Raw genomic sequence first — 57,342 nt, forward strand, 5'->3', positions numbered from 1 at the left:
TGCGGCGGCGCACCGACTTCAGCGGTGACGGCGAGGCGCGGACGGTGGGCGCGGCCCTGCGGCTGACCGCCGAGGCCGGTCAACTCCTGTCCATCTGGCGGCAGTCGCCGCTGCGGGTCCTGGCGCGTCTGCACCTGGTCGCCGCCGCGGACTCCACCGAGGGCGCGGGTCGGCCGAGGCTGGCGGGCGAGCCCGTCGACGAACCGCTGGTCGAGCTTCCCCTGCCGGACGCGGACGAGGTGACGGGCCGCCTCGAAGGCCTCTCCCAGCTGATCATCGCGGGCAGCGCGGCGCCGGCTCTCGTGACGGCTGCCGTGGTCCACGGGGAACTTCTCAGCCTGCGTCCCTTCGGCTCGCACAACGGCTTGGTGGCGCGGGCCGCCGAACGCATCGTCCTGGTGGGCAGCGGCCTCGACCCGAAGGCGATCTGCCCGGCCGAGGCGGGGGGCGCGGAATTGGGCAGGGCGGCCTACTTGGCGGCCCTCGACGGCTACGCGTCCGGTACGCCGGAGGGCATGGCGGCCTGGATCGCCCACTGCGGCAAGGCGGTCGAACTCGGCGTCAGGGAGTCGGCGGCGGTGTGCGAGGCGCTGCAGCGCGGCGCGGCGTAGGAGCGGCGCGGCACAAAGGGTTGCGGCGGTACGGGATCCGTACCGCCGCTGGCATGTCCACCGGGTTACCAAGCGTCCTCGAAGTGTTGCCCATCAGGTCGGGAACATTGCCCGTCACCTGGTGCGGCTGGCCCGTAATCGACGGGTCGACGTCGCGTGGGTGCCCGGTGTTCATGCTTCGGTCCGTGGGGCCTTTACTGCGTTAAAAGGTGATCCTCTCGGATGTCCTTGGTCTCGCGGGCCGTTGACTCCTTTGTACTCCTGTCCTGGGGTAAGCGAAAGTGGTGGCCGCACTTCTTTACTTTTAGGTTCAAACAGGAGTGAAACAGGCATATGCATTCGACCTGTTTGCGCGGCGTTCGGCTTGCGTGGCCCGGCGTTCAGCCTGTCCGGTTCGGCGTTCAGCTCGCGGCCGGGCGGCGTCGGCTTGCGAGCCAGACGAGGCCCGCCGTGGCCGCGGCAGCGCCGACCGCCGCCGCTGCGACGAGGGCGGGGCGCGGCGGCGCGGGCAGGCGCTGCTTCAGACGGACGGGCCGGTGGAAGTCGAGGATCGGCCACGCGCGCGTGAGGGCCTCCCGGCGCAGTGCGCGGTCCGGATTGACCGCGAAGGGATGCCCGACGGCCTGCAGCATCGGCAGATCGGTCGCCGAGTCGCTGTAGGCGTAGCAGCGGTCGAGGTCGTACCCCTCCGACTGTGCGAGCTCCTTGATGGCCTCCGCCTTGGTGGGGCCGTACGCGTAGTACTCCACCTCACCCGTGAAGCAGCCGTCGTCCCCGACCACCATGCGGGTCGCCACCACCCGGTCCGCGCCCAGGAGCTCCCCGATCGGCTCGACGACCTCCGCGCCGGACGTGGAGACGATGACGACGTCGCGGCCCGCGGCGTGGTGCTCCTCGATGAGGGACGCGGCCTCGTCGTAGATGATCGGGTCGATCAGGTCGTGCAGGGTCTCGGCGACGATCTCCTTGACCTGCTGCACGTTCCAACCGCGGCACAGCGCGGACAGGTATTCACGCATCCGCTCCATCTGGTCGTGGTCGGCGCCGCCGGCCAGGAAGACGAACTGCGCGTACGCGGTGCGCAGCACCGCTCTGCGGTTGATCAGGCCGCCTTGGTAGAAGGACTTGCTGAACGTGAGCGTGCTCGACTTCGCAATGACCGTCTTGTCCAGGTCAAAGAACGCGGCGGTGCGAGGCAAGGAGTGGTTTTCCACGAGGCCGAGCATAGGCGCCCACCATTCGGCGTAAGCTGAGGCGCGTGGGTTTGCCTGAGAAGGCTCTCGGGTACACCATGGAAGTCACGGATCGTTCGCGACCGTGCTAACCCGGTCTGGCTCCTCCCCCCCCGAGTCGGACCGTGGGGACGACCCCCGCTCTCCCCCCCGGCGGGGGTCGTCGCATGTCCGGATGGGTTTTTGAACCCTCCGTTGATCCTCTTTCGGCCCTTGAGCCGTCCTCCTCGCCGCCTCGACCGGCTTTCGCGTCGCACAAGATCCGTCACTGACGGTAGTCGTAGCGCTGCGCTGCGGAAGTCTTGTGAAGGCGGTGTGATGTCACTGGTATGGGTGACCGGGATATTCACAGCCATCGCCTTGTCCACAGTTATTGACCAAGATCCACACCATTTCCCGCCGGGCCGCACGCTGATTCCGCTCGTTCCGCTCGCGAAGTTCATGGCCGGATTGCCTGCCCGGTTCTTCGCGCTCGCGGGGCGCTGCATTCACAGGCTTGCGGCGAAGGGGGATGGGGATCGTGGGTGGAGTCAGTGCGCGTGACGGATCCGCGCCGGCCGACGGACGGCAGGGCGGACCGCTGATCGTCACGGAGGACGTGGAGCTGCTGGACGACCTGCTGCGGCTGTGCGCCGCGGCGGGAGCGCTGCCAGAGGTGCATCACGGCGGCCCCGGGTGCGGGGAGGGCTGGGACGCGGCCCCGCTCGTCCTGGTCGGGGACGACGCCGCGGACCGGGTGCGGGGAGCCGTGCGACGGCGGGGCGTGGTGCTGGTCGGGCGGGACCAGGACGACCCGGACGTCTGGCGCCGGGCGGTGGAGATCGGCGCCGACCGGGTGCTGATGCTGCCCGACGGAGAGCAGTGGCTCGTGGACCGCATCGCCGACGTGGCCGAGGGCGTGGGGCGGTCCGCGCTCACCATCGGAGTCATCGGCGGCCGCGGTGGCGCCGGGGCCTCCACTCTGGCCTGCGCCCTCGCGGTCACGGCGGCGCGTCCGGGGCGGCGCACGATGCTCGTCGACGCGGACCCACTGGGCGGCGGACTCGACGTGCTCCTCGGTGGTGAGAGCACCGAAGGACTCCGGTGGCCGGCCTTCGCCGCCTCGCGGGGCAGGGTCGGCGGCGGCGCGCTGGAGGAGTCCCTTCCGGAGCTGCATGCGCTGCGGGTCCTGAGCTGGGACCGGGGCGAGGCGGTCACGATCGCCCCGGAGGCCGTGCGAGCGGTCGTCGCGGCCTCCCGCAGGCGCGGCGGCACGGTGGTCGTGGACCTGCCCCGCAGAGTCGACGAGACGGCCGCGGAGGCGCTGGCGCAGGTGGATCTCGGGCTCCTGGTGGTGCCGCCCGAACTGCGCGCGGTGGCGGGGGCGCGCCGGGTGGCGTCGGCCGCGGGAGCGGTGCTGCGGGATCTGCGGGTGGTGGTCGCACCGGGTGCGGGCCTCGGAGTGGCCGGTGGGCTCGACTCCGAGGAGGTCGCGCGGCTGCTCGGACTGCCACTGGCCGGGGAAGTGCCCTGGGAGGCCGGGCTCGCGGCGTCGCTGGCAGCCGGGAAGCCGCCCGGGGGAGCCGCGCGCGGGCCGCTGGCGCGGTTCTGCACGGCCTTGTGGGAGCAGCTGCCGGTCGACGCCGCGGGAGGGGGCGTATGAGCGCGGTGGTCGGGGCCCGGATGCTGGACGGGGTGCGGCAGTGGCTCGCGGAGAGCGGCACCGAGCCGACCCCGGCCCGGGTCGCCGAAGCGCTGCGGGCCCAGGGCAGGGTCCTCGGTGACACGGAAATCCTCGGCGCCGCGGAGCAGTTGCGGTCGGAGCTGGTCGGGGCCGGCCCCCTGGAGCCGCTGCTCGCGGACGCCTCGGTGACCGATGTGCTGGTCTCCGCGCCCGACCGGGTCTGGGTGGACCGGGGCGGCGGCCTGGAGCTCACGGGAGTCACGTTCCGGGACGCGGCCGCAGTGCGGCGGCTCGCCCAGCGCCTCGCGGCCGTGGCGGGACGACGCCTCGACGACGCGCGGCCCTGGGTGGACGCCCGCCTGCCGGACGGCACCCGGCTGCACGCCGTCCTGCCACCGGTGGCGGTCGGCTCGACCTGCCTCTCCCTGCGGGTCGTGCGCCCCAAGGCCTTCACCCTCACGGAACTGGTCACCGCGGGCACGGTCCCGCCCGGCGGCGACCGGATCCTGCGGGCCCTGCTCGACGCCCGGCTGTCCTTCCTGATCAGCGGGGGCACGGGCAGCGGCAAGACGACCCTGCTGAGCGCGCTGCTCGGCCTGGTGGGCGCCAAGGAGCGGATCGTGCTCGCGGAGGACTCCGCCGAGTTGAAGCCCGAGCACCCCCACGTGGTCCGCCTGGAGTCCAAGCCGGCGAACCAGGAAGGAGCGGGCCTCGTCGGCCTCGACGACCTGGTGCGTCAGGCGCTGCGCATGCGCCCGGACCGGCTGGTCGTCGGCGAGGTGCGGGGACCGGAGGTGGTGCACCTGCTGGCCGCGCTGAACACGGGACACGAGGGCGGCTGCGGCACGGTCCACGCCAACGCCGCCTCGGACGTGCCCGCCCGCCTGGAGGCCCTGGGGACGGCGGCGGGACTCGACAGAGCAGCCCTGCACAGCCAGTTGGCGGCCGCACTGTCGGTGGTGATCCATCTCGTACGGGACCGGGCAGGGCGGCGCCGGATCGCCGAGGTGCATGTGCTGGAGCGGGCGGACTCCGGCCTGGTGGAAACCGTGCCGGCACTGCGCTGGAGCGAGACAGCCTTCACCCGCGAGCGGGGCTGGCAGCGACTGAACACCCTGCTCACCACCACAACTTGGGACGAAGCCCGATGAACACCTCGATGTGGGCATCCGTCCTCTGCGCGGGAGGCGCGGCCTGGCTGATCGGCCGACGGAACCACGAGACCCGACGCTCACGAGCGATGTTCGCGAGCGAGGCGTCACACCCTCCCCCGGCCCGGCCCTGGCGTCGCATGGTCGCGGCAGGGCGCGGCCGGGTGGGGCACGAGTGGTGGTGTCTGGTGGCCGGGGCGGTGGTCTCGCTGCTGGGGGAGTCCGTGCTGCCGCTGATCGTGGGCGCGGCAGGGGTTCCGGTCGCGGCACGCGTGCGGCGCGCCCGGGACACGGGCCGCGCGCGGGAACGCCGGGCCGAGGCAGTGATCGCGCTGTGCGGAGAAATCGCGGGCGAGGTGCGGGCAGGACGGCAGCCAGGGGAGTCCCTGCGACTGGCCCTGGACGAATCCGACGCAGGCGTGGGATCCGGCGCCGCCCGGAGCGCGGTGCTGGCCGCGGCGCGGTTCGGCGGAGACGTGCCGGGGGCCTTGCGGCAAGCGGCGCAGGAGCCGGGCGCCGAGGGGCTCCTGGGGCTCGCGGCGTGCTGGCGGGTGGCGGTGGACCGCGGCGCGGGCCTCGCCGCCGGACTGGAGCGGCTGGAGGGCGCACTGCGCGCCGAGCGGGACCAACGATCCGATCTGCGAGCCCAGTTGGCGGGCGCCCGCTCGACAGCCGTGATGCTCGCCGGTCTGCCGGTGTTGGGCCTGCTGATGGGCAGCGCACTCGGGGCGGAGCCGCTGCGGGTGCTGCTCCACACGGGGCCGGGGCTGGCGTGTCTGGCGGCGGGCGGAGCGCTGGAGTGCGCCGGGGTCTGGTGGGCGCTCCGCATCGTACGAGGGGCGGAGGACCGATGAACGTTTTCCACAGGCTGGGGGTGACCGTGTGGGAAATCGCGGCCGTGCTCTGGCTCGTGCTAACAGCACTGGCCGCGCGACGCGAGAGAACACATCGGCGCCGAGCGGCAAAGGCCTTGAACATACAGAAACCACCTGCACCGCGCCGAACGCCACGATCACCCCGGATCCGGGAGTGGCTCCTCCTGGCAGGCACGGCGAGCGCTGCCTACGCCCTGGTGGGCGGATGGCCGGGCCTACTGGCCGGAGCAGCCGTCGGCTACGCCGTCCGGCGACACACCCAAGGAAAACGAGCATCCACACAAACACCGGACGGCACACCCTCGCCGCCACCGGAATCGGCACGACAACTCCCCCTGGCAGCTGACCTCCTGGCGGCCTGCGTGGCAGCGGGGGCGAGCCCGGTATCGGCCGCCCAGGCGGTGGGGGAATCCCTGCAGGGCCCGGTCGGCGCGCGACTGGCACGCGGTGCGGCGGAAGTGAGGCTGGGCGGCGAACCAGCGGACGCCTGGCGGCACTTGGGTGCCATACCCGGCGCCGCTCCACTGGCCCGGCTCTTGGAGCGGGCGGGCGAGTCCGGGGCGCCGGCAGCGGACCCGGTGGCCCGCCTGGCCGCGGACGTCAGGGCGGAGCGGGCCCGGACGGCGACGGCCGGAGCACGACGAGCAGCGGTCCTGATGACGGCCCCGGTGGGCCTGTGCTTCTTGCCGGCCTTTGTGGCGATCGGAGTGCTGCCGGTGGTGATCGGACTGGCGGAGGGGCTGCTGGGCGCGGGCTGAGGGCTTGGGGCGAGGGGCACGACGGCTGACGCCGGGCGCCGACCCGCTGACAACTAAACGACTACCGCCCACTGAGAACAAACAACTGATGACCGACAACTGGCGTGATAGGTGAGGAGCTTGGTGATGCTGGGACGACTGAGGCAAGGGCGGACACCGACAAACCGGCGGGGCCGACGCGGCCGACGGCTGGGCACGGACGCAGGGATGGTCACGTCCGAGTACGCGATGGGGCTGATCGCGGCGGTGGGCTTCGCCGGTTTGCTCTACAAGGTGGTGACGAGCGGGCAGGTCAAAGCGGCGCTGCAGGCGGTCGTGGAGAAGGCGCTCGATGTTCCGTTCTGATGCCGGGAAGGCCAGGCAGGGCGTGCGCTTCGTCGGGGGCCAAGGGCGCTTCAGGGACCAGGGATTCGTGACGGCGGAGGCGGCGGTGGTGCTGCCGACGCTGGTGCTGTTCACCATGGCGCTGATCTGGACTCTGCTGGCCGCGTCCGCGCACATCCAGTGCGTGGACGCCGCCCGGGCCGGCGCCCGCGCCGCCGCCCGGCAGGACCCCGACGGCGCCGTCACCGCGGCGGCACGGCAGGCGGCGCCGCGCGGGGCGAGCGTGTCCGTGCGACGCGAGGGCGACCTGGTGCGGGTCGAGGTGGTGGCGGACGCGCCGGGCCCGCGGGTGCTGGGTCTGGGCCTGCGTCTGCGCTCCGAGGCGGCGGCGTTGGCGGAGGAGACGGTGGGGGTGGGCGCATGAAGTCCGGGAGGTGGCGCGGAGCGGGCCGGGACCGAGGGGCCGCCACCGTGTGGGTGGTCGTCGTGATGGCCGTACTCGGCGTGATCTGCGGCGCCGTGCTCGCCATGGCGCAGGTCGTGGCGGTCCGGCACCGGGCGGGTGGCGCGGCGGACCTGGCGGCGCTCGCTGCGGCGGACCGGTGGGCGGGGGGCTCCGCCGGGGCGTGCGCGGGGGCCGTCCGGGTGGCTGAGGCGCAGGGGGCGCGGGTTGTGCGGTGCGTGGTGCGGGGCGAGATCTCCGAGGTCACGGCGTCCTCTTCGGCGGGTCCCTTCTCCGCGACGGTCAGGTCCCGGGCGGGCCCGGCCCCAACGCTTCCTCCGCCGTACCTCCACGGGGCCTACCCCGCCCCGTCGGGGTAGGAGCACCGAGGCCGCCGCTTCGCGGCGGATGTTTCCCACCCACCCACCCGTTTGCCCCGCGACGCAGCTCCCAGGTAGGAGCCACGCCGGCTAACCCCCGCCCCACCCAAGGCTCCCCGCCCTAGCCCTCCCCCTCATCCACCCCCGCATCCCGCAACAAAACCGAAAGCAACCGCACCGCACCCCGCTTGTGCAGAGGGTCGTTGCCGTTGCCGCACTTGGGGGACTGGATGCACGAAGGGCAGCCCGCCTCACACTCGCAGGAGGCGATCGCCTGCCGCGTGGCCGTCAGCCACTCCCGCGCCGTGTGGAAGGCCCGCTCGGCGAAGCCCGCCCCGCCGGGGTGGCCGTCGTACACGAACACCGTGGGAAGGAGCGTGTCCGGGTGCAGCGGGACGGAGACGCCACCGATGTCCCATCGGTCACACGTGGCGAACAGCGGCAGCATGCCGATGGACGCGTGCTCGGCGGCGTGCAGGGCGCCGCCGAGGATCTCGGGATTGATGCGGGCGGCGTCCAGTTGGTCCTCGGTGACGGTCCACCAGACCGCCCGCGTACGAAGCGTACGAGGAGGGAGCTCCAGTTTGGTCTCGCCGAGCACCTCGCCGGTGAGGACTCTGCGACGCAGGAAGGAGACGACTTGGTTGGTGACTTCGACGGAGCCGTAGCAGAGCCGCCCGGCACCCCAGGGAACCTCGGTGTCCGTCTCCAGGATGGAGATCGCCGTCGTGTCGCGAGCGGTCGTGGAGTAGGGCGGCGAGGCCTCCTCGACCAGGGCCACCGAGTCCTCCAGGTCGAGGTGGCGGACGAGATACGTACGCCCTTGGTGGAGGTGGACGGCACCCTCGTGCACGGTGGTGTGCGAGGCCGACGCGTCGACGGTGCCGAGGAGCCGGCCCGTGCCCTCCTCGACGATCTGGACGGGCTTGCCGCCCTCGCCGCGGATGTCGGTGAGGTCGGCGGCCCGCTCGCGGCGGGTCCAGTGCCAGGCCTTGGTCCGGCGCCGGAGCAGCTTCGCGGCTTCCAGCTGCGGGAGGAGTTCCTCGGCGGTGGGGCCGAAGAGCGCCAGGTCGTCGTCGACCAGCGGGAGTTCGGAGGCGGCGGCGCAGAGGTGGGGCGCGAGGACGTACGGGTTGTCGGGGTCGAGGACCGTGGACTCCACGGGCTGCTGGAACAACGCCTCGGGGTGGTGGACGAGATACGTGTCCAGCGGATCGTCCCGGGCGACGAGCACGGCCAGCGCGCCCTGCCCCGACCGTCCGGCGCGCCCGGCCTGCTGCCAGAGGGAGGCCCGAGTGCCCGGATAGCCGGCGATGACGACGGCGTCCAGACCGGAGACGTCGACGCCGAGTTCGAGCGCGGTGGTGGCGGCGAGGCCGAGGAGTTCGCCGGAGTGCAGGGCGCGCTCCAGGGCGCGGCGCTCCTCGGGGAGGTAACCGCCGCGATAGGCGGCCACGCGGCGGACGAGGGAGCGGTCGACCTCGGCGAGGCGTTCCTGGGCGATGACCGAGATGAGTTCGGCGCCGCGCCGGGAGCGTACGAAGGCGACGGAGCGGACGCCCTGGACGGTGAGGTCGGTGAGCAGGTCCGCCGTCTCGGCGGTGGCGGTGCGGCGCACCGGGGCGCCCTTCTCGCCGTGCAGATCGGTGAGTGGCGGCTCCCAGAGGGCGAAGACGAGGTCGCCGCGGGGTGAGGCGTCGTCGGCGACCTCCCGCACCGGCACGCCGGTGAGGCGCTCCGCGGACGCCGCGGGGTCGGCGGAGGTCGCGGAGGCGAGGAGGAAGACGGGCTCGGAGCCGTAGCGGGCGCAGAGGCGGCGGAGGCGGCGCAGGACCTGGGCGACGTGCGAGCCGAAGACGCCGCGGTAGGTGTGGCACTCGTCGATGACGACGTAGCGCAGGGAGCGCAGGAAGGAGGACCAGCGGGGGTGGGAGGGGAGGATCCCGCGGTGCAGCATGTCGGGGTTGGTCAGGACGTAATTGGCGTACTGACGTACCCATTCACGTTCTTCGAAGGGGGTGTCGCCGTCGTACACGGCGGGGCGCACCGCGTTGCCGAGCGGGGCGGCCAGCTCGCGGACGGCCCGGCGCTGGTCGGCGGCGAGCGCCTTGGTGGGGGCCAGGTACAGGGCGGTGGTGCCGCGGCCGTTGGGCGCTTCGGAGCCGTCGAGGAGGGCGGAGAGGACAGGGGTGAGGTAGGCCAGGGACTTGCCGGACGCGGTGCCGGTGGCGACGACCACGGACTCGCCGTCCAGGGCGTGCTCGGCGGCCTGTGCCTGGTGGGCCCAGGGGTGCTCGATGCCCGCGGCCTGGACCGCGGATATGACCTCGGGCCGGATGCGGTCGGGCCAGACTGCATACCGGGCCGCACGTGGGGGCAGGTGCTCCGTATGAGTGACGCGCGATGCACGGCTCGGCCCCGCGGTGAGCCGGTCCAGAACGGTCCGCGGGGACGTGCGTGCCGGGGCGCCCGCAGCGGGTCCTCCGGGAGGAGAAATTTTGGCCATCGGCATCGAGTGTGTCACTGGCGGGATGGACAATGGTCCGAAGGCGTCGTGCATGCGTGCCTGTAAGTGATTGAATGCCATCGCGGCTGGCGATCCGTCCTGGGGGCTCTGCCGAGGTGTCCCGAGGGATGACCGCTCGATAGCAAGGTGCTGGAGGATCCGTGGACCTGTCCCTGTCGACCCGTACCGTCGGCGATCGTACGGTCGTCGAGGTCGGTGGCGAAATCGATGTATATACCGCGCCCAAGCTGCGCGAGCAGCTGGTCGAGCTGGTGAACGACGGCAGTTTCCATCTTGTCGTCGACATGGAGGGCGTGGACTTCCTCGACTCCACCGGTCTCGGCGTGCTGGTCGGCGGCCTGAAGCGGGTGCGTGCCCACGAGGGCTCGCTGCGCCTGGTCTGCAACCAGGAGCGTATTTTGAAGATCTTCCGCATCACCGGCCTGACCAAGGTGTTCCCGATTCACACCTCGGTCGAGGAAGCGGTCCAGGCCACCGACTGAGTGGTGGCCTCGGCCGAGTGGCTTCGGCCGACCGGAAGTGAGACGTCCCGGGCCCTTGGGTCCGGGACGGCAGTACAGCAGGGGACCGGGCCTGCGGGCCCGGCCCTCTGACAGCACGCGCGTCTGTCGAGGGGGATGCATGGCCACCGTTGAACTCCGCTTCAGCGCGCTGCCCGAACACGTCAGGACCGCCCGCCTCGTGGCGGCCGCGGTGGCGCGCAGGGCCGGGGTGGACGAGGCCGTCCTCGACGAGGTCAGGCTCGCGGTCGGCGAGGCCTGCACCCGCGCCGTCGGGCTCCATCAGAGCAGCGGGGTGGACGCGCCGGTGCGGGTGGCGCTGATCGAGGACGAGAAGCAGTTTTCCATCGAGGTCGGGGACGAGGCGCCGCGTGCGGCGCCCGGCGGCCGGGCGCCCGGTGCGGGGCTCGGCGACGGCGACGACACGGAGCCCGAGGGCGAGGACGAGATGGGCCTCGCGGTCATCAGCGGCCTCGTGGACGACGTGGAGGTCACGTCCGGCGAGTCCGGCGGCCTCATCCGCATGAGGTGGCCCACGGCGCCGGCGACGATCCTGCCCTGACGCGCCCTTCCGCCCAGCGGACCTTGTAGGCCCTGTCACCACCGCGGTGAACAGGGCCTTTTATTTTGATCATTTAATGGGGCAAGATCTAATTTCACAAGATCGGCGCTCCACATCTCCGGAGTCAACGGTTTTGAGGCATTACCGCTTTCGGGGCCAATCTTCGAGCCCGATCATTTGCTGAGAAGCAATCTCAGGTCAATTCCGTTTGTGGTGCTCTGTTTTGATCAGGTTCCGCTCCCTACAATCCGTCCACATCTTGAGCTCAGCCCAAGCGTCAAGGAGGACGAATGGCGGGGCTTTCTACCCCTCATCAGTTTGACCACCCCTCAACCTTCGCAGCCGCAGTCCTGACCGACGACAACCGCCTCATCGTGATGGTCATCGCGGCCGTCGCGCTCGCGGCTCTCGTCGTCGCGGGTGTGCTCGTACGACAAGTACTCGCGGCAGGCGAGGGCACCGACAGCATGAAGAAGATCGCGAAGGCGATCCAGGTGGGCGCGAATGCCTATCTGGGACGCCAGCTGCGCACTCTCGGCGTATTCGCCGTCGTGGTGTTCTTCCTGCTCATGCTGCTGCCCGCGGACGACTGGAATCAGCGCGCCGGCCGATCGATCTTCTTCTTGGTCGGAGCGGCGTTCTCGGCGACCACCGGCTATATCGGTATGTGGCTCGCCGTGCGCAGCAATGTTCGTGTGGCAGCCGCCGCCCGAGAGGCCACTCCGGCAGAAGGCGAGCCTGAAAAGGATCTCACCGCCGTATCGCACAAGGCCATGAAGATCGCTTTCCGCACGGGCGGCGTAGTCGGCATGTTCACGGTGGGGCTCGGTCTGCTGGGCGCCTCCTGTGTGGTGCTCGTCTACGCGGCCGACGCGCCGAAGGTGCTCGAAGGTTTCGGCCTCGGCGCCGCCCTGATCGCGATGTTCATGCGTGTCGGCGGCGGCATCTTCACCAAGGCCGCCGACGTCGGCGCCGACCTGGTCGGCAAGGTCGAGCAGGGCATTCCGGAGGACGATCCGCGCAATGCCGCGACCATCGCCGACAACGTGGGCGACAACGTCGGCGACTGCGCCGGTATGGCCGCCGACCTCTTCGAGTCCTACGCCGTGACGCTCGTCGCCGCGCTGATCCTCGGCAAGGTGGCGTTCGGCGACTCCGGGCTCGCCTTCCCGCTGCTCGTCCCGGCCATCGGTGTCGTGACGGCGATGATCGGCATCTTCGCGGTGGCGCCCAGGCGCTCCGACCGCAGCGGAATGACCGCCATCAACCGCGGCTTCTTCATCTCCGCCGTCATCTCGCTGGTGCTCGTGGCCGCGGCCGTCTTCGTCTACCTGCCGTCGACGTACGCGAAGCTGGACGGCGTCACGGACGCGGCCATCAAGGGCCACGACGGCGATCCACGCGTCCTCGCGCTCGTCGCCGTCGCCATCGGCATCGTGATGGCCGCACTGATCCAGCAGCTCACCGGCTACTTCACCGAGACCAGCCGGCGGCCCGTGCAGGACATCGGCAAGACCTCGCTCACCGGTCCTGCCACCGTCGTCCTCGCCGGTATCTCCATCGGTCTGGAATCGGCCGTCTACACCGCGCTGCTGATCGGGCTCGGCGTGTACGGGGCGTTCCTGCTCGGCGGTACGTCGATCATGCTCGCCCTCTTCGCGGTCGCGCTCGCCGGTACGGGACTGCTCACCACGGTCGGCGTCATCGTCGCCATGGACACCTTCGGTCCCGTCTCCGACAACGCGCAGGGCATCGCCGAGATGTCCGGCGACGTCGAGGGCGCGGGCGCCCAGGTCCTCACCGACCTGGACGCCGTCGGCAACACCACCAAGGCCATCACCAAGGGCATCGCCATCGCGACCGCGGTCCTCGCGGCCTCGGCGCTCTTCGGCTCCTACCGCGACGCCATCGCGGAAGCGGCCAAGGACGTCGGCGAGAAACTCGGCGACGGCGCCCCGATGAACCTCGTGATGGACATCTCACAGCCCAACAACCTGGTGGGCCTGATCCTCGGCGCCGCGGTCGTCTTCCTCTTCTCGGGGCTCGCGATCAACGCGGTGTCGCGGTCGGCGGGAGCCGTGGTCTACGAGGTGCGGCGGCAGTTCCGCGAGCACCCCGGGATCATGGACTACACGGAGGAACCCGAATACGGGCGCGTCGTCGACATCTGCACCAAGGACGCGCTGCGCGAGCTGGCCACGCCGGGTCTGCTCGCCGTGCTCACCCCGATCGCGGTCGGCTTCTCGCTCGGTGTCGGCGCGCTCGGCTCGTTCCTCGCGGGCGCGATCGGCACGGGCACCCTGATGGCGGTCTTCCTCGCCAACTCCGGTGGTGCCTGGGACAACGCCAAGAAGCTCGTCGAGGACGGCCATCACGGCGGCAAGGGCAGCGAGGCCCACGCCGCGGTCGTCATCGGCGACACCGTGGGCGACCCGTTCAAGGACACCGCGGGCCCGGCGATCAACCCCCTGCTGAAGGTGATGAACCTCGTGGCGCTGCTCATCGCGCCGGCAGTCGTCAAGTTCAGCTACGGGGACGACGCCAGCGTCGGGATGCGGGTGCTGATCGCGGCGCTCTCCATCGTGGTCATCATCGGCGCGGTCTACGTCTCCAAGCGGCGCGGTATCGCCGTAGGGGACGAGGGCAACTCGGGACGCGTGGCCAAGTCGGCCGACCCGGCCGTGGTCTCGTAACCCACTCGGCAACACGCGGGCGGACGGCGCTTTCTGATGCGCCGTCCGCCCGTCGGCGTGTGCGGGGGGACCCACGAGACCCGTGAGATCCGTGAGACCCGTGAGTCTTCTCTCGCGGCCCTCCGTACCGTTCCCCCGCTTGGTGCAAATGGCTGCAATAGCGGTGAGGCCGGGCCCCCGACATGCGGATGTCGCCCAGTTGGCGTGTAAGTTCCGGGGCCGAGAGCCACGGAAGGGACCAATCCGGTGAACAAGAAGCTTGCAGCCGCACTGTCCGGCGGTGCGGTACTGGTACTCGCTTTGTCAGGGTGCAGCAGCGACGACGGCAACAAGGAGCTGGACGACTGGGCCAAGAAGGTCTGCGACTCCGTGCAGCCGGAGTCGAAGAAGATCGCGGACGCCAACGCCGCGATCCAGAAGGAGACCTCCGACAACAGCTCGCCGGCCGACGTCCAGAAGACCGACTCCAAGGCCTTCAAGGACATGTCCGACGCCTACAAGTCGATGGGCAGCGCCGTGAAGGACGCGGGCGCGCCGCCGGTCGACGACGGCAAGAAGAAGACGGACGACGCCGTCAAGGAGCTCAACGCCATCTCCAAGTCGTACGGAGACCTGAAGAAGCAGGTCGACGGCCTGGACACCAAGAACCAGGCGGACTTCGCGGACGGCCTCAAGGACGTCGCAGGAGAGCTGGACAAGCTGAGCAAGAGCGGCAACGAGGCGCTGGAGAAGCTGCAGGAGGGGGAGGTCGGCAAGGCGATGGGCAAGCAGGACAGCTGCAAGAGCGCGTCCGCCACGCCCTCCGCCAAGAACTGACCCCTTCCGGCCCACCTTCCCGATGCCCTCGACGCCCAGGCGGCGCCGGGGGCGTCGGCGCACCCGGCGGGCCACAATGGAGGGGTGAGTAACGCCAGCCGCAACGCCAGCCGCAATGCCGGCCTCCCCCTGCCCGCGTCCGACCGTGCCGACGCAGCCGCCGCCCTGCGGGACGCGCTGCTCGCCGCCGACTTCACCGCCGACGGGCTGCTCGAACTGCTCGGCGCCCCCGCCTACACGGCGCTCGCCCGCAGCGAGACCGTGCCGGCGCTGCGGGCCACGCGAGGAGACGGTGCCCTCGCGGCGCTCGTACGTCTCTTCCTGCTCCAGGAATCCGTGCCCCACGCGCGCGTGGCGGACGTTCTGCCCGTCGGCGTACTCCTGGAGAGCGACTGGCTGACCGAGCGGGACGGCGAGCTGTGGGCGACGGTGGACGTGCGGCCGTACGGCGGGCCGGGCGGTGAGGACTGGTTCATCGTCTCCGACCTGGGCTGCGCCGTCGGCGGCGCCGGCGGCATCGGCAGCCACGACGAGGGCGTCGTCCTCGGAGTCGGCGGCGCGTCCACCACACTGGCCGGCATCACGGTGCGTACGCCCGTCGCGAGCGCCCTCGACCTCGGCACCGGCTCCGGCATCCAGGCGCTGCACGCCGCCCAGCACGCCACGCGCGTGACGGCCACCGACCTGAACCCCAGGGCGCTGCGCTTCACCCGGCTCACGCTGGCCCTCTCCGGAGCCCCTGAGGCGGACCTGCGCGAGGGCTCGCTCTTCGAGCCGGTGGGCGACGAGACGTACGACCTGATCGTGTCGAATCCGCCCTTCGTGATCTCGCCGGGGGCGCGGCTCACCTACCGGGACGGCGGGATGGGCGGGGACGATCTGTGCCGGTCGCTCGTTCAGGAGGCGGGGGAGCGGTTGAACGAAGGGGGGTACGCGCACTTCCTGGCCAACTGGCAGCACGTCGAGGGCGAGGAGTGGCAGGACCGGCTGCGCTCCTGGGTGCCGCGCGGCTGCGACGCCTGGATCGTGCAGCGCGAGGTGCAGGACATCACGCAGTACGCCGAGCTGTGGCTGCGCGACGCGGGGGACCACCGCACGGACCCCGGGCAGTACGCGGCGCGGTACGACGCGTGGCTGGACGAGTTCGAGGCGCGGGGCACGCGTGCCGTCGGGTTCGGCTGGATCACGCTCAGGAAGTCCGGATCCGATGAGCCGTCCATCACTCTCGAGGAGTGGCCGCACCCCGTCGAGCAGCCGCTCGGCGACACGGTCCGGGAGTTCTTCGAGCGGCAGGAGTACCTGCGTACGCACGACGACGCCGCGCTGCTCGCCGCGCACTTCAAGCTCGCCGACGAGGTCGTGCAGGAACAGGTCGGGCTGCCGGGCGCCGAGGACCCCGAGCATGTCGTGCTGCGCCAGAACCGCGGGATGCGGCGGGCCACCAAGGTGGACACCGTCGGCGCCGGGTTCGCGGGCGTCTGCGACGGTTCGCTGAGCGCCGGGCGGATCCTGGACGCCATCGCCCAACTGGTGGGGGAGGATCCGGTGTTGCTGCGGGACCGGACGCCCGCGCAGATCAGGCTCCTGGTGGAGCAGGGCTTCCTGCTGCCGGTCGGGGCGTAGGGCCTGCGCGTACCGCCCCCGCGCGGTGGGAGGAAACCGGCCAACATCCCGCTCGTACGGGGCATTTCGGAGCTCGCACGGAACGTTTCGAAGCTCGTACGGGGCATTTCGGGTGGGGTGTACGGCCGGGCCGCTCGCCGTTCACCCCGATTTCGTCCTCCCGATTCCCGTGCGTGCCAGCCTCCCGGCAGGGGAAATCGGCACGGGGAGGCACGACCATGGAGAGCGGACCAGCGATCTTCGCCGGGACGGTGTTCGCACTGTTCGGAGCCGGACTGATGCTGTGGACCGGTGCGCGTGTCGCGCACCGCGCTCCCGTCGCCCAGGGTGTGAACCCCGTCGCATCGGCGACCTTCGCCATGCTCGCGGGAACGGGCGCGCTGCTGCTCGGAGTGTGGTGCTTCACGCGGCTGTGACGTGGTGCCGGCGACACGGCGGATCCTCTCCTTCCCGTCGTCGTACGGGCTCCGGCCGCACGGGGCGCCGGAACAGTGGTGGCTACGCCGGGCGGCAGGAATGGCGGTAGTCGGGTTACCGTTCGAGTGGCCGTTGCGGGCTTTTCCCGTTTGACACGGGGGCGGGATGTACCGTCACACTCCGCAGCGACAGCGCAACGCAAGCCATGCGGGCACTGCCACCGCACTGACCAGAGCCCTGCCACCGCGCAGCGCCACCGGGCGGTGCGGCCGAGCGGTGCCACCGCGCACTGCCACCGAGCGTCGACCGGAGAGAAGAGCGAAGTTGTCCCCGACCAGCGAGACCGCACAGGGCGGCCGCCGACTCGTCATCGTCGAGTCGCCTGCCAAGGCGAAGACGATCAAGAGCTACCTCGGCCCCGGCTACGTAGTCGAGGCCAGCGTCGGGCACATCCGCGACCTCCCCAACGGCGCCGCGGAGGTGCCCGAGAAGTACACCGGCGAGGTGCGCCGCCTCGGCGTGGACGTCGAGCACGACTTCCAGCCCATCTATGTCGTCAACGCCGACAAGAAGGCGCAGGTCAAGAAGCTCAAGGACCTTCTGAAGGACTCCGACGAGCTCTTCCTCGCCACCGATGAGGACCGCGAGGGCGAAGCCATCGCGTGGCACCTCCTCGAGGTCCTGAAGCCCAAGGTCCCCGTCCACCGGATGGTCTTCCACGAGATCACCAAGGACGCGATCCGCAGCGCCGTCGCCAACCCGCGCGAGCTCAACAAGCGCATGGTCGACGCCCAGGAGACCCGCCGCATCCTCGACCGTCTCTACGGCTACGAGGTCTCGCCGGTCCTCTGGAAGAAGGTCATGCCGCGCCTGTCGGCAGGCCGCGTCCAGTCCGTGGCCACCCGCCTCGTCGTCGAACGGGAGCGCGAGCGCATCGCCTTCCGCTCCGCCGAGTACTGGGACCTGACCGGCACCTTCGGCACAGGCCGCGCCGGTGACGCCTCCGACCCGTCGCAGCTGGTCGCCCGCCTCACCACGGTCGACGGCAAGCGCGTCGCGCAGGGCCGCGACTTCAACTCCGTCGGGCAGCTCAAGGCTGGCAGCGCGGGCACCCTGCACCTGGACGAGGCGAACGCCCGGGCGCTGGCCGCCGCCCTCCAGGACACGAACTTCGCCGTACGCTCGGTCGAGTCCAAGCCGTACCGCCGCTCGCCGTACGCGCCCTTCCGTACGACGACGCTGCAGCAGGAGGCGAGCCGCAAGCTCGGCTTCGGCGCCAAGGCGACCATGCAGGTGGCCCAGAAGCTGTACGAGAACGGCTTCATCACCTACATGCGTACGGACTCCACGACGCTGTCCGACACGGCCGTCACCGCCGCCCGCGCGCAGGTCACGCAGCTCTACGGCAGCGACTACCTGCCGGACAAGCCGCGCACGTACGCCGGGAAGGTCAAGAACGCGCAGGAGGCGCACGAGGCGATCCGCCCCTCGGGTGATCGTTTCCGCACGCCCGCAGAGACCGGCCTGTCCGGCGATCAGTTCCGGCTCTACGAACTGATCTGGAAGCGGACCGTCGCCTCCCAGATGAAGGACGCGACCGGCAACTCCGTCACGGTGAAGATCGGCGGCCGCGCCTCCGACGGCCGCGACGCCGAGTTCAGCGCGTCCGGCAAGACCATCACCTTCCACGGCTTCCTCAAGGCCTACGTAGAGGGCGCCGACGACCCGAACGCCGAGCTGGACGACCGCGAGCGCAGGCTCCCGCAGGTCAGCGAGGGCGACGCGCTCTCCGCCGACGAGATCTCGGTCGACGGCCACGCGACGAAGCCCCCGGCCCGCTACACCGAGGCCTCGCTGGTCAAGGAGCTCGAAGAGCGCGAGATCGGCCGCCCGTCGACGTACGCGTCGATCATCGGCACGATCCTCGACCGCGGCTACGTCTTCAAGAAGGGCACGGCGCTCGTGCCGTCCTTCCTGAGCTTCGCCGTGGTCAACCTCCTGGAGAAGCACTTCGGCCGGCTCGTCGACTACAGCTTCACCGCCAAGATGGAGGACGACCTCGACCGCATCGCCCGCGGTGAGGCGCAGGCCGTGCCGTGGCTGCGGCGCTTCTACTTCGGCGAGGGCGAGGCCGCGGGCGGCGCGGCCGACGCCGGCAACGGCGACGGCGACCACCTCGGCGGCCTCAAGGAACTCGTCACCGACCTCGGCGCCATCGACGCCCGCGAGGTGTCGTCCTTCCCCGTCGGCAACGACATCATGCTGCGCGTCGGCCGCTACGGCCCCTATGTGGAGCGCGGCGAGCGCGACACCGAGAACCACCAGCGCGCGGACGTTCCCGACGACCTGGCGCCCGACGAGCTGACCGTCGAGTACGCGGAGGAGCTGCTCGCCAAGCCGAGCGGCGACTTCGAGCTGGGCGCCGACCCGGTCTCCGGCAACCAGATCGTCGCCAAGGACGGCCGCTACGGCCCGTACGTGACGGAGATCCTCCCCGAGGGCACCCCGAAGACCGGCAAGAACGCGGTCAAGCCGCGCACGGCCTCCCTCTTCAAGTCCATGTCGCTCGACACGGTCACCCTCGAGGACGCCCTCAAGCTGATGTCCCTGCCCCGAGTGGTCGGTGTCGACGCCGAGGGCGTCGAGATCACCGCGCAGAACGGCCGGTACGGCCCGTATCTGAAGAAGGGCACGGACTCGCGGTCCATCGAGACCGAGGAGCAGCTCTTCACCATCACGCTGGAAGAGGCCCTGGAGATCTACTCCAAGCCGAAGCAGCGTGGCCGCGCCGCCGCGAAGCCCCCGCTGAAGGAGCTCGGCGAGGACCCGGTCAGCGGGAAGCCGGTCGTCGTCAAGGACGGCCGCTTCGGGGCGTACGTCACGGACGGCGAGACGAACGCGACGCTGCGGGCGGCGGACTCCGTCGAAGACATCACTCCGGAGCGGGGCTACGAGCTCCTCGCGGAGAAGCGGGCGAAGGGCCCCGCCAAGAAGACGGCGAAGAAGGCTGTGAAGAAGACCGCGGCCAAGAAGGCACCCGCAAAGAAGGCCGCGGCCAAGAAGACGGCGGCCAAGAAGACCACCGCGGCGAAGAAGACCACCGCCAAGAAGACGGCGGCCTCCAGCAAGGCTGCCGCTTCGGAGGACTGACGCCCTCGGAGGGCTCCCGCTTCGGAGGACTGACGTCCTCGGAGGGCTGACATCCTCGGAGGGCTGACGCCCGACGTCTCCCTCCGCGTCTTCTTCACTGGACGCCACCCGAACCAGACGGTCGTTTGTTCGGGTGGCTCGTCGGGGAGTCGGTCCGTCCAGATAGGCTGGACGGATGACGCGTGCCGAGCAGCCAACGGCCGGAATCCCGGCCCCCGACGACGCCCTGGTCGCAGATTCCCGAGAGCGCGCCGTTCGCGCCTTGCTGCGCGTACCGCAGCTGAAGCGGTTGTGGAGCGCCCATCTCGTCGACAGTGTCGGCGACGCGCTCGCGCTGTTTGTCCTGGTGATCCTCGCGCTCCAGTCGTCCATCGCCGAAGGTGCCTTCGGAGGCGGCTACCGGGGAGCGGCCTTCGCCGTGACCGCTGTCTTCGGAGCGCGCGTTCTCTCGACGCTGCTCTTCGGAGCGGTGCTTCTCGGGCCGCTCACCTCGCTCACCTCTCCGGGCGGCCCGCTCGACCGCCGCTGGACCATGATCGGCGCCGACGGTGTGCGGGCCGCCCTGCTGGTCGTCGCGCCGCTGTGGATCGACTGGACCCCGGACGACGCCCTCGCGGTGATCCTGGTGACGTCCTTCGTCGTCGGTGTCGCCGAGCGCTTCTGGACGGTCGCCAAGGAGAGCGCGGCGCCCGCGCTGCTGCCCGCGCCGCCCCTGGAGGGCGCGACGATACGGCCGCTGCCGGACCACATGGACGCCCTGCGGCGCCTGTCGCTGCGTACGGGATTCCTGGCGCTGCCCGTCGCCGCCGCGATCCTCGTCGCCATCACCCTCATCGGGAACGTCCTCGGCGCCGGCATCGACTGGTTCGACCTGCACCAGGCGGGGCTCGCCTCCTTCGTGGCGGCCGGCCTCTTCGCCGGATCGCTCTCGATCCTCTACTTCCTCGAACTTCCCGGTACGCAGACGCCACGCGCGCGTAGCCCGCTGGAGGGACTGCGCAGGCCGCGCACCGGCACCGGTCCCGACAAGGGCCGCACCGGCGCGATCCCGCTCTTCGTGGCGGCCTGCGCCGCCGTCGCCGGAGCCGTCGCCGCGGCCGTCGCCGTCGCCGTGCTGCACGCCAAGGACCTGGGCGGCGGGCCCGTCACGTACGGCCTGATCGTCCTCGCCCTGACCGGCGGCACCGCCGTCGGCATCCGCGTCGCGCCGTCCCTGCTGCCCTCGCTCTCCCGCCGCCGGCTGCTGGCGCTCGCGATCGCCCTCACCGGCGTCGCGCTGCTCGCCGCGGGCCTCGTGCCGGACACCACGACCGTGCTGCTGCTCCTCGCCCTCACGGGCGTCTGCGCGGGAGTCGCCGCGAACATCGGGCACGCGCTGCTCGACCAGGAGGTCGAGGACTACCGCAGGGCCCGCACCACGGAGCACCTCCACGCGGTCGTACGCCTCGTCCTCGCGCTCGGCGCGCTGGTGGCCCCGGTGGTCGCCGCCGCGATCGGGCCGCACCGCATGGTCAACGGCAAGTTCGTCTTCGACCACGGCGGCGCCGCCTTCACGCTGATGCTGGTCGGCGCGCTGCTGCTGCCGGTGGCCGCGCTGGTCCTCGCCAAGGCCGACGACCGCCAGGGCATACCGCTCCGGCGCGACCTCCTGGACGCGCTGCGCGGCGGCGACGACCCGGCACAGGTGCCGTGCGGCACCGGCTTCTTCATCGCCCTGGAGGGCGGCGACGGCGCGGGCAAGTCGACGCAGGCCGAGGCGCTCGCCGAGTGGATCCGCGCCAAGGGCCACGAGGTCGTCGTCACCCGCGAGCCGGGGGCGACGCCCGTCGGCAAGCGGCTGCGGTCGATCCTCCTCGACGTGTCGTCGGCCGGTCTCTCGCACCGCTCCGAAGCGCTCCTGTACGCCGCCGACCGCGCGGAGCACGTCGACACCGTCGTACGACCCGCCCTCGAACGCGGCGCCGTGGTCATCTCCGACCGCTACATCGACTCGTCCGTCGCCTACCAGGGCGCCGGGCGCGACCTGTCGCCCACCGAGGTCGCCCGCATCAACCGCTGGGCGACCGGTGGCCTCGTACCGAACCTGACGTGCCTGCTCGACGTGTCGCCAGAGGCCGCCCGCGAGCGGTTCACGGAGGCGCCCGACCGCCTCGAGTCGGAGCCCGCCGAGTTCCACGCGCGCGTGCGCGCCGGTTTCCTCACGCTCGCCGCCGCCGACCCGGGGCGGTACCTGATCGTCGACGCGTCCCAGGAGCCGGAGGCGGTCACGACCGTCATCCGGCACCGGCTCGACCTGGTGCTCCCGCTCTCCGAGGCCGAGGTGAAGGCGCGCGAGGAGGCCCGCAGGGCCGCCGAGGAGGAGGCCCGGCGCAAGGCCGAGGAAGAGGCCGCGCGCAAGGCCGAGGAGGAGCGGCTCGAACGCGAGCGCCAGGAGCAGCTCGCCAAGCTCCGCGCCGAGGAGGAGGAGCGCAAGCGGCGCGAGCTGGAGGAGGCCCAGCGCCGCGAGGCGGAGCGGCAGGCCGAGGAGGCCAGGAAGCGCGCCGAGGAGGCCCGCCGCAAGGCCGAGGAGGAGCAGGCCAGGCTCCTCGCCGAGGAGAAGGCGCGGGCGGCCGAGGAGGAGCGGCGCCGCAAGGAGGCCGAGGAGGAGGCGCGGCTGCGCGCCGAGGCGGAGGAGCGGCGCCTGGAGAAGCAGCGGAAGGCGGAGGCCGCGCTGCTTCGGGCGGAGGAGGCGCGGCGGCTTGCTGCGGCTTCGGCGGCCGCGGCTACGGCTGCTGCTGCGGCGGCTCCGAAGGCTTCGGCTCCGAAGGCTGCGGCTCCTAAGAGTCAGGCTCCGAAGAGTCAGGCTCCGGCCGGGCAGTCCGGGCAGTCCGGGCAGTCCGGGAAGCCCGAGCAGTCCGCGTCGTCCGTGCCGCACACCGGGACCGCCGTGCCCGACAACGAGACCACCGTGCCCACGCCCGTGGTGCAGCCGCCCTCCGGGGCCGCCGACGAGACGGCCGTCCTGCCGGCGATCGGCGCCGAGGGTCCCGGCGCGGATGGCCCCGGTGCGGAGGACACCGCGGTGCTGCCGCAGCCGCCCGTCCCCGAGGGGGCTGCCGACGAGACGGCGGTGCTGCCTGCCGTCCGGGAGGACAAGGTTCCGCCGGGGTACTTCCGGGACGAGCGGCCCGCGAGCGCGCCTTCGAGCGTGCCCTCGCCCGACGGGTCCGACGACCGGACCCGTGAGCTGCCCCAGATCGAGGTCGACGAGCAGGGCGTGCCCCGGCGGCCGTCCTCCGAGTGGGCCGAGGAGACCCCGCTGGACGACCTGCCGTCGCTGGCGGACGAACTGCTCGGGTCGCACGAGGACGAACACCCGGACGCGGCGGACGACGACGGTGACGGCCGGGCGCGGCGCGGCCGGCGAGGCCGCTGAACACCGCGGCCGGGCCGGATTGTCAGAGGCGTCCTCCACAATGGGCAGTCCGGGCAGGCGATGGGCGGTCCGGGCAGGAGCAGAGCGCAGCGTAAGGCGGTGACCCCATGAGCGTGTGGGACGACCTGGTGGGGCAGGAGCGGGTGAGCGAGCAGCTGGGCGCCGCCGCCCGGGACGCTGACGCGCTGGTGACGGCGGCCGCCACGGACACCCCGCCGCCGGAGTCGTCGAAGATGACGCACGCCTGGCTGTTCACGGGCCCGCCCGGCTCCGGCCGCGCCACCGCCGCGCGCGCCTTCGCCGCCGCCCTGCAGTGCACGAGCCCGGACCGGGCGCTCGGCGGCGCCCCCGGCTGCGGCTTCTGCGACGGCTGCCACACCAGCCTCATCGGCACCCACGCCGACGTGGAAGTGGTGCGCACGGACCTGCTCTCCATCGGTGTGAAGGAGACCCGCGACCTCGTCCGCCGGGCACAGCTCTCGCCCGCCGTCGGACGCTGGCAGGTCATCGTCCTGGAGGACGCCGACCGCCTCACCGAGGGCGCGGGAAATGTCCTCCTGAAGGCGGTCGAGGAGCCCGCCCCCCGCACGGTGTGGCTGCTCTGCGCGCCCTCTCTGGAGGACGTGCTGCCGACCATCCGCTCCCGCTGCCGCCACCTGACACTGAGCACCCCGAGCGTGGACGCGGTCGCCGACGTGCTCGTACGGAGAGACGGCATCGAGCCGGACGTCGCCGCGGCCGTGGCGCGCGCCACGCAGGGCCACATCGGCCGCGCCCGGCGGCTCGCGACCGACCCGCGCGCGCGTGAGCGCAGGGCCGCCGTCCTGAAGCTGCCGATGCGGGTGTCGGAGATCGGCGGCTGTCTCAAGGCCGCGCAGGAGCTGATCGACACGGCGACCGAGGACGCGAAGCAGGTCGCCGAGGAGGTCGACGGCAAGGAGACCGAGGACCTGAAGGCGGCGCTCGGCGGAGGGCAGGGCGGCCGGATGCCGCGCGGCACGGCCGGCGTGATGAAGGAGCTGGAGGACAGACAGAAGCGGCGCAAGACCCGCACGCAGCGCGACAGCCTCGACCTCGCGCTCACCGAGCTGACCGGGGTCTACAGGGACGTGCTCGCCCTGCAGCTGGGCTCGCGGGTGGCCATCGCCAACACCGAGGTGCAGGACATGCTGGAGCGCCTGGCCCTGGGGACCTCACCCGAGTCCACGCTGCGCCGCATCGAGGCCATCGGCGCCTGCCGCACCGCCCTCGACCGGAACGTGGCACCGCTGCTCGCGGTCGAGGCCATGACGATGGCGCTGCGGGCGGGCTGAACACCCCCGTTCGGGGCGTGGGTTGGCCGGTCTCAGGGATTCACTCGTACGAGCGCGTTGAGTGATCGTGCGTGCGCGGAGAGTTACTCTCGCGTGATGGACCTCAGCCGTCACGGCCGTCACAGCCGTCGCAGCCATCACCTCCCGTTCCGTACGTGCGGCACTCTGTTCGTGACCGCCGGGCTGCTCATGTCCGGCTGTTCGTCGGGAAGTTCGACTGCGGACGCTTCGATGGCGTCGCTGTCCCGCTCGACGCCCGCGGAGCTCGCGCCGTACTACGGACAGAAGCTGAGCTGGCACGAGTGCGGCGCACCCGGGTTCGAGTGCGCCTCCATGAAGGCCCCGCTGGACTACGCCGAGCCCGCGGCGGGCGACATCGAGCTGGCGGTCGCCCGCAAACAGGCCACGAAGAAAAAGGGCCGCCTCGGCTCGCTCCTGGTCAATCCGGGCGGCCCCGGCGGCTCGGCGATCGGCTACCTCCAGTCGTACGCGGCACTCGGCTACCCCGCGGAGGTCCGGGCCCGCTACGACATGGTCGCCGTCGACCCGCGCGGGGTGGCCCGCAGCGAGCCCGTCACCTGCCTCGACGGCAAGCGCATGGACGCGTACACGCAGACCGACGTCACCCCCGACGACCAGCGCGAGACGGATGGCCTGCGCGCCGCCTTCGAGACGTTCGCGGACGGCTGCGAGGCGCGGTCGGCCAAGATCCTTCCGCACGTCTCCACGGTCGAGGCGGCCCGCGACATGGACGTCCTGCGGGCGGCGCTCGGCGACGAGAAGCTGACGTACGTCGGCGCCTCGTACGGGACGTTCCTCGGCGCGACGTACGCGGAACTCTTCCCGCGCCGCGTGGGCCGCCTGGTCCTGGACGGCGCGATGGACCCGTCGCTGCCCGCTCGGCGTATGAACCGCGACCAGACGGCTGGCTTCGAGACGGCGTTCCGGTCCTTCGCGAAGGACTGCGTGGCGCGCGGCGCGGAGTGTCCGCTGGGCGCCGAGAGCCCCGAGGACGCGGGCAGGCGCCTCAAGGCCTTCTTCCGCGGCCTCGACCGTGAGCCGTTGACCGTGAAGGGGGACGGTGGCATCGGCCGCGGTCAGGTCGGCGAGATCGGCGGCAGGAAGCTCGGCGAGGCGCTCGCCACGACGGGCGTGATCGCCGCGATGTACGACGAGGCGGGCTGGCCCCAGCTGCGCGACGCGCTGACCTCGGCGATGAAGAACAAGGACGGGGCGGGCCTGCTCGCCCTCTCCGACGGCTACTACGAGCGGGACGGCGAAGGAAAGTACGCGAACCTGATGTTCGCCAACGCCGCCGTGAACTGCCTGGACCTGCCGCCGTCCTTCGGCTCCCCGGACGAGGTCCGCAAGGCGCTGCCCTCCTTCCGCAAGGCCTCCCCGGTCTTCGGCGAAGGCCTCGCCTGGTCCTCGCTGAACTGCGCGTACTGGCCGGTGCGGGCCACGGGTGAGGCGCACCGCATCGAGGCGAAGGGCGCGGCCCCGATCCTCGTCGCCGGCACGACCCGCGACCCGGCCACCCCCTACCGCTGGGCGAAGGCCCTCGCCTCCCAGCTCTCCTCCGGCCACCTCCTCACCTACGAGGGCGACGGCCACACGGCGTACGGCCGCGGCAGCGAGTGCGTCGACTCGACGGTCAACGCCTACCTCCTGAAGGGAACCGTCCCCAAGGACGGAAAGCGCTGCTCATAGCCGTCAGGAGGGGGTGTGCGGAGCGCTCTGAAAAACTGTGTAGACTTGGCCGCGTTGCTGATCGCACGATGGTGCGGACAGCGCGCCGCCTTAGCTCAGATGGCCAGAGCAACGCACTCGTAATGCGTAGGTCTCGGGTTCGAATCCCGAAGGCGGCTCTGTGGAAGCCTCAGGAATCACTCGCCGTGACCTGGGGCTTTTGCTTTTAACGGATACGACGGCGGCGCCGCGAGCGGGCCGCGCGGGTGTCGGGGGTCTCAGTTCTGGTCTCAGTGGGGCCCGGATGGGGGCTCGGGGGAGCCGGTACAAAGAACTCGCCGATGCGCTGCATCGCGTCCATAGATAGGTGGGATCTGCCCTTCACATAGCGGCGGGTCTGGCTGATCTTGGTGTGGCGAAGGATCTCCATGATGGTGGGCATGTCGACGCCCAGCTCGTTCAGGATCGTGCCTGCTGTGTGGCGGCTCCCGTCGTAGAGTCGGCGGTCGTCGATTCCGGCTTCGGCGAGCAGTTCCTTGAACGCCTCGTAATCCTGCCGTGGGTCGACGGGACGACCGTCCGGCCGTGAGATGACGACGCCATGCTCTTGCCACAGCTCACCGGCCGCGGCTCGAATCTCCTCCTGTAAGGCCCTGTGGTCGCGCAGGAACAGGATGAAGACAGGCGGGATTGGTACGGGGTTCTGGCTCCTCTTGGTCTTGGGGCGAGTGAAGACGGGCCCACCCTCCTTGCGCTCGGGGCAGGTGCTCGCGTGCTTCGTGCACGTCTTGGTGCACGGCTTGGGGCAGCCGCGCTTGTAGTTCCTGTGTGTGGTGCAGTTCGGCGGGCACGGATCGAAGCGGTGGAGGCGCGCTCCACAGGCGTGAGGGGCGTTACAGCCATGCCGCCGTGTGAGGCGCTGGAGCTGCCACTTGGGGTGGAACAGCTCTGCCTCAAGGTCGACGTAAGGCCAGCGCAGACCGAGCGTTTCGCCCTGGCGGAACCCCATGCTGACGCCGACGATCCACCGCATGAAGGTGGGCCGCTTGGCGGCGGCCTTCGAGGAACGCCTTGGACTCCTCCTGGGTGAAGGGGTTCGCCTCGGTCTCCTCCACGCTCGGAGGGTCCACGAGCGTGGCGACGTTCTCACCGATGAGGCGGCGGCGGTGGGCGATTTTCAGGGCCCGGGACAAGACGCGGTGCACCTGCACCACGTGCGAGGGGGCGTGCCCGGCGTCGAGCAGTGCTCGGTACACCGATTCCAGGTGCTCGGGTTGCAGCTTGTCGACGCGGTGTTGGCCGACGCCCGGGATGATGTCGTTGCGGGTCTTGGACCAGTAGTCGTCGAGGGAGCGCGGCTCTGGTCGCGCTGCTTCTCCAATGCCCCTACCTTGCGCTTGATTTCTGGCTCGGCCTTGGAGCGGCGGTGGCGGCGGTCGGGGCTACCGTCGTTCTTATACACGGCAGATGACACCGTGGTGGAGTTCGCTATCGGGGTGCATGCGGCTACGCCCTTTGCGTGGGCCTATGACTTCAAGGTGCCCGACTCGGCGAGCACATAGGTGGAGAGCAAATGATCTCGACAGAGGCTTGGGCGGATGCGCAACTGCTTTGGGACTTTCAGCAGATGGGGCACGAACTCCGCCCCTGCTCCGTAGCGGTCGGCTTGGGCAGCCACGACTTGGGGGTAGCGGACACTGCCGCGGATCTGTATCACCGAGGCATGGCTCCGCTCATCATTTTCACCGGGGTCACGAGCCGCACGACGCGAGAGCGGATGCCACTAGGTGAAGCTGAGCACTACCGCGACCGTGCGATGGAAGTAGGTGTTCCCGAGCGCGACATCATTGTCGAGCCGCAGGCTAGAAACGCAGGTGAAAACATACGCTTCTCTCGGGATCTCCTGGAAAAGCGTGGGGTGCCTGTACCGTCAGCCTTGCTGATCAGCAAGCCATACGAGGAGCGACGCGCCTACGCCACGGCGATGAAGCTATGGCCCGATGTCGACTGGGTGAGCGCATCTACACCTATGGCGCTACCCGAGTACGTCGACTCGATCCAGAATGCGCATCTGGTTATCGACATGCTGGTCGGAGCTCGGCAGAGGCTCGTGATCTACACGAAGCAAGGGCTCATGATCGAGCAACAGGTCCCCCGCGACGTCGCAGAAGCGTATGGGCGCCTGTGTGCAGCAGGATTCACGAGCCGAATTGCGCCGGAAAGTCAACTCGGAGCTGAAAAGGGAGTTGATTAATGCTCCTCTACTCGAGTTCGTTCGCGGGTGCGTTTCTCTCCGGCTCTTCATTTACGGCGTCACCGTCGCTTGTTGCGCCGAGATGGACATCGCACCCATGCGAGTGCAGTCTTCCCTCCTCGTCCCTATAAGCGCGTGACTCTACGATGCCTGCTGAAAGTCCCTGGACGAGCACCGCATTTGACTCTCGCAGAGAGCGTATCCCGTGCAGGAACAGCACGACGGAGAATGCGGCCCCTAGTATTAGCCATGGAGACCAAGTTGCTGAGAGTAGGATCCACAAAGGGACCGAGAAGATCGCGACATTTACTCGAAACTCCGCTTCTGAAGCGAGTCGATCATGTTCCATGTAGACATCTAAATGATTCGCGATGAGTTGCATTCTGATCTCAGGTAGCTCGCGCTCTATTTTAATCATCAAATCTGTCGGGTAAGCGCTATCGCCGTCTCTAATTCGATCCGTCATTTCGTGGATTACGTGGTACGTGCGGACCGACATGGGCCTCATGTGAACGCCCAGGCGTGGAGAAATTGGGAAGATTAGGGCTGCCGAAAGGTTGGCTACTCTTGTAGCTGGAAGTTTTATGATGTCGCCCAATAAATATAGGGCGAAGGTGAGGGCAGATATCGCGATGGGGCGCCCTGCTGAATCCCCGAGGGAATATATCTGGCCTATGAATCCGTCCGCTTCTTCGCGTACGGGAATCTTTTCCCCAAAGAGTAGCCATAATTGAAACGCGCATATGGAGCCTATGGTGAACGGGGTTCTAAGATGACGGAATCCTGGCAGCAGGCTCGCGAGCATGTTCCAATGATGCACCGTTGCGGCGTCCTGCTTCCGGAAAATGCGTGAAGTGGTGTTGCCTGCGTGGGATGACACGGCAGCGCGGTTAACTGGCGGCGAGGGGGCCGAGCTAGCAGCCGCACGAAGGTCGACTTGGCCCGCCTGAGCCAAGGGTGCGGCCCAGGCGGGAGTTGGAGTGTGGCCAAGCGGTGCTTGCCCTGCTTAGTACCTCCTGGCGTCCGAGAGGGAAGCGGCAGCGCTCTGGATCTCGTCGGCTGCGTTTGAGAGTGCCGCCGGCAGGTCTGCCACGCGCATCAAGTTGTGGGCAGCGGAGACCAGCAGTTGGGTGTTGTCTTGGAGGTGCGCGAGGTCATCTCCTGCGTCCATTAGCAAAGGTGCGGTGCCCTGGAGGTGCGACAGGTTTCGGCTGGCCTCGTACACCATCCAGACAGCTTCCTCTGGAATGCCAGGCGTGCGCCCTTGCGCGCGTTCAAGGTCTGTCTTGAGCACCTTGACGAGGGACGACAACTCCGGCATCTGTTGTGCGATAGCTCCCAGTACCGGAGCCAGTCGATCGACGTATTGATCCTGCGCCTCTTGGATCATCGCGACCAGACGGGTCTCGGTCAGCCCGCTCAGTCCCGCAAGGGCGTCCTGCCCGTCGGCTTCGCGATCGCTCTTCCACTTCTCCAGGATCCCCACGGTGTACCTCTCGCCGTCCACGCCGTCAACGCGCTTGTGATGCACGTTGCACAACAACAGCAAGTTGGCGAAGCTGTTCCTGTCCTCCACACTCCACGTGGGGTCGAACCGCTTACCCCCCGCCTTCAGGGCGCGAATGTGGGCGATGTCCAGGTTGAGCACCGGTTTGCCGTCGATGATGCGCACCGTCGGCGCTCCACAGCGAGGGGCGTAGCAGCCGCCCCTCGCTAAGGTCATGAGCGCGGCAATGGTGGTGTTGTCGTACTTCCGGTGCGGCTCTTCCGCCATGGTGTCCTACTCGGCTCGAATGGGCTGCTTAGAACCTTAGAGACAGGCACCGACAACACGGTTGCTGTGCAGGGTAGTTGGCAGATCTCTGGCGTATCCCTGGCCTCAGATGTGGCCTCCTGCTCAAGAGACTCCGTACGGCCGCCACCTGCGTGAATCAGTCAGGGACTCCGCAAGTACCGGTAGCCGGAGACGCCAGCGGCCGGACCGCTGGCTGCGACCCGGCCGAATTCGAGTTAGCCCTGGCTGGCTATGCTCCACCGCCTCCCGGTCGCCGGACGATCAGCCGTGTGATCTCCCGGCAGTGGTTGGCTACCGCTCGGCAGTGCTCTCCGATGGTTTCCGCACGGTTCTCACTGTCCGCACCACATGGGGCGGACGGGTTCGAGCCGAGAGACACCAGGGCGAGCAGCTCAAGTGTTGTGGGAACGATCTGAGCCATGGTGTGCTGCTGGCTGCTACTCGATCCCGTCCAAGAAGTGATGTAGCAGGTGGCCTACCTTGGCGAAGCCGATACCTGTTTCGCCACGTGCGTCATGCACGACCACACCACCGGTTAAGACGGCACAAACGTACCTCGCTGAGCCCTAATCTCAGGGGCGTTTCGCGGCAAAGGCGCACGGCGAACCGACCCCAACATGCACGGGACCACTGGGCGGATGGGGGAGTCCACGCTCCTACTGCACCGGCTGCCGACCTGCGGTCTCAATCCTGGTCTCACTCGCGTTGCGATCCGGACTCATCCGTCGGTGTCCATGGGGAGTGTGGTCAGGCAACTGTCCAGCTAGAAGGCGACGTTAAGAGCCACCCGTGGACTTTCGCGGAGCAAGATCCGACAACTCGTAATGCGTAGGTCTCGGGTTCGAATCCCGAAGGCGGCTCTGTGGAAGCCCCAGGACTCACTCGCCGTGACCTGGGGCTTTTGCTTTTGTCGCGGTCCTTCGCGTCCTTCGCGTACCTCCGGGTGTGACTACTGGGCGGACAGCGTGGGCTCCGGGATCGCGGTCGTCTGGGGGGTGGCGGTCGGGGTCAGGGGCGGGGTCGGGCGGGTGAAGGCGTGGCGGCAGTGGTGGACCAGTTGGCGCAGGGCCGGGTTTTCTGTTGTGGTCCAGGCCAGGGAGAGGACCGGTTCCGTGTGGATGTCCTGGATCCGGCGGGTCGTCAGTCGGGGGCGGTGTTGGGCGACGAGGGACTCGGAGAGGATCGCGACGCCCAGGCCGCGGATTGCCAGGTCGGCGATCGCGCTGGGGGCGCCGGCCTGGAACGCGATCTCCATGTTGACGCCCGCCGCCGCGCACGCGTCGTCGAAGACCTTGCGCACCCCGGCCCCCGTGGGCAGGCTCACCACTGAGTAGCGGGCCAGGTCCTCCAGGGTCACCTGGGGCTTCTCGCAGAGCGGGTGGCCGACCGGCATGGCGGCGACCAGGGGCTCGCGGATGATCTCGTACGCCTCCAGGCCCGGCGGGGTGGAGCCGGAGGTGCTGACCAGAGCCAGGTCGGCGCTGCCCGCGCGCAGCCGCTCGATGAGCCGGTCGGAGGTGTCCTCCAGGAGGACGATCTCCACGCCGGGGTGCCTGTGGTGGAAGGCGGACAGGGCGTCGAAGAGTGGCGTGACGGTGCACGCGGTGACCATGCCGACGACGAGCCTGCCGCGGATGAGGCCGTTCACCTCGTCCACCGCCTGCCGGACGGCGTCGACGGCGGCCAGTGCGGAGCGGGCGTGCCGCAGGGCGGCCACCCCGGCGGGGGTGAGTCTGACGCTGCGGCCCGAGCGGTCGAACAGGGACGTGCCGAGGTCGTGCTCCAACTGTCTGATCTGGGCGCTCACTCCGGACTGGCTGATGTGCACGCGCTCGGCGGCCCGAGTGAAGTTCTCCTCCTCGGCCACCGCGACGAAGTATTCGAGCTGCCTGAGTTCCATGCCTCGGGATTCTAGTAATCGGCAATGGCATATGTGGGACTTCTGGTCAATTCTTGCTTGAGTCTTGGTGGAGAAAGGCGGCCTTTAGGGTTTGGGGGTTGTGTGTGTCAAGCTTTCTGCGAAGTTTGACGGAAAATCGCGCACGCGGGCCGAGCGTGACACCTGGCGCGGTGGCCCGGGGGGGTACGTTGGCGGTAATTTAAGTTAACAACTATTTCACGCTTGCGCGAACTCTGACAGGGGGCGACGGGTTCATGCACACGAGCAAGTCGGCAGAAGTTGCGGAACACGAGACAGTCGGAGATGGAATATACGGGGAAAGAGGACGGTCCAATGAACAGCAGCCATGGGAAATAAGGCCGCATTCCCTGCCCATTGAACGTATTGCCGTGGATCAGCTCTGGTCGGCCGATTCACCACGCCTCGTCGGTGAGAACGTCGACCACATCCGGGTCCTCGCCGAGTCCGGCGCGGACCTGCCGCCCATCCTCGTCCACCGGTCCACGATGCGGGTCATCGACGGGATGCACCGGCTGCGGGCGACGGTGCTGCGCGGTGAGCGGGAGATCGCCGTCCGCTTCCTCGACGGGCACGAGTCGGACGTCTTCATCGTCGCCGTTCAAGCCAACACCACGCACGGGCTGCCGCTGAGCCGGGCCGACCGCAACGCCGCGGCGACGCGGATCATCCACTCGCACCCGCAGTGGTCGGACCGCATGATCGCCTCGTTCGCCGGGCTCTCGCCCAAGACGGTCGGAAGCATCCGGCGCCGCCTCGGCGACGACCTGCCGGCCGCGCCGGTGCGGATCGGGCGCGACGGCCGGACGCGGCCGGTCGACAGCAGCGGGGTGCGGGCCGCCACGGGCGAGTTCATCCGGACCCACCCCGACGCGACGCTGCGGCAGATCGCCGGTGCCGCCGGAGTCTCCCGCGCCACCGCCCGCGATGTGCGCAGGAGGCTGGAGGAGGACGAGGTGGTCTTCCCGAGGCCGCGGGCGCTTCATGAAGGGGCGCCTGATCTGCCCGGTGTGCCTGGGCTGCCCGGTGTGCCTGGGCTGCCCGGTGTGCCTGGGCCGGCCGATGTGCCTGGGCTGGCCGTTGTGGCCGGCGGTACGGCGGGGGTCGGCACGGTTACGGCTGCGCCGGCGCGGGTCGCCGCCGACCCCGGCGCCGTATCGGCCGTATCGGCCCGAGTGGCACCTGCCGAGACCGCTGAGGCCGCCGCCGCGCCGGCACCGGTGGTGTCGGGTGTCTCCGTGCCGCCGGCGGCCGCCGAGCTGATTCCGATCCTGAAGCGCGATCCCTCGATCCGCTTCACCGACTCCGGGCGCCTGCTGCTGCGGCTGCTGGACGCGGCCACCCTCCCGCCGGACGAGTGGAGCCGGCTCATCGAGAGCGTCCCCGCCCACTGCGTCGACATGGTGGCGAGCGTGGCGCGGGCCTGCGGCGAGGTCTGGTTCAACGTCGCGCAGGAAGTGGACAGCCGCGCCTCGGCGCAGTGAGACACGGTGAGGCGCGGCTCGGTGCCATCAGGGCGTATGTGAGGGGCGCGTACGTAAGGGGCGTACGTCAGTCTCGTACGACCGTCTTCGTGCGCATCAGGAAGTCGGAGAGGTAGCCGTCGTGCGGCAGCCCGGGCCGCATCCAGTGGGTCGGGTGGTCACCGACGTACAGGTTGGCGATGGTCGGTTCGGCCAGGAGCCGGTCGAGCAGCTCTTCCTGCCGCGTCAGCGCGGTGAGCACCAGGCTGTCGCGCAGCGGGGCGATCCCGTCCGCGGGGCGCCACGGTGCCACCCATACGCAGGGGAAGGGCAGTTCTGCGCCGAGCTGAGGGGCGTCGGCGCGGTCGACCTGGTGGACGGCCGGCCGCAGGACCGCGCTGCCGTCGCCCAGTTCGTCGGCGACCGTGTCGGCGCCGAGCCAGGGCCTGGCGTCACCGGCGCGGCGCCCCACGTACTCGGCGAGCGCCCGCGCGCCCGCTGCCGGCTGCACCGGAAGGACGGCCTTCGGATGGTCCGGCGGGAGGCTGGGCAGCGCCGAGAACCGCTCGGCGAGGGCCTCGCACAACGGCGTCGGATCGCCCTCCACCAGCACGGCCGTCGCGTTGACGCAGCCCGTGCCGCCGCGCCCGGCGATCGAGTCGACAATGGTGTCGAGGTGGTCGTGCCAGTCGACGTCGGCCGTCAGGAGGATCTTCGAGCGGCCGGGGCCCTGGAGCAGGACCGTGGGGTCGGCGCCGTACTTGCGGACGACGTCCTCGCCGCCGTAGACCATGCCGAGGTCGGCGCCGCGCAGCACGCCGTCCGCGCCGGTGTGGTCGGTGGGCAGCAGCGTGACCTCGTCGTTCCCGAAGCCCGCGAGGCGCAGCGCGGTGACCAGCCGGTGCGGGGTGAACGGCTCGCGCCGGGAGGGCCGGACCGCGACGCGGTAGCCCAGCGCCAGCGCCTCGGGCCACAGGCTGTGGGTGCCGGGGTGGTTGCCGGCCGCGTGGACGGCGAACACGTGGCCGCGCCGGGTGTGAGCGGCCCGGCCGGACCTGGCCAAGGGGTCGCGCCAGTCGGTGACGGCACCGGCGGGGCGCGCCTGCGCGATGCCGGTGCCGATGTCGCGGAGCCGTTCGGCGATGCGGTCGACCGCCGAGGTGACCTCCGTGATCGGGACCCCGCCGACGCGGCTGACCAGGAGGCAGTACTCCGCCACGCTCTGCCCCGCGACGGTCCCGGTGGCGAAGAGGTCGGCGGCGGCCGCGATCCGCCGTACCCGCTCGTCGGCCGGCGCGGGCTCGGCGCGGCGCAGCGCCGACAGGGTGCGGCTGACGAACGGCGGGGGGACGAGGCTCAGTTCGGCGGCGGGGCGGCCGGTGACGTCGGTGACCAGCTGGCGGTTCCTGGCGCGGAACTCGCCGCGCGGGCCGAGCGCGTCCAGTAGGGCCGGTTCGGGTGCGTCCGGCAAGGCCGGTTCCGGTGCGTCCGGCAAGGCCGGTTCGGGTGCGTCCAGCAGGACCGGTTCGGGTGCGTCCAGGGGGGCTGGTTCGGGTGCGTCCAGGGGGGCCGGTTCGGGTGCCATCAGTACACCCCCTCGACCACGTCCTCGTTCTCGAACCTGCTGACGGGCGCGATGTCGGCAACCGAGTCGCCGGGGCCGCCGTCGAGCGGCTCGACGCGGGTCGCGATGTCGCGTTCGAGGTTGTTGGGCAGCAGGAACGACTTGCTGACGTGGCTGGCCACGACCCGGCCGCGCGCCCCGTACGGGACCGGCCGGAGCGTCTCCGGGTCGACGACCGAGAAGGTGACGTACGGGCTCAGGGTGTCGAAGACGCAGGGGTCGTCGTCGCCGAGCCCCGGCCGCTCCCCGGCGAAGCCGAGAATCATCGTGCTGCCGTAGTTCCCGGAGAAGACGGTGTCGGGGAAGATCTCCGTCCGGTACACCTGGCGGGAATCCGGGTCGAGTTGCGTGCCGCCCCAACGGATCGCCCGCACCTTCTCGTTGATCAGTTCCACGAGTTCGTCACGGCGGGCGATGCGGTCCAGGATCGGCGGGGTGACGGTGAGGACGCCGATGTTCTGGGAGCGCAGGACCTCCGCGGCCTGGTCGACGACGTGCTCGGCGTAGTCGTCGGCCTCGCTGCCGCGGCCCGTGGAGATCAGCCGCTTCACCCAGCGCGGGTCGAGATCGAGCGTGAATCCGTGGGTGCCGTGCGTGGTTGCCGAACCCCGGAAGAACTCGCCGACGATGTGCGGGCCGCTGGGAACGATTCCCAGCCAGTTTGCGCCCCGGGGGAAGCCGTGGGCGTCGAGTTGCTCGGCGGTCCAGTGGAGCAGCCGCTTCCGCCAGTCCCCGAGGAGGACGACCCGCTTGGGAGCGCCCGTGGTGCCGCCGCTCTCGAACACACCCCGTACGTCGGGGTGGTCGCCGTAGCCGCGCGGGATCAGGTCCTCGGCGGGGACGGTGCGCAGCTCGGAGGCGACGTTGGGGAAGCGGGTGAGGTCGGCCACCGAGGAGATGTCGGTGCGCGGGTCGAAGTCCAGGGACTTCGCGCGCTCCAGCCAGTAGGGAGAGCCGGTTTCGGGGCCGAAGTGCCACTCCATCGCGGCTCTGATGTATTCGTCCGGGTCGGGGCGTTCGCCGGGAGGCAGGTCGAGTATGTCCCAGGTTTTCGACGCCATGTTTTCGTTATCCTCCCGGCCTTGTCGTCCGTCTGTTGCCTGGATTGATGCTCGAATGGTTACCCGACGATTTTTCCTGTGAAAGAACCAGGGCATTGGAACCGGGACTATTCAGGAATGTCAACACCGTTCCACCTCCAGGTTCTTACCCGTGAAAGCGGGGCCGAGGGCCTGGAGCGTGGCCAGTTCGTACAGGCCCTCGACGGTGCCCTCGGCCTCGAAGGTGGCGCGGACGTCCGGTGGCCGGCCGATCAGCGCGAGGGCGGCGTTCGGCGGCATCTCGTCGAGCGGGGGCCGCTCGTTCTCCCAGAGCATCATCGCGCCCCACCGGTTCTGCTCGCGGTCCGCGAAGTAGATCTTCAGCCGCAGGCCGGGCACCTTGGTCCACCGGTCCAGCGTGTTCTCGCGCAGGTGTTCGCGCATGGTCTCGATGGTCTGGGGCGTCCCGTCGAGGTGCCACCAGGCGACGTCGACCCTCATCGGGAATCTCGCACGGCGTGATGGAGCATGCGCAGGGTGTGACTGGTCATGGGTGCCTCCGTCTTCGGCGGGAGGGGATGTGACCTCAGTGGGGATCCTCAGGGGGATGTGAAGCCAGTGAGCGTACGACTCACTCGGCGCGGGCGCGGGGGTGGCGACTGAGGAATTCCTCAGTCGCCCGGTCACTCGTCGGTCGCTCACCGGTCGCTCGCGGGCCGCCCGCCGGTCGCGCGGCCGCGAACCAGATCCATTGCTTCTGGCTGCCAGAAGTAAGGGGAGTTGGACGCGCCAGTTCCGCGCGGCCAAGCTTGTCGGTGCTGGAAATCAGCTCTGAACGAGAGGCCCCCCTGTGTCCGAATATGAGAAGGCCTACAAGCCGGAAGACATCACGCGTCTGTTCGTCGAGCGCGCCAACAAGGGCGACGCGGCCGGCGTCGCGGAGCTCTACGCGGAGGACGCGGTCGTCGCCTTCCCGCCCGGGCAGATCACCCAGGGGCGCGAGGCCATCCGCAAGCTGTGGGAGATGGCGATGACGCGGAACCCCAAGTTCGAGCCGGAGGAGCCCCTTCCGACTCTGATCAACGGTGACATCGCGCTCACGTCCACCCCGCCGAAGGACGGCACGGGCGCCCGCGCCCAGGTGGTGCGCCGCCAGCCCGACGGCTCGTGGCTGCGGATCCTCGACCAGCCCGAGTTCATCCAGCCCAAGTAAGCAGTCGGCGACGGCCGGCAGTCGGCCCGGCCGACGCGTATACGCCATAAGAAGTGTGGGGGAGAACAGTCATGGCCAAGCGATGGTGGACGTTGGTGGTCGTCTCCGCGTCGACCTTCATGATCCTGCTGGACGCCACCATCGTCACCGTCGTGCTGCCGCAGATCCAGAGCGGACTCGACACCAGCTTCGCCGACGCGCAATGGGTGGTCGACGCCTACTCGTTGACGCTCGCCGCGATGCTGCTGGTCGGCGGCTCGCTGGCGGACCGCTTCGGCTACCGCAAGCTGTTCCTGGTGGGGCTCGGTGTCTTCACCGTCAGCTCGCTGTTCTGCGGCATCTCCTCCACACCTCTCATGCTGATACTGTCGCGCGCCGCGCAGGGCATCGGCGGCTCCGTCATGTACGCCACGTCGCTTGCGCTGCTCGCCCGGAACTTCACCGGGAAGGAGCGGGGCGTCGCGTTCGGCATCTGGGGCGCGGTGACGGGCATCGCCACCGGACTCGGGCCTGTCTTCGGCGGGTTGATCGCCAGCAACATCAGCTGGCGCGGCATCTTCCTCGTCAACGTGCCCATCGGTCTCCTCGCCATCGCGGTGACGCTGTGGCAGGTCGACGAGTCGCCGATGCGGCGCAAGCTGCGGCTCGACTGGCCGGGCTTCGTCCTCTTCACCAGCGGCCTGGTCGCGCTGATCTACGGTCTGATCCGGGCCGGCGAGACCGAGTGGGGCAACACCGACGTCGTGCTGTGGCTCGGCGCGGCGGCCGTCCTGCTCGTCGCCTTCCTGATCGTGGAACTCCGCTCCGAGCAGCCGCTGTTCGACCTTTCGCTGTTCCGTACGCCGACGTTCGTCGGTGGCTCGATCGCCGCGTTCACCATGAACGGCTCGCTGTTCGCGATGCTCCTCTACCTGGTGCTCTACCTGCAGAACGGGCTCGGCTACTCCGTCCTGGAGTCCAGCGTGCGGCTGCTCGTGATCAGCGTGTGCGCCCTGGTCGCGTCGACCATCGCGGGCCGGCTGAGTGCGAAGGTGCCGGTGAAGTGGCTCATCGGCCCCGGGCTCTTCCTCGTCGGCGCCGGCCTGCTCCTCATGTCGGGCAACGACGCGTCGAGCAGCTGGACGCACCTCATCCCGGGCTTCGTCATCGCCGGTATCGGCAGCGGCGTCGTCAATCCGCCGCTCGCGTCGACCGCCGTCGGCGTCGTCACGCCGGACCGGTCGGGCACGGCCTCGGGCATCAACATCACGTTCCGCCAGGTCGGCATGGCCGCCAGCATCCCGGTGCTCGGCTCCATCTTCACGGCGTCGCTGCACGACGACGTCATGCGGAACCTGTCGGGCATCCCCGAACTCGCGGGCAGTGCCCCGGGCATCGCCGCGGCCGTCGAACACGGGGACGTGTCCGGCCTCGCCGAGAAGGTGCCGGCGCCGCTGCGGGACCAGGTGGCCACCGCCCTCCACTCCGGCTACGCCGAGGCGCTGAACGACCTGCTGATCATCACCGGTGTCCTGGCCCTGGTCGGAGCGGTGTTCTCCTTCTTCCTGATCCGGGCCAAGGACTTCCTGGCCGCCAAGCCGCCGCCGCAGGAGACCGGGGTCGAAGCCGGTGAGCCGCAGCCGGTGAAGTGAGACCGGACGGAGCGGGACGCTCGTCAGACCGAGCCGTCCCGCTCCTGGATGCGGTCGAGCGCATGCTGGATGACCGCCTGCGCCGCCGGGTCGATCGTCCGGTCGTCCGGCCACGCCAGATACAGCCGCCCGTGCATGTCCGGGTCGCGGAACGGGACAAGGCGGAGGTCGTCACCGGCTGACCGGACCGCCCCGCGCGGCAGGATCGCCACACCGAAGCCGCGGGCCGCCATGTCCACCAGGACCTGGGGGTCGCTGGCCGAGAAGGCGATGGGCGCGTCGATCCCGGCCGTGGCCAGGGAGATGTCGAGCTGCCGGCGGGTGCCGCTGTCGCCGGGCAGCGAGATCAGCTGCCGGGACGCCAGTTCCTTGAGCAGCACGGAGTCCCGGTCCGCGTGCTCGTCGTCCGCGCGGAGCACCGCGACGAGCGGGTCGGCGAGGACGACCTCGGTCCGCAGGAAGGCCGGGGGTTCGACGCCCATGCCGAGGAAGGCCATGTCGAGTTCGCCGTCCTTGAGCGCGTCGACGAGGTCGTCGGTGCTGCCCTGGCGCAGCGCGATCTCCACCGTCGGATGGCTCGCCTGGAACTCCGCGAGCATGCCGGGCACGTCCAGCGACGCCACCACCGTCACCATGCCCACGCTCACCCGGCCCCGCAGCAGCCCGGCCACCTGGTCGACGGCGAGTCTGGCGTTGCGTACCGCCGCCAGCGCGGCCTTGGCGTAGGGGAGCAGGGCCTCGCCCACGGCGGTGGGGCGGACCGTGCGCCCGGACCGGTCGAGCAGTTCGTACCCGAGTTCCCGTTCGAGGCGGCGGATCTGCGCGCTCACTCCCGGCTGGGTCACATGGACCCGGGCCGCGGCCCTGGTGAAGTTGCCGTCCTCCACGACAGCGACGAAGTACTCGAGTTGGCGTATCTCCATAACTGACCGATCTAGGCTTCAGTACGAACAGATATTGGACGCCCGGTAAACGCCGGGACAATACTGACGGGGTCGCTCGGAAAGTAAGGAAAGAGCGGCCATTCAACGGTCAGTCAGCGGCCTTTTTCACGGGGATACTCGGAATTTTCTGAGTAATGCATGCCGAATGCGCGTGCCAAAATTTTCTGAGGAACTTTACAGCAGCGCGGTCGGGCTGTGAAGAGTTCATCCGCGGCGAGCGGGCCACCGTACGTCCACTGAGGGGAGTCATCCATGGGAACCACAGGAATTGGAGGCGCCGATTCCGGCGGCGCGGTCATCTGGGTGACCGGGCTTGCCGAGGCCGGCAAGACGACGGTCGCCCGTGAGCTGGTCCGTCAGCTGGTCCAGCGCGGCAAGCAGCCGATCCTCCTCGACGGCAACGAGGTGCGGACCGCCCTGGGCATGATGACCCACGGTTTCGACCGGGAAAGCCGCATAAAGACATCCATGACCTATGCGCGGCTTTCCCAGCTCCTCGCCGAACAGGGGCATCTCGTCGTGGTCGCGACCATCTCGCTGTTCCACGAGGTGCAGCGGCACAATCGCGAGAACCAGCCCGACTACTTCGAGGTGCTGCTCGACGTGCCCGTCGAAGAACTCAAGCGGCGGGACAGCAAGGGCGTCTACAGCGGGAACGACGCCAAGGACGTGGTCGGCATCGGGCAGTCCGCCGAGTTCCCCACCCACCCCGACCTGGTCGTCACCAACTACGGCGACGTCGACCCGAAGGCCGCGGCCACCATGATTCGACTCGCGCACGAGGAGCGTGTGCCTTCGTCGGCGGTGGCGTGACCCGCGCCTATTTCATGAGCGCGTATTTCATAAACCCCGTAAACCCCGTAGGCCCCGTAAACCCGTAAGTCCCGGGAACCTCGCCTTTTCCGGGCGTTCTAGTTTTCACGTAGATATTAAGGAGCTGTGCCTCGCATGACGACGTCGACCAAGCTCAAGCACGGAGATTTCACCGACCTGGCGAAGGACTACTCGAAGTACCGTGAGGGTTACGCGACCTCGGTGCGGGACGCGCTGATCGGCCTGGTGGGCCGGCCGGCCGCCGAGCTCGACGCCGTCGACGTCGGCGCCGGCACGGGCCTGTGGACCCGCATCGTCGCGGACGGCGGATTCCGCTCGGTCACCGCCGTCGAGCCGAACGACAACATGCGCGCCGAGGGCATCTCCGACTCGGAGGGCTACTCGATCACCTGGCGCGCCGGCAAGGGCGAGGAGACCGGGCTCCCGGACGAGTCGGCCGACCTCATCAGCATGGCGTCCTCGTTCCACTGGGTGGACTTCGAGGTGGGCACCGCCGAGTTCTGCCGGGTCCTGCGGCCGGGCGGCTGGTTCGTCGCGCTCTACAACCCGCGGCTGATCGAGGTCAACCCGGTGCTCGTGGACATCGAGAACGAGCTCAAGCGCCTGATGGGCGAGCGCAAGCGGATCACCTCGGCGCACCCGCAGATGATCAAGGAGCTGTCGGACAAGTTCAACGCCAGCCCGCGCTTCGACGACGTCGTCGTGCTGGAGGGCCGGCACTCCGTCGAGCAGACCATCGACCACTACATCGGCCTGTGGCAGTCCGTGAACGACGTGCGGGTCCAGCTCGGCGACGCCAAGTTCGAGCAGTTCCTCGACTACATCCGCGAGCGCCTCGCGGACGCGGAGAAGCTCGAGGTCACCTACCTGACCAGGGCGGTCGCGGCGCGCGCCAAGAAGTAAGCCGAGAGACAGGGCCGCTGACCCGCCCTGAGCCGACAGACAGGATTTCTGACATGACCGAGGACTCCGTCCGGGAACTGCGTCCCGACGAACTGGCCCGCCGCAGCGCGCGCCTGCTGGGCGAGAACGACATCGTCGTGGCCGGCGACCCCGGGTCCGGCCAGGCGCTCGTGGCCAACATCGTGTTCGAGCTGGGCTTCGACTACCTCGACCCGTACGTCGAGTCGCCCGACGAGGCGGACGGCGCGGCCCAGTCGGTGGAGAGCCGTCTCGACTACTACCGGCAGCGCCTCGCGGCCACCTCCGAGAAGAGCCAGGCCGCGCTGGACAGGGCGGCGAGCGGGGCCGTGCCCAAGAGGTTCATCAAGACCCACTTCTACCCCGAGGTGTTCGCCGAGTCCGCGGTGAACAGCGCGATCCTGGTGGTGCGCGACCCGCGCGACACCATCTACTCGTCGTACAAGTGGTTCTCCTCCTTCGGCGGCTCCTGGATCCCGGACGCCGCGGACATGATCGGGAAGCTGACGTACCCGGACTTCCTGGACCGCGTCAGGCTCGGGGACGGAGAGCCCTCGATCCCCGGCTGGGCCCGCTTCTACCGGAGCTGGCTGGAGGCGGCGCCGGAGTTCTCCAAGTTCGCGGTCGTGCGGTTCGAGGACCTCAAGTCGCACCCCGTGGGCGCCATCACCGCGATGCTCGCGGCGCTGGGGCTCGCGGTGCCGCCGGAGGTCGTCGAGCAGGCGGCCGAGCGCAGCTCCTTCAAGGCGATGCGTGCCCGCGAGGACGCGGCGTCCGCCGGTGAGGACGACACCACGAAGAACGCCCGCATCATGCGGCGCGGGCAGGTGGGCGAGTGGCGCGAGTGGATCGGCGAGGGCGACCTGGCCGAACGCTTCGCCCACCCGGGCCTGGTCGCGACGGCGGCCCGTTTCGGGTACGACGCGACGCCGACGCAGTAGGTCTCGTCCCCCCCCCGGGTCTGGGGTCTCCGGAGGGCCCAGCACCGTGGAAAGCCAGGTCACGTGACCCGTGACCTGGCTTTCCCCGTCTGCGGGTCACCTCGCCCAGCGCTGTGACGCCTTGCCGGACTGGCACGTCGACGCGGCCACGCCGCCCCCGTACGCCAGGTCGAGGCAGCCGCCGTTGCTGGTGCTCTTCAGGGTGCCGCCCGAGCCCCAGCGCCAGAGGCGCGCGCTGCCCTGCGTGCAGTCGCCGACGAAGACGGCCTGGCCGAGCATGTTCGCGACCAGGCAGGACCCGGACTGCTTGTTGACCACCTTGAAGCTGTTGTTCTCCGCGCTCACGGTCTTCCAGGAGGCGCTCGGGTCGCCGCAGCTGCCGTCGTCGGCCGCGCCGTAGACCTGGGTGAGGCACGCGTCGTTGTCGGCGTTCTTCAGCCGGAAGGGGCCGGAGGAACCAGAGGAACCCGAGGAAGGGGACGAGGGCGAGCCTCCGGAGCCTGTGCCGGCCGAGTCCGAACCGGAGGAGCCGGAACCGGAGCCGGAGCCCGACGAGCTGCCGTTCGACGAGTCCGAGCCGGACGAGCCGCTGTCCGTGTCCCTATCCCTTTTCCTGTCCCCGGCGTCCCGCGAGCCGGACGTGTCACCGCCCTTGCCGTCGGATCCGTTCTTGCCCCCGGAGCCCGCGGACCCGCTGTCGGCCACGTCCCGCTCCCGGGACGGCTCGCCCTTCGGCTTCTTCGCCGCGGGCTTCGACGCGTCGTCGGACGGCTGCCCCGGTTCGGCGGGTGCCGTGACAGGGGCGGACGGCGTCGAGCCCGACGCGCGGTCCGGCCCGGTGACGTACGGCAGGTTCTGCAGGGCGAGGGTGGTCCCCGCGGCGACCACCACGACGGGGACGGCGGCCATCACGATGCGCGTACGACGCCGTTCGCGCCGCGGCGTCCGGGTGCGGGCGTCGGCCGCGGCGTCGGGGGTGGTGTCCGATACGGGTACCGGGACGGGCGCGGGGGCCGCGGTGGGTGTGGGGACCGGCTCCGGGGCCGGCGGCTCGGGCGGGGTCGCCGGTACTCGCGCGGCGAAAGCGGCCCGCTCGGTCAGCAGCTCGAGGACGGGGCCGGGCCAGACGGGGGAGGCCGAGTCCGACGGGCCGCGCCGCTCGGCGAGTTCCACCAGTTCGGGGGCGGTCGGGCGGCCCTCCGGGTCCTTGTCCAGGCAGGCCGCGACGTGCTCCGCCAGCTCCGCGTCGAGCGCGCGCAGCGGCGCGAGGTCGGGCTCGTCGTGCACGATGCGGTAGAGCGGGCTGCCCTCGCCCGCGTCGGTGAACGGCCAGCGGCCGCTCGCCGCGTACCCGACGAGGAGTCCGAGCGCGAAGATGTCGGACGCGCTCGTCAACCGGCGCTTTCCCGAGGCCTGTTCGGGAGACATGTACGCGGGCGTGCCGACGACGAGCCCCGTCTGCGTCAGCTGGCTCTGCTCGGCGGCACGGGCGATGCCGAAGTCGATGAGGGTGACACCGTCGAGGGTCAGCATGACGTTCGACGGCTTGAGGTCCCGGTGCACCATGTCGAGGCCGTGGACCGCCGTCAGCCCCGCCGCGACCTCCCGCAGCAGCAGCCACAGCGCGTCGCCCGGCAGGGAACCGCCGTGCTGCTCGATGGCCTCGGACAGGGTGATGCCGGGGACGTACGCCGTGGCGAACCAGGGCGGTTCGGCGGTGCGGTCGCTGGCGAGGAGGGGCGCGGTGGCGTCGGCGGGCAGCCGCCCGAGATTGTCCATCTCCTGGCCGAAGCGGCGCAGGAACCCCCGGTCCTCGGCGACGACGGACGCCAGCATCTGCTTGACGGCGGCGAACCGCCCGTCGACGACACCGAGGTACACCCGGCCCATGCCGCCGGCCCCCAGCCGGCCCACCAGCGGGATCGTCCCGATCCGTCGCGGGTCCTGCGCGCGCAGCGGTTCGGCGCCGCTGCCCGTCAGATCGAACCCGTCGCCCCCTTGCGCCCCGCCGGTCCCGCCCGTGCCGCCTGTCCCGCCCGTGCCGCCTGTGCCGCCTGTTCCGCCTGCCCCGTTCACACTCTCCCCGTTCACCGGCCTCCCCGCGGCCGGACCCGCCGCACAGTCTGGCCCATCCATCGGCCGGAGTGGAAGATCTTTCTAGAATCGCGTTCTGGAATCATGTTCCACTTCGTGGGGCTTTACGCTGGTCGGCACGATGAGTCCCAAGCAACAACGCGGCGCGGAAACCGCCGACCGCCTCCTGACCGCGGCCCTGCAGGTGTACGCGGAGTCCGGCGAACAGGGCGTCACCGTCAGCGCGCTCAACAAGGCCAGCGGGGTCAGCCTCGGCAGCCTCTACCACCACTTCGGCAGCGTCGACGGCCTCATGAACGCCCTCCTGCTGCGCTGGCTCGGCCGGCTGCTCGGCGAACTGACCACGGCCGTGGAGCGTTCCCGTACCGCCCGCGGCGGCGTCCGGGCCCTCGTGCGGACCTATCTGACCTTCATCCAGGAGCATCCGGACGCGGCCCGGCTCCTGCACTCCTCCTACGCCGACCGGCTCGGGATGGCGCAGGCCAGACAGCTCCGCGACGCGCAGGAGGCGAGGCTGTCGCCGCTCACCGACTGGGTGCGCCTGCACGTCGCGTCGGGTGAACTCGCCCCGCTCTCCGTGCCCATGGTCGAGGCACTGGTCATGGGGCCCGTCGTGGCGACCGCGCGTCGGTGGCTCTCCGGCATCGACGACGTCGACCTCGACGACGCCGCCCGCGTCCTGCCGGACCGCATCTGGCGCTCGCTCGGCCCGTGAGGCGAGCGAGTCGCGAGGTGAGCCGTGAGATGGGTCGTGAGGCGACCGGAGTGACGTACTCCGCGGTTATGACACGTCCGGGCCGGGGAGCGATCGACCATGGTCGAGACTGGCGAGACTGCTGACGAAGTGGCCGAACGGCACGGGCTGCGCCCGCTGCCGGTCGAGGGCGGACTGTTCCGGCGGATCTGGGCGGGGCCGCCCGACGCGGACGGCCGCCCCGCGGGTTCGGCGATCGTCGCGCTGCTGACCACGGCCGCAGGTGACTTCTCCGCGCTGCACCGCCTGCCCATCGACGAGGTCTGGCACTTCTACGAGGGTGACGCGCTGGAACTCCTCCTCCTCGCGCCCGACGGCACGGACCGGACGGCCGTGCTGGGCACCGGGGGCGAGGTACAGCTGGTGGTCCCCGCCGGGACGTGGATGGGGGCGCGCGTCAGGGCCGGCGGCCGCCACGGGTGGGCGCTCTTCGGGACGACGATGGCACCCGGGTTCGTACCCGAGGATTACGAGGGCGGGGACGCCGAGGAGCTGAGTGCCCGTTATCCGGGGCGCGCCGGACTCATCCGGGAGCTGTGCCGGCCCGGGGAGCCGCTGCGGATGCGGGGAGAGGACGGCGGGGATGCGTGAGGGGACTTCGGCGGGTGACGCGGTGATGCGTGACGAGAGCCTGCCCGGGCTGGCCGGGCGCGTCGCCCTGGTGACGGGGGCGAGCGGGGGCATCGGCGCCGGGGTCGCCCTCCGGTTCGCGCAGGCGGGGGCCGCGGTCGTGGTCCACTACCGGCGCGGCGGGGAGCGCGCCGAGGAACTGGTCCGGCGGATCGTGGCGGCGGGCGGTGACGCCGTCGCCGTACCGGCGGACCTCACGCGGGAGGAGGAGTGCCACCGGCTCGTCGCGGAGGCGCACGCCTGGCGCGGGCGCCTGGACGCGCTGGTCAACAGCGCCGGAATCCAGCCGGTGCGGGAACTGGCGGGCATGACGGCCGACGAGTGGCGGCAGCTGTCCGAGGCGAACGTGACGAGCGCGTTCTGCTGCACGCAGGCGGCCGCCGAGGTCATGGCCGGACAGGACGGTGGCGGCACGGTGACGCATATCGCGTCCATCGAGGGGTCGAACCCGGCCCCCGGTCACGCGCACTACAGCGCGTCCAAGGCGGCCCTGATCATGTTCGCCCGCTCGGCGGCCCTGGAATACGGGCCGCGCGGCATCCGCGTCAACAGCGTCTCGCCCGGCCTCATCGACCGGCCGGGGCTCGCCGACGACTGGCCCGACGGCGTGGCGCGGTGGGGCAGGGCGGCGCCGCTCGGGCGGCTCGGGCGGCCCGAGGACGTCGGCAGCGCCTGCGTCTTCCTGGCCTCGGACGCGGCGTCCTGGATCACGGGGACGGACCTGGTGGTGGACGGCGGGGTGGGGGCGCGGCCGACCTGGTAGGTGCGTCGGCTCGGGCGGCGCGCGCCTTGGCCGGTGTCAGCGGTTCGGGTCCAGGCGGTCCAGGTGGTCCAGGTGGTTCGGGTCCAGGTCCAGATAGGTGAGTACCGCGAGGACGCGGCGGTTGTCGGTGTCCGAGGGAGGCAGGCCCAGCTTCGGGAAGATGTTGCCGATGTGCTTGGCGACGGCCTTCTCGGAGATGAACAGGGCCTCGGCGATCCCCGCGTTGGACCGCCCCTGCGCCAGGCACTCCAGGACCTCCCGCTCGCGTGCGGTGAGCGTCGACAGCGCGGTGTCGCGGGCCTTGCGGCCCAGGAGCTGGGAGACCACCTGCGGGTCCATCGCGGTGCCGCCCGCGGCGACGCGCTCGATCGTGGCGATGAACGCGGCGCCGTTGGAGACCCGGTCCTTCAGTACGTATCCGACCCCCTCGGAGCCGGTGGCCAGCAACTCCTGCGCGTACAGCGGCTCCACGTACTGGGAGAGCAGCAGGACCGGCAGACCCGGCACCCGCTCGCGGGCCGTCACGGCGGCGCGCAGGCCCTCGTCGCTGAAGCCGGGCGGGAGCCGGACGTCGACGACGGCGACGTCCGGCCGCGACCCGATGAGCGAGGCGAGGAGGTCGGGGCCGTTGTCGACGGCCGCCACGACGTCGTGCCCGAAGGCGGTGAGGAGCCTGCTGAGGCCGTCCCTCAGCAGGAAGTGGTCTTCGGCGAGGACAACGCGCACGGCACCTCCAGCGTCACCATGGTCGGTCCGCCGGGCGGGCTGCTCACGGCGAGGACGCCGTCGAAGGTCGCCAGGCGCTGTTCGATGCCGCGCAGCCCGGAGCCGCGGGACGCGTCGGCGCCGCCGTGGCCGTCGTCGGTGACGGTGATGCGGAGGGTGCCGCGGCCGCTGCTGCCGCCCGTGTCCTCGCCGCCGTCCGGGGCGGTCGCGCTCTCGTGGCGGACGTCGATCCAGGCCCGTTCCGCCCCGGAGTGCTTCGCGGCGTTCGCCATGATCTCCGAGACCGCGAAGTAGGCGGCCGACTCCACCGGCGGCTCGGGGCGGCCCGGCAGCTCGGCGACGACCTCGGTGGTGAGGGGGCTGATCATCGCCAAGGACCGTACGGCGTCCACGAGTCCGCGGTCCGCGAGGACGGGCGGATGGATGCCGCGGACCAGGTCGCGCAGTTCCTGGAGGGCCTTGGTGGAGTTCTCGCGGGCCTCGACGAGCAGGGCGCGCACGGCCTCCGGGTTGGACTCCAGGAGGTGTTCGGCGGTGTCGAGCGTCATGCCCATCGCCACCAGGCGGGCCTGCGCGCCGTCGTGCAGGTCGCGCTCGATGCGGCGGATCTCCGCCATCTGCGTGTCGACGGCGGCGGTACGGGTGGTGGTGAGGTGGTCGATGCGGTGCGCCATCTCGGCCATCTCCGCGCGCAGCGCGCTCTCGCTCGGGCCGAGCACGGCGCGCAGGAAGCGCTCGTGCAGCCGGACGGCGCGGGGTGCGGCCCAGAAGAAGGCGAGGGGGAACTGCAGGGCGCCGAGCACCCCCGCGAAGACGGCCGTCGGCCAGTCCTGCACCGGCACGAACAGGTACCAGATGCTGTCCCACTCCTCGGAGAGCCGCACCCCGAACACCGCCGTGACCAGGCCCCACACCCCGCTGAGCACCAGGGCGAGCGGGCCGAAGGCGATCAGGCCGCCGACGCACGCATCGAGACCGACCCAGCGCCGGTCACGCCACACCTGCCCTTCCTTGCCCGCGAGTTGGGCGCGGAGGGCCAGCCCCTGGTTCTTCTCCGGCAGGTCCCGGTACGGCGCGGGGAAGTCCCGGCCCGACCACTCCTCGGCCAGCCCGCGCTGCCGGTCCGCGAGCCTTCGTACGCTCCGCATGGCGGCCGGAAGCAGCCGGGCGCCGGCCGGACCACCGCCGAGAAGCTGTACGTGGGCCACCCACAGGGAGATCCAGAACGCCTTCAGGGACAGGCCCCAGAGGAGAAGGGAGCGTGTGAAGGCGCCACCGGGACTGCTCCCCGTGGGCGTGCGTGGTGGTGTGGTCATGACTTCCCCCTAGCGCCGTGAACTGCGGTTTTCTGTCGCGGCGGCCGTCCGCGGGTTCATTATGGGACGGGGGTGGGGCGGACGTCGGTGGTGAAAACTCCCCTCTTCGGGCCAAGAGTTGCTCGCTCTGGATGGATGGATGTACGGGCGGGCGGACGTGCGGGCGTGCGGGCCTGGCGGATCCTCAGGAGATGCGGGCCAGCCACGCGCGGACGGCCGCGTTGAACTCGTCGGGGCGTTCCAGGTTCGGCATGTGGGCCGCCGACTCGATGACGTGCAGGGCCGAGTCGGGCAGCGCGGCGTGCATCGCCTCGGCGTCGGAGACCGGCGTGAACGCGTCGTCGCGGCCCACGACGACGAGGGACGGGACGTCGACGCGGGTCAACAGGTCGCGGTAGTCGGGGCGTTCGGCCCGGCCGCGCAGGGCGGCGGCCGCACCCTCGGGCGGGGCGTCGAGCATCATGCGGTGGACGTACGCGGATGCCTCCGTGTTGTACGGGGCCACCATCTTGTCCCTTACCTCGTCCGCGTACCCCTTCATTCCCTCGGCGAGGAGACGGTCGGCGGAGGAGTTGCGGGCGACCTTGCCGTCCGGGGTCTCGGCGGCGGGGAAGGTGTCCGCGAGGAGGAGCCCGGTGATGCGCTCCGGGAAGAGGCGGTAGCACTCCATCACGATCTGACCGCCCATGGAGAGCCCGCCGAGTGCGAACTCCCGTATGCCCAGGTGGTCCATGAGGGCGGCGATGTCCTCGGCGAAGGTGGCGAAGCCGGTGGTGCCGGGGACGACGGTGGACTCGCCGTAGCCGCGGAGGTCCGGGGTGATCACGCGGTGGGTCGCGGCGAGTTCGGTGCGCTGCGGGGTCCACATGGAGCGGTCGAAGGGGTGACCGTGGACGAGTACGAGGGGGTGGGGGCGGGTGTTCGGGGGGTTCGGGGTTCCCGTCTCGCCGTGGGTGTCGTCGTAGCCGATGGTGATCCCGTTGAGCTGTGCGGTTGCCATGCGGGGAGGCTAGGCGGGGGGATCGGGCGGTGCAATGAATTACGGGGGCGGATGGGGCAGGGGCGGGCCCATGGGTGCCCCGAGAGGGGCGGAGGCACGCCCATGGGTGTCCCGAGGGGTGTGCCGAGGGTGTCCCGAGAGGGGCGCTTCCGTGGCCGCACCAGTCTGGCGGTCACTTATGAGGATCCTGTCAGGCCGCCGTCCTGATCCCGTTTGGCCGGCCTGAACCGGCCGGGGCATGCCTATCCTCAACGCCATGTGCGCTTTTGTCCTGGTCGCGGAGGACGACGAGAAACAGGCCGAGCTGGTCCGCCGCTACCTGGAGCGCGAGGGTCACTCGGTCGCCGTCGTCCACGACGGTTCCGCCGCCCTCGCCGAGGTGCGGCACCGGCTGCCGGACCTGCTGATCCTCGACGTGATGATGCCGGGCGCCGACGGCCTGGAGGTCACCCGTCTCCTGCGGGACGGGAGCGGGCCGCCCGAGCTCGCGCGGCTGCCGATCCTGATGCTGACCGCCCGCACCACGGAGGACGACCTGCTCGCGGGCCTCGACACGGGCGCCGACGACTACCTCACGAAGCCGTACAGTCCGCGCGAGCTGATGGCCCGGGTACGGACGCTGCTGCGCCGCGCGGGCGGCATCCAGCCGCCGCTGCCGGACGCCGACCGGCGGATCCTGCGCGTCGGCGGCCTCGTCGTCGACCCGCTGCGGCACGAGGTGACGGTCGACGGGCGGCACGTGGACTGCACTCCGGGGGAGTTCGACCTGCTCTCGGCGCTCGCGGGGGAGCCGGACCGGGTCTTCACCCGGCCCCAGCTCCTCGACCGCATCCACGGCTCGTCCGGCTATATATCCGCCCGCACGGTCGACGTGCACGTCCTCAACCTCCGCAAGAAAATCGAATCCGACCCGCGCCGCCCCGATCGCCTGGTGACGGTCTTCGGGGTGGGATACAAGCTGGCGGGTGGGGGTGGGGGTGGGGGTGGGGGTGCGGGTGCGGGTGCGGGTGCGGGTGCGGGGACCGGTGCTGGTGCCGGTGCCGGTGCCGGGGCGGGCGCGGGAGCGGTAACGGGACTGGGGCTGGGAGCAGGTGCGGGACCGGCCGGGGGCGGTTCGGGCTCCGGCGGGGCGGTCGCCCGTGGGGTGGTTGCCGGAGGCGTGGGCATCGGCGGGCCGGGCACTGGCGGGGTGGTCGCCGATGGGCCGGGTGCCGACGGGGTGGGCGCGGGTGGGCCGGGTACTGGCGGGGTGGTCGCGGATGAGCCGGGCGCCGACGGCGTGGGCGCCGGCGAGCCGCGCGTCGACGGCGTGGGCGGCGGTGGGCCGTGTACCGGCGGGGTAGTCGCCGGCGAGCCGGGTGCCGGCGTGGTGGTCGCCGATGGGCCGGGCGCCGACGGCGTGGGCGCCGGTAGGCCGGGCACCGGCGGCGTGGTCGCCGATGAGCCGGGCGTCGACGGCGTGGGCGCCGGCGGACCGGGCGTCGACGGTGTGGCGGCGCAGCGTCGTGCGTGATGTTCCGCTTCGTAAGAGCCTGCTGGCGCGCCTCCTCGCCGTCTCCGTCCTGGTCTCCATCGGTTCCATCGCCGCCACCGCGTGGCTCGCGGCGCAGACCACCTCCGGCGCGCTGCGGCAGGAGCAGGGGCAGGTCCTCGCCGACGACGCCCGCATCTACGACAGGCTCCTCGGCGTCGGCGCGAGCGCACCCCAGTGGCGGGGCGCCGACAAGGCCGTACGCGAACTGTCCCGCAACACCGGCCGCCGTATCGCCCTCACCACCCAGGACCACAAGGTCATCGCGGACTCGGCTCCCCGCCGCACCGCCCTGCCCCCGACCGCCTCCGCCGTGCTCGACCCCCTCTCCGTGGACGCGACGCTGGTGCCCGGCCGCGCGGACGAAGACACGGCGGTCGACCGCATCGACCCGCGCGCGGTCGGCCCCTACCGCCTCCCCGGGCAGGAGCGCAAAGCCCTCAAGGAGGCCGCCGCCCGGAGCGCGGCCTGCCTGACGGAGCTAGGGATGAGCCCCGAAGTCGTCTTCGGGACCGGCGGCCGGCCCTTCGTACGACTCGACTACCACTCCGGCGAGTTCATGGACTCACGCTGCCGCATGAGCCTGCTCGACGTGCCCACCGCACACGAACAGAAGGCCCTCGACAAGCTCAACTCCCTCGCCGACGCCTGCATGAAGCGGCGCGGGCTCGCCCCCGTCCCGATCAGCCTCGACCTGACCGCGCGGTCCGGACCGAAGCCGATCGGCGCCGCCCCGACGTCGGTGCCCGTGGCGCCCCGCGAGACCCCGTCCATCGACTCTTCGGCCGCCCCCGGCTCCCACCTCGGCCCCGCCCTCACCCCGGCCTACCCGGACCCGACCGCGAGCGAGCCGGCGGCGGACGGGCTGGCCACGGACGAGCAGGCCGCGCGGAGGCAGGCCGACGCGGCCAAGCCGGCCGCGGGTGAGCCGACCGACGCCGCCATCAGGTCCTGCGTCGACACCGCGCGCCGCGAGCAACTCGGCCCGTACGTCTCCTCGCCCGCGCTGCTCTTCATCACCAGCTCCGACGGCACCCGCAGCACCCCCGCCTTCAGCCTCTCCCGGGCCAACACCGTCCGCCTGGCCGGACTCGCCGCCGCCGTCCTCGCCGTCACGGTCGCCGTCACCGCCCTCGCCGCGACCCGGCTCACCCGGCCGCTGCGCGCGCTCACCACCGCGACGCGGCGCATGAAGGCGGGCGAGCCGAGCGAGCCGGTGCCCGAACGGGTCACCCGCTCGGCGGGCGAGATCAGCCAACTGGCCGCCGCGTTCAACGACATGGCGGCCCACCGCAAGGCCCTGGAGGAACAGCGCAAGGCCATGGTGAGCGACGTGGCGCACGAACTGCGCACCCCGCTGTCCAACATCCGCGGCTGGCTGGAGGCGGCGGAGGACGGCGTCGTCGACACCGACCCCGAACTGGTCACCTCGCTCCTCGAAGAGGCCCTGCTGCTCCAGCACATCGTCGACGACCTCCAGGACCTGGCGGCCGCCGACGCGGGCACGCTCCGGCTGCACCGCGAGCCGGTGCGCGCCGCCGAGATCGCCGACCAGGTGGCGGCGGCGCACCAGGCGCGCGCGGACACGGCCGGGGTGAAGCTCAGGGCCACCGCGTTCGGTGACCCGTGGGTGACGGCCGACCCGCTGCGGCTGCGCCAGGCGGTCGGCAACCTCGTCTCCAACGCCGTCCGCCACACCCCCGAGGGCGGCAGCGTCCGCATCAGCTGCCGCACGACGTCCGACGCGGTGCTCATCGAAGTCGCCGACACGGGCACCGGGATAGCGCCCGCCGATCTGCCGCACGTCTTCGACCGGTTCTGGCGCGCCGACAAGTCGCGGACCCGCGCGACGGGCGGCAGCGGTCTCGGCCTGTCGATCGTGCGGAAGCTGGTGGAGGCGCACGACGGGACGGTGTCGGCGGAGAGCGTGCCGGGGAAGGGCTCGCTGTTCACGGTGCGGCTGCCGGCGGAGCAGCGGCCGCCGGGAGAGTAGCGACTTCCGGAGGGGGAGGACGTGGGGGAGGGGGCGGCAGGGCGAAAGCCCCGGTCGGTCACCTCCGCCGACCGGGGCTTTCTCTGCCCCCGGATCCGGCCGCGGCGGCGACACTCCCCCGAGCTACGCGCTGTGCGCGAGTACCGGCGGGCCAGATCCGATGCAGTGATCAGATCAGGCCACGCCAACAGATCGCTAACATGTGGCCCGACGGCTCTCTGAGCACATCGGATCAGCTCCGGATCAGCTCCGGATCAGCTCCGGATCGGCTCCGGAACAGACACGCAGCCGGTACCCGCAGCCGGTGCGCACAGCGGGACATGGCGATACGAGTACGGCACGGGGGAACGGTGTGAGTGAGCGATGCGGGCTGCGGTTCGGTCTGCTCGGGGCACCTGCCGTGTACGACGACGAGGGCGAGCCGCACCCCGTACGCAGTGCGAAGGGTCGCGCCCTGCTGGCCGCGCTCCTGCTCGAACCCGACCGGGTCGTCTCCCTCGGCGCCCTCAAGGACGCCCTGTGGGGCGACTTTCCGCCAGCCTCGGCACAGGCGTCCCTGCAGAACCACGTGACGCGGCTGCGGCGCCTCCTCGACGATCCGCGGCGGCTGCGCGCGGTGCCGCCCGGATACCGGCTCCGCGTCGGTGAGGGCGAGTTGGACGTCCGGGTCTTCGAACACCTGGTGGCGCAGGCGCGGGCCGCGCACGCGGCGGGGGACTGGGCGCGGACCGTCGCCCGCGCGACGGACGCGCTCTCGCTGTGGCGCGGCACGCCGTTGAGCGGCCTCCCGGACTCGCTGGACGGCCACCCCCTCGTACCGCGCCTCGAAGAGGCACGTCTCCTCGCCCTTGAATGGCGGTACGACGCCGAACTGGAACTCGGCACCGGCGGCCTGGCGGCGCTCGCCCCCGAACTCGCCGCACTGGTCGCGGAGCATCCGCTCCGCGAGGCCTTCCACCGCCAGCTGATGCTCGTCCTGCACCGCACGGGCCGCCAGGCCGAGGCTCTCGCCGTCCACCGCGAACTGCGCCGCAGACTCATCGAGGAACTCGGCGTGGAACCGGGCACGGCGGTACGTGAGGCGCACCGGGAGGTGCTGGGGGCGGCCCCGGGCGGGGAGCCGGCGGATCTGGGCGGGGAGCCGGTGGATCTGGGTGCGGGGGAGTCCGCAGACGTGCCGCCGCCCGTTCCTGCGGAAGCGTCCCGGCCGGAATGCGCGGGTGGGGCGGGACGAGCCGGGGCGGCCAGTCCCGCGCAACTGCCGCCCGCACCGGCTCACTTCACCGGCCGGGACGGCACCGTCCGCTCGCTCCGGCTCGCCCTGGCCGGAGGGTCGCGCGTCGCCGTCGTCTCCGGCATGGCCGGGGTCGGCAAGAGCGCGCTCGCCGTGCATGTGGCGCACGCGCTGCGGGAGGAGTTCCCGGACGGTCAGCTCTACGTCAACCTGCGCGGCGCGACACCCGGCATGACCCCACTCACCCCGTGCCAGGCCCTCGCCGCCCTCCTCCGCGACCTCGGCGCCGAACCCCCACAGGCTTCCGGCAGCCGCGTGTGCGGAGAGGACGTCGGCAGCCCCGAGGACCGGCCGTCGCCGGATGCCGCGAGTGTGGGCTGCGCATCGCCGGGTGGCACAAGCGTGAGCCGTGAGGCGCCGGGTGCGCAGGGTGCGGCGGATGTGCCGGGTACGCAGGGTACGCAGGGTGCGGCGGCAGGGTTGGGTTGCGCGGTGCCGGATGCCGTCGGCGCGCGCCGTGAATCGCCGGATGCGGCGAGCGCGTTGCTGCGGTCTCTGCTCGCGCCCACCCGCACGCTGATGGTCCTGGACGACGCGGCGACGGCGGCGCAGGTGCGGCCGCTGCTGCCCGCCGGCTCCGGCTGCGCGGTGATCGTCACCAGCCGCTCGCCGCTGACGGCCCTCGACGGCGCTGCCCGCTTCCCGCTTGCGCCCCTCTCCGACAGGGACAGCGCCGCACTGCTGTGCGCCGTCTCCGGCCGCGCGGGGCTCGACGCCGGGCACCCGCTGATCGAACTCGCGGGCCGCCTCCCCCTCGCCCTGCGCATCGTCGCCGCCCGCCTGGCTGCCCGCCGCGCCCTCACCCCCGACGCCCTCGCCGAACTCCTCACTGTCAGCGGCGGCCGCCTGCACCACCTGGAGTACGACGACCTGAGCGTGCGCCGCTCCCTCGCCGTCGCCCTCGACGCCCTGCGCACCTCGGACCGCGAGGCCGACCGCGTCGCCGCCCGCGCCCTCACCCGGATCGGCGCGCTCGACCTGCCGACGTACGGAGTGCCGCTCCTGGCCCGCCTGTTGGGCACCGACGAACTGCGCGCAGGCGCTGCCCTCGACCGCCTCGTCGACGTCGCGCTCCTCGAAGAGACGTCCTACGGCCGGTACGCCCCGCACGATCTCGTACGCGACTTCGCCCGGGAGACGGCCACCGGGGGCCAGGGCGGAGCCGCCGCGTGTGCCGGCGTCGTCGAGGAGGCCTTCCGTTGGTACGCGGAGTCCGCCCGCCGCACCCTGCTGGCGATCCTCCCCGATGGCCTGGACCGCTCCGACCGCCTACGCGGCGTCGGGCCCCGCCTCGTACGCGCCGAGCGCGCCGACGCGGGAGTACCCCCGTCAACGGGGGAGCCCGTGGGAGGCCCGGCCCAGCCTATGGACGTCCCCACCCCACCCGCGGCGGGAACGAGCCCGCCCGCGGTGGAGGCGAGCACGCCCCCGGCGACGGGCACGCCCCCGGAACCCGCCCCCATGTCCGCAGAGGACGCCTTCGCCTGGGGAGACGCCGAGCTCGCCAATGTGCTCGCCCTCGCCGAGAGGCACAGCGACCCCCTCGGCCTGCTTCCCGTCCTGGTCCGCTGTCTCTTCCCGTACCTCCAACGCCGTGGCCGCCTCACCGAGTTGGCGGTGCTCGGCGCCCTCGCCCTGGACGGCGCCCGCCGGCAGGGCGACGCCGCCGCCGAGGCCCAGGCCCTCACCGATCTCGCGGGGCTGCACTTCATGTCAGGCCGGAGCCGGGAGGCCCTCGCCCTGAACGACGAGGCCCTCGCCCTCTGGCGGGCACTCGGCATCGTGTCCTGCGTACGGCGCGGCCTCAACAACCGCGGCCTCCTCCTCGAAGGTCTCGGCCGCCACGCCGAATCCGCCGAGGCGCTCCACCAGAGCCTCGACCTCGCGCAGGACCTCGCGGACCCGCTCAGCGAGGCGATCACCCTCAGCCACCTCGGCAACCTCTACGAGCACACCGACGCCCGCGCCGCCATCGCCCACCACGAACGCAGCCTCGCGATCGGCGAGACCATCGGGCACGCCGTCGTCCGCCAGTCCGCCCACTGCAACATCGGCTACGCCCACCTCACCCTCGGCGAACCGGCCGCCGCCCTCGGCCACTTCGAGGAGAGCCTGCGTCTGCACGGCGAGTACGAGGACTGGCACGGAGCCTCCCAGGCCCGCCTCGGACTGGTCCGCGCCCTGCGCGGACTCTCCCGTTCCGCGGAGGCGACGCGTGAGTGCGCCGCCCTCCTCGACCGCGCCGAACAACGCGGCGACACCCACATGACGGGCCTCGCCCGACACCAGCGCGGGCTCCTCCTCCGGGCGGCGGGGCGCGACGAAGAGGCGTACGACCAGTGGAGGGCCGCGCTGCGCGCGCTGGACGGCACGGACAGCAAGGTGTCGGACGAGCTGCGGGAGCTGCTGGCGGCGGCGTAGCGCCACCCCCCCTCTCCCGCCTCTTCGTCCTACTTCCGTCTTCTTCCGTCTTCTTCCTACTTCGCGTCCGCGTAGCACTCCACCACAGCCGTGGTGAACGG

Annotated in this window: 44 protein-coding genes, 1 tRNA gene and 3 pseudogenes (2 of these 48 only partly in view); 33 read left to right on the forward strand and 15 right to left on the reverse strand. The window is 71.0% G+C overall.

Features of this window, described 5'->3' with window-relative positions:
* Positions 1-611, forward strand: the 3' portion of a protein-coding gene (locus ACZ7LU_RS24985) for a Fic family protein (protein WP_471918060.1). It extends 205 nt beyond the left edge of the window; the window shows 611 of its 816 coding nt (coding positions 206-816); its start codon lies off the left edge, out of view; the stop codon is at positions 609-611.
* Positions 612-1,012: 401 nt separating this feature from the next.
* Here ACZ7LU_RS24985 and ACZ7LU_RS24990 read toward each other — a convergent pair whose 3' ends face one another.
* Positions 1,013-1,837, reverse strand: coding sequence for an HAD family hydrolase (locus ACZ7LU_RS24990; protein ID WP_398302340.1), 825 nt, complete (start codon positions 1,835-1,837; stop codon positions 1,013-1,015).
* Positions 1,838-2,354: 517 nt separating this feature from the next.
* Here ACZ7LU_RS24990 and ssd point away from each other — a divergent pair.
* The 7 genes from ssd (at position 2,355) to ACZ7LU_RS25025 (ending at position 7,436) form a co-directional block, all read left to right on the forward strand.
* Positions 2,355-3,485 carry a septum site-determining protein Ssd gene (ssd, locus tag ACZ7LU_RS24995; protein WP_471918061.1) on the forward strand — a complete coding sequence of 377 codons (1,131 nt, stop codon included), beginning with the start codon at positions 2,355-2,357 and terminating at the stop codon, positions 3,483-3,485.
* Positions 3,482-4,657: a TadA family conjugal transfer-associated ATPase gene (locus tag ACZ7LU_RS25000; protein WP_471918062.1), complete on the forward strand. Its 1,176-nt coding sequence runs from the start codon at positions 3,482-3,484 to the stop codon at positions 4,655-4,657. The genes ssd and ACZ7LU_RS25000 overlap by 4 nt, the downstream gene beginning before the upstream one ends.
* Positions 4,654-5,511 carry a type II secretion system F family protein gene (locus tag ACZ7LU_RS25005; protein ID WP_471918063.1) on the forward strand — a complete coding sequence of 286 codons (858 nt, stop codon included), beginning with the start codon at positions 4,654-4,656 and terminating at the stop codon, positions 5,509-5,511. The genes ACZ7LU_RS25000 and ACZ7LU_RS25005 overlap by 4 nt, the downstream gene beginning before the upstream one ends.
* On the forward strand, positions 5,508-6,290 hold the full coding sequence (locus tag ACZ7LU_RS25010; RefSeq protein WP_471918064.1) for a type II secretion system F family protein: 783 nt from the start codon (positions 5,508-5,510) through the stop codon (positions 6,288-6,290). The genes ACZ7LU_RS25005 and ACZ7LU_RS25010 overlap by 4 nt, the downstream gene beginning before the upstream one ends.
* Before the next feature lie 207 nt (positions 6,291-6,497).
* Positions 6,498-6,635, forward strand: coding sequence for a DUF4244 domain-containing protein (locus ACZ7LU_RS25015; protein WP_355810965.1), 138 nt, complete (start codon positions 6,498-6,500; stop codon positions 6,633-6,635).
* Positions 6,622-7,038, forward strand: a complete 417-nt coding sequence (locus ACZ7LU_RS25020; RefSeq protein WP_471918065.1) for a TadE family type IV pilus minor pilin — start codon at positions 6,622-6,624, stop codon at positions 7,036-7,038. Before ACZ7LU_RS25015 ends, ACZ7LU_RS25020 begins: the two co-directional genes overlap by 14 nt.
* Positions 7,035-7,436, forward strand: coding sequence for an Rv3654c family TadE-like protein (locus ACZ7LU_RS25025; protein ID WP_471918066.1), 402 nt, complete (start codon positions 7,035-7,037; stop codon positions 7,434-7,436). Before ACZ7LU_RS25020 ends, ACZ7LU_RS25025 begins: the two co-directional genes overlap by 4 nt.
* Positions 7,437-7,557: 121 nt before the next feature.
* Here the strand turns inward: ACZ7LU_RS25025 and ACZ7LU_RS25030 are convergent, their stop codons facing one another.
* Positions 7,558-10,023, reverse strand: a complete 2,466-nt coding sequence (locus tag ACZ7LU_RS25030) for a DEAD/DEAH box helicase (RefSeq protein ID WP_470974123.1) — start codon at positions 10,021-10,023, stop codon at positions 7,558-7,560.
* An 80-nt stretch (positions 10,024-10,103) separates the two neighbouring features.
* Here ACZ7LU_RS25030 and bldG point away from each other — a divergent pair, with 80 nt between their 5' ends.
* From bldG to ACZ7LU_RS25085, 11 genes are all read left to right on the forward strand, one after another.
* Positions 10,104-10,445, forward strand: coding sequence for an anti-sigma factor antagonist BldG (gene bldG, locus ACZ7LU_RS25035; RefSeq protein WP_362999272.1), 342 nt, complete (start codon positions 10,104-10,106; stop codon positions 10,443-10,445).
* A gap of 139 nt (positions 10,446-10,584) precedes the next feature.
* Positions 10,585-11,025: an ATP-binding protein gene (locus ACZ7LU_RS25040; RefSeq protein WP_468090845.1), complete on the forward strand. Its 441-nt coding sequence runs from the start codon at positions 10,585-10,587 to the stop codon at positions 11,023-11,025.
* 290 nt (positions 11,026-11,315) lie between these two features.
* Positions 11,316-13,718, forward strand: a complete 2,403-nt coding sequence (locus ACZ7LU_RS25045) for a sodium-translocating pyrophosphatase (RefSeq protein ID WP_468714768.1) — start codon at positions 11,316-11,318, stop codon at positions 13,716-13,718.
* Between the two features lie 246 nt (positions 13,719-13,964).
* Entirely contained in the window at positions 13,965-14,534 is a 570-nt protein-coding gene (locus ACZ7LU_RS25050) for a small secreted protein (protein WP_398302358.1), read from the forward strand.
* 84 nt (positions 14,535-14,618) lie between these two features.
* Positions 14,619-16,157 (forward strand): DUF7059 domain-containing protein, encoded by a 1,539-nt coding sequence (locus tag ACZ7LU_RS25055; RefSeq protein WP_398302360.1) that lies wholly within the window; start codon positions 14,619-14,621, stop codon positions 16,155-16,157.
* A 218-nt stretch (positions 16,158-16,375) separates the two neighbouring features.
* A complete protein-coding gene (locus ACZ7LU_RS25060) occupies positions 16,376-16,573 on the forward strand; it encodes a hypothetical protein (RefSeq protein WP_398302362.1) in 198 nt (65 codons plus the stop codon).
* 325 nt (positions 16,574-16,898) lie between these two features.
* Complete coding sequence (gene topA, locus ACZ7LU_RS25065) at positions 16,899-19,724, forward strand: type I DNA topoisomerase (RefSeq protein WP_471918067.1); 2,826 nt, start codon at positions 16,899-16,901, stop codon at positions 19,722-19,724.
* 175 nt (positions 19,725-19,899) lie between these two features.
* Positions 19,900-23,139, forward strand: a complete 3,240-nt coding sequence (gene tmk / locus ACZ7LU_RS25070; protein ID WP_471918068.1) for a dTMP kinase — start codon at positions 19,900-19,902, stop codon at positions 23,137-23,139.
* 107 nt (positions 23,140-23,246) lie between these two features.
* On the forward strand, positions 23,247-24,452 hold the full coding sequence (locus ACZ7LU_RS25075) for a DNA polymerase III subunit delta' (protein ID WP_398302368.1): 1,206 nt from the start codon (positions 23,247-23,249) through the stop codon (positions 24,450-24,452).
* Positions 24,453-24,548: 96 nt separating this feature from the next.
* Entirely contained in the window at positions 24,549-26,162 is a 1,614-nt protein-coding gene (locus ACZ7LU_RS25080; RefSeq protein ID WP_471918069.1) for an alpha/beta hydrolase, read from the forward strand.
* 84 nt (positions 26,163-26,246) lie between these two features.
* Positions 26,247-26,320: transfer RNA gene (locus ACZ7LU_RS25085), tRNA-Thr, on the forward strand.
* Positions 26,321-26,367: 47 nt separating this feature from the next.
* On the opposite strand, the pseudogene ACZ7LU_RS25090 reads toward ACZ7LU_RS25085, so the two are convergent.
* A pseudogene (locus tag ACZ7LU_RS25090) lies at positions 26,368-27,633 on the reverse strand (tyrosine-type recombinase/integrase).
* On the opposite strand from ACZ7LU_RS25090, the pseudogene ACZ7LU_RS25095 reads away from it, so the two are divergent.
* Both ACZ7LU_RS25095 and ACZ7LU_RS25100 read left to right on the forward strand, forming a co-directional pair.
* Positions 27,599-27,703 (forward strand): annotated as a pseudogene (locus tag ACZ7LU_RS25095) (GntR family transcriptional regulator); the annotation flags it as partial. The pseudogenes ACZ7LU_RS25090 and ACZ7LU_RS25095 overlap by 35 nt on opposite strands.
* Before the next feature lie 11 nt (positions 27,704-27,714).
* Positions 27,715-28,395 (forward strand): YdcF family protein, encoded by a 681-nt coding sequence (locus ACZ7LU_RS25100; RefSeq protein ID WP_471918070.1) that lies wholly within the window; start codon positions 27,715-27,717, stop codon positions 28,393-28,395.
* 7 nt (positions 28,396-28,402) lie between these two features.
* On the opposite strand, the gene ACZ7LU_RS25105 is transcribed toward ACZ7LU_RS25100, so the two are convergent.
* The 3 genes from ACZ7LU_RS25105 to ACZ7LU_RS25115 form a co-directional block, all read right to left on the reverse strand.
* Positions 28,403-29,200, reverse strand: coding sequence for a hypothetical protein (locus tag ACZ7LU_RS25105; RefSeq protein ID WP_471918071.1), 798 nt, complete (start codon positions 29,198-29,200; stop codon positions 28,403-28,405).
* Positions 29,201-29,401: 201 nt separating this feature from the next.
* The gene (locus ACZ7LU_RS25110; protein WP_471918072.1) at positions 29,402-30,169 is read right to left on the reverse strand and encodes a hypothetical protein; all 768 of its coding nucleotides are present in this window, start codon (positions 30,167-30,169) and stop codon (positions 29,402-29,404) included.
* Between the two features lie 970 nt (positions 30,170-31,139).
* Positions 31,140-32,090 (reverse strand): LysR family transcriptional regulator, encoded by a 951-nt coding sequence (locus tag ACZ7LU_RS25115; protein ID WP_471918073.1) that lies wholly within the window; start codon positions 32,088-32,090, stop codon positions 31,140-31,142.
* Between the two features lie 389 nt (positions 32,091-32,479).
* Between ACZ7LU_RS25115 and ACZ7LU_RS25120 the strand changes: the two genes are divergently transcribed.
* The gene (locus ACZ7LU_RS25120; RefSeq protein WP_471918074.1) at positions 32,480-33,592 is read left to right on the forward strand and encodes a ParB/RepB/Spo0J family partition protein; all 1,113 of its coding nucleotides are present in this window, start codon (positions 32,480-32,482) and stop codon (positions 33,590-33,592) included.
* A gap of 67 nt (positions 33,593-33,659) precedes the next feature.
* On the opposite strand, the gene ACZ7LU_RS25125 is transcribed toward ACZ7LU_RS25120, so the two are convergent.
* The 3 genes from ACZ7LU_RS25125 to ACZ7LU_RS25135 form a co-directional block, all read right to left on the reverse strand.
* Entirely contained in the window at positions 33,660-35,156 is a 1,497-nt protein-coding gene (locus ACZ7LU_RS25125) for an aldehyde dehydrogenase family protein (protein ID WP_471918075.1), read from the reverse strand.
* Positions 35,156-36,256: a phenazine antibiotic biosynthesis protein gene (locus tag ACZ7LU_RS25130; protein ID WP_471918076.1), complete on the reverse strand. Its 1,101-nt coding sequence runs from the start codon at positions 36,254-36,256 to the stop codon at positions 35,156-35,158. Before ACZ7LU_RS25130 ends, ACZ7LU_RS25125 begins: the two co-directional genes overlap by 1 nt.
* A 120-nt stretch (positions 36,257-36,376) precedes the next feature.
* Entirely contained in the window at positions 36,377-36,736 is a 360-nt protein-coding gene (locus ACZ7LU_RS25135; protein WP_398302380.1) for a hypothetical protein, read from the reverse strand.
* 349 nt (positions 36,737-37,085) lie between these two features.
* On the opposite strand from ACZ7LU_RS25135, the gene ACZ7LU_RS25140 reads away from it, so the two are divergent.
* Both ACZ7LU_RS25140 and ACZ7LU_RS25145 read left to right on the forward strand, forming a co-directional pair.
* Positions 37,086-37,448 carry a YybH family protein gene (locus tag ACZ7LU_RS25140; RefSeq protein WP_398302381.1) on the forward strand — a complete coding sequence of 121 codons (363 nt, stop codon included), beginning with the start codon at positions 37,086-37,088 and terminating at the stop codon, positions 37,446-37,448.
* A gap of 71 nt (positions 37,449-37,519) precedes the next feature.
* Positions 37,520-39,079 carry an MFS transporter gene (locus tag ACZ7LU_RS25145; protein WP_471918077.1) on the forward strand — a complete coding sequence of 520 codons (1,560 nt, stop codon included), beginning with the start codon at positions 37,520-37,522 and terminating at the stop codon, positions 39,077-39,079.
* Positions 39,080-39,102: 23 nt separating this feature from the next.
* Here the strand turns inward: ACZ7LU_RS25145 and ACZ7LU_RS25150 are convergent, their stop codons facing one another.
* Positions 39,103-40,002, reverse strand: coding sequence for a LysR family transcriptional regulator (locus ACZ7LU_RS25150; protein ID WP_471918078.1), 900 nt, complete (start codon positions 40,000-40,002; stop codon positions 39,103-39,105).
* A gap of 273 nt (positions 40,003-40,275) precedes the next feature.
* Here ACZ7LU_RS25150 and ACZ7LU_RS25155 point away from each other — a divergent pair, with 273 nt between their 5' ends.
* The 3 genes from ACZ7LU_RS25155 (at position 40,276) to ACZ7LU_RS25165 (ending at position 42,719) form a co-directional block, all read left to right on the forward strand.
* Complete coding sequence (locus ACZ7LU_RS25155; protein WP_398302387.1) at positions 40,276-40,836, forward strand: adenylyl-sulfate kinase; 561 nt, start codon at positions 40,276-40,278, stop codon at positions 40,834-40,836.
* Between the two features lie 135 nt (positions 40,837-40,971).
* Entirely contained in the window at positions 40,972-41,760 is a 789-nt protein-coding gene (locus ACZ7LU_RS25160; RefSeq protein ID WP_398302389.1) for a class I SAM-dependent methyltransferase, read from the forward strand.
* Positions 41,761-41,813: 53 nt separating this feature from the next.
* Positions 41,814-42,719, forward strand: a complete 906-nt coding sequence (locus tag ACZ7LU_RS25165) for a sulfotransferase domain-containing protein (protein ID WP_398302391.1) — start codon at positions 41,814-41,816, stop codon at positions 42,717-42,719.
* 96 nt (positions 42,720-42,815) lie between these two features.
* Here the strand turns inward: ACZ7LU_RS25165 and ACZ7LU_RS25170 are convergent, their stop codons facing one another.
* On the reverse strand, positions 42,816-44,795 hold the full coding sequence (locus ACZ7LU_RS25170; protein WP_471918079.1) for a serine/threonine-protein kinase: 1,980 nt from the start codon (positions 44,793-44,795) through the stop codon (positions 42,816-42,818).
* A gap of 139 nt (positions 44,796-44,934) precedes the next feature.
* Here ACZ7LU_RS25170 and ACZ7LU_RS25175 point away from each other — a divergent pair, with 139 nt between their 5' ends.
* The 3 genes from ACZ7LU_RS25175 (at position 44,935) to ACZ7LU_RS25185 (ending at position 46,960) form a co-directional block, all read left to right on the forward strand.
* The gene (locus ACZ7LU_RS25175) at positions 44,935-45,528 is read left to right on the forward strand and encodes a TetR/AcrR family transcriptional regulator (protein ID WP_398302395.1); all 594 of its coding nucleotides are present in this window, start codon (positions 44,935-44,937) and stop codon (positions 45,526-45,528) included.
* Between the two features lie 99 nt (positions 45,529-45,627).
* Positions 45,628-46,158 (forward strand): cupin domain-containing protein, encoded by a 531-nt coding sequence (locus ACZ7LU_RS25180; RefSeq protein WP_468090877.1) that lies wholly within the window; start codon positions 45,628-45,630, stop codon positions 46,156-46,158.
* Positions 46,151-46,960 carry an SDR family NAD(P)-dependent oxidoreductase gene (locus tag ACZ7LU_RS25185; protein ID WP_471918080.1) on the forward strand — a complete coding sequence of 270 codons (810 nt, stop codon included), beginning with the start codon at positions 46,151-46,153 and terminating at the stop codon, positions 46,958-46,960. Before ACZ7LU_RS25180 ends, ACZ7LU_RS25185 begins: the two co-directional genes overlap by 8 nt.
* A gap of 36 nt (positions 46,961-46,996) precedes the next feature.
* Here ACZ7LU_RS25185 and ACZ7LU_RS25190 read toward each other — a convergent pair whose 3' ends face one another.
* From ACZ7LU_RS25190 to ACZ7LU_RS25200, 3 genes are all read right to left on the reverse strand, one after another.
* The gene (locus ACZ7LU_RS25190) at positions 46,997-47,686 is read right to left on the reverse strand and encodes a LuxR C-terminal-related transcriptional regulator (protein WP_471918081.1); all 690 of its coding nucleotides are present in this window, start codon (positions 47,684-47,686) and stop codon (positions 46,997-46,999) included.
* The gene (locus ACZ7LU_RS25195; RefSeq protein ID WP_471918082.1) at positions 47,650-49,002 is read right to left on the reverse strand and encodes a sensor histidine kinase; all 1,353 of its coding nucleotides are present in this window, start codon (positions 49,000-49,002) and stop codon (positions 47,650-47,652) included. Before ACZ7LU_RS25195 ends, ACZ7LU_RS25190 begins: the two co-directional genes overlap by 37 nt.
* Positions 49,003-49,186: 184 nt before the next feature.
* On the reverse strand, positions 49,187-50,002 hold the full coding sequence (locus ACZ7LU_RS25200; protein WP_471918083.1) for an alpha/beta fold hydrolase: 816 nt from the start codon (positions 50,000-50,002) through the stop codon (positions 49,187-49,189).
* A 256-nt stretch (positions 50,003-50,258) separates the two neighbouring features.
* On the opposite strand from ACZ7LU_RS25200, the pseudogene ACZ7LU_RS25205 reads away from it, so the two are divergent.
* From ACZ7LU_RS25205 to ACZ7LU_RS25215, 3 genes and pseudogenes are all read left to right on the forward strand, one after another.
* A pseudogene (locus tag ACZ7LU_RS25205) lies at positions 50,259-50,963 on the forward strand (response regulator transcription factor); the annotation flags it as partial.
* 544 nt (positions 50,964-51,507) lie between these two features.
* Positions 51,508-53,526 carry an ATP-binding protein gene (locus ACZ7LU_RS25210; RefSeq protein ID WP_471918084.1) on the forward strand — a complete coding sequence of 673 codons (2,019 nt, stop codon included), beginning with the start codon at positions 51,508-51,510 and terminating at the stop codon, positions 53,524-53,526.
* A gap of 352 nt (positions 53,527-53,878) precedes the next feature.
* Positions 53,879-57,241 carry an AfsR/SARP family transcriptional regulator gene (locus tag ACZ7LU_RS25215; RefSeq protein ID WP_471918085.1) on the forward strand — a complete coding sequence of 1,121 codons (3,363 nt, stop codon included), beginning with the start codon at positions 53,879-53,881 and terminating at the stop codon, positions 57,239-57,241.
* 56 nt (positions 57,242-57,297) lie between these two features.
* Here the strand turns inward: ACZ7LU_RS25215 and ACZ7LU_RS25220 are convergent, their stop codons facing one another.
* Positions 57,298-57,342: the 3' end of a bifunctional 3'-5' exonuclease/DNA polymerase gene (locus ACZ7LU_RS25220; protein WP_471918086.1), read on the reverse strand. 1,704 nt of this gene lie beyond the right edge of the window; only the last 45 of its 1,749 coding nucleotides appear in the window; its start codon lies off the right edge, out of view; the stop codon is at positions 57,298-57,300.

The sequence above is a fragment of the Streptomyces sp. NPDC039462 genome, assembly GCF_055639375.1.

Excerpts from the sequence above, each read along its gene's own strand:
- ACZ7LU_RS24990 (WP_398302340.1), bottom strand. The coding sequence starts at position 1,837 with ATGCTCGGCCTCGTGGAAAACCACTCCTTGCCTCGCACCGCCGCGTTC.
- ssd (WP_471918061.1), top strand. The coding sequence starts at position 2,355 with ATGGGGATCGTGGGTGGAGTCAGTGCGCGTGACGGATCCGCGCCGGCC.
- ACZ7LU_RS25000 (WP_471918062.1), top strand. The coding sequence starts at position 3,482 with ATGAGCGCGGTGGTCGGGGCCCGGATGCTGGACGGGGTGCGGCAGTGG.
- ACZ7LU_RS25005 (WP_471918063.1), top strand. The coding sequence starts at position 4,654 with ATGAACACCTCGATGTGGGCATCCGTCCTCTGCGCGGGAGGCGCGGCC.
- ACZ7LU_RS25010 (WP_471918064.1), top strand. The coding sequence starts at position 5,508 with ATGAACGTTTTCCACAGGCTGGGGGTGACCGTGTGGGAAATCGCGGCC.
- ACZ7LU_RS25015 (WP_355810965.1), top strand. The coding sequence starts at position 6,498 with ATGGTCACGTCCGAGTACGCGATGGGGCTGATCGCGGCGGTGGGCTTC.
- ACZ7LU_RS25020 (WP_471918065.1), top strand. The coding sequence starts at position 6,622 with ATGTTCCGTTCTGATGCCGGGAAGGCCAGGCAGGGCGTGCGCTTCGTC.
- ACZ7LU_RS25025 (WP_471918066.1), top strand. The coding sequence starts at position 7,035 with ATGAAGTCCGGGAGGTGGCGCGGAGCGGGCCGGGACCGAGGGGCCGCC.
- ACZ7LU_RS25030 (WP_470974123.1), bottom strand. The coding sequence starts at position 10,023 with ATGGCATTCAATCACTTACAGGCACGCATGCACGACGCCTTCGGACCA.
- ACZ7LU_RS25040 (WP_468090845.1), top strand. The coding sequence starts at position 10,585 with ATGGCCACCGTTGAACTCCGCTTCAGCGCGCTGCCCGAACACGTCAGG.
- ACZ7LU_RS25045 (WP_468714768.1), top strand. The coding sequence starts at position 11,316 with ATGGCGGGGCTTTCTACCCCTCATCAGTTTGACCACCCCTCAACCTTC.
- ACZ7LU_RS25060 (WP_398302362.1), top strand. The coding sequence starts at position 16,376 with ATGGAGAGCGGACCAGCGATCTTCGCCGGGACGGTGTTCGCACTGTTC.
- tmk (WP_471918068.1), top strand. The coding sequence starts at position 19,900 with ATGACGCGTGCCGAGCAGCCAACGGCCGGAATCCCGGCCCCCGACGAC.
- ACZ7LU_RS25075 (WP_398302368.1), top strand. The coding sequence starts at position 23,247 with ATGAGCGTGTGGGACGACCTGGTGGGGCAGGAGCGGGTGAGCGAGCAG.
- ACZ7LU_RS25080 (WP_471918069.1), top strand. The coding sequence starts at position 24,549 with ATGGACCTCAGCCGTCACGGCCGTCACAGCCGTCGCAGCCATCACCTC.
- ACZ7LU_RS25100 (WP_471918070.1), top strand. The coding sequence starts at position 27,715 with ATGATCTCGACAGAGGCTTGGGCGGATGCGCAACTGCTTTGGGACTTT.
- ACZ7LU_RS25105 (WP_471918071.1), bottom strand. The coding sequence starts at position 29,200 with ATGCTCGCGAGCCTGCTGCCAGGATTCCGTCATCTTAGAACCCCGTTC.
- ACZ7LU_RS25110 (WP_471918072.1), bottom strand. The coding sequence starts at position 30,169 with ATGGCGGAAGAGCCGCACCGGAAGTACGACAACACCACCATTGCCGCG.
- ACZ7LU_RS25115 (WP_471918073.1), bottom strand. The coding sequence starts at position 32,090 with ATGGAACTCAGGCAGCTCGAATACTTCGTCGCGGTGGCCGAGGAGGAG.
- ACZ7LU_RS25125 (WP_471918075.1), bottom strand. The coding sequence starts at position 35,156 with ATGGCACCCGAACCGGCCCCCCTGGACGCACCCGAACCAGCCCCCCTG.
- ACZ7LU_RS25130 (WP_471918076.1), bottom strand. The coding sequence starts at position 36,256 with ATGGCGTCGAAAACCTGGGACATACTCGACCTGCCTCCCGGCGAACGC.
- ACZ7LU_RS25135 (WP_398302380.1), bottom strand. The coding sequence starts at position 36,736 with ATGAGGGTCGACGTCGCCTGGTGGCACCTCGACGGGACGCCCCAGACC.
- ACZ7LU_RS25145 (WP_471918077.1), top strand. The coding sequence starts at position 37,520 with ATGGCCAAGCGATGGTGGACGTTGGTGGTCGTCTCCGCGTCGACCTTC.
- ACZ7LU_RS25150 (WP_471918078.1), bottom strand. The coding sequence starts at position 40,002 with ATGGAGATACGCCAACTCGAGTACTTCGTCGCTGTCGTGGAGGACGGC.
- ACZ7LU_RS25155 (WP_398302387.1), top strand. The coding sequence starts at position 40,276 with ATGGGAACCACAGGAATTGGAGGCGCCGATTCCGGCGGCGCGGTCATC.
- ACZ7LU_RS25160 (WP_398302389.1), top strand. The coding sequence starts at position 40,972 with ATGACGACGTCGACCAAGCTCAAGCACGGAGATTTCACCGACCTGGCG.
- ACZ7LU_RS25165 (WP_398302391.1), top strand. The coding sequence starts at position 41,814 with ATGACCGAGGACTCCGTCCGGGAACTGCGTCCCGACGAACTGGCCCGC.
- ACZ7LU_RS25175 (WP_398302395.1), top strand. The coding sequence starts at position 44,935 with ATGAGTCCCAAGCAACAACGCGGCGCGGAAACCGCCGACCGCCTCCTG.
- ACZ7LU_RS25180 (WP_468090877.1), top strand. The coding sequence starts at position 45,628 with ATGGTCGAGACTGGCGAGACTGCTGACGAAGTGGCCGAACGGCACGGG.
- ACZ7LU_RS25185 (WP_471918080.1), top strand. The coding sequence starts at position 46,151 with ATGCGTGAGGGGACTTCGGCGGGTGACGCGGTGATGCGTGACGAGAGC.
- ACZ7LU_RS25195 (WP_471918082.1), bottom strand. The coding sequence starts at position 49,002 with ATGACCACACCACCACGCACGCCCACGGGGAGCAGTCCCGGTGGCGCC.
- ACZ7LU_RS25200 (WP_471918083.1), bottom strand. The coding sequence starts at position 50,002 with ATGGCAACCGCACAGCTCAACGGGATCACCATCGGCTACGACGACACC.